This is a genomic window from Solidesulfovibrio sp. DCME, from assembly GCF_049995385.1.
Taxonomy (GTDB): Bacteria; Desulfobacterota; Desulfovibrionia; order Desulfovibrionales; family Desulfovibrionaceae; genus Solidesulfovibrio.
This window is the reverse complement of sequence record NZ_CP188261.1, coordinates 3,022,285-3,079,093: the sequence shown is the minus strand read 5'-3', so window position 1 is coordinate 3,079,093 and position 56,809 is coordinate 3,022,285. Positions and strand designations below refer to the sequence as shown.

Annotated in this window: 48 protein-coding genes (2 of these 48 running past the window's edge); 28 read left to right on the top strand and 20 right to left on the bottom strand. The window is 69.4% G+C overall.

Features of this window, described 5'->3' with window-relative positions:
* The 4 genes from ACP59X_RS13590 to ACP59X_RS13575 form a co-directional block, all read right to left on the bottom strand.
* On the bottom strand, positions 1-2,717 hold the 5' portion of the coding sequence (locus ACP59X_RS13590) for a PAS domain S-box protein (protein ID WP_428559190.1). It extends 676 nt beyond the left edge of the window; only the first 2,717 of its 3,393 coding nucleotides appear in the window; its start codon is at positions 2,715-2,717; its stop codon lies off the left edge, out of view.
* Positions 2,718-2,815: 98 nt separating this feature from the next.
* Positions 2,816-3,829 carry a glycosyltransferase family 2 protein gene (locus tag ACP59X_RS13585; protein ID WP_428559188.1) on the bottom strand — a complete coding sequence of 338 codons (1,014 nt, stop codon included), beginning with the start codon at positions 3,827-3,829 and terminating at the stop codon, positions 2,816-2,818.
* A gap of 137 nt (positions 3,830-3,966) precedes the next feature.
* Complete coding sequence (locus tag ACP59X_RS13580) at positions 3,967-4,830, bottom strand: NAD(P)-dependent oxidoreductase (protein WP_428559186.1); 864 nt, start codon at positions 4,828-4,830, stop codon at positions 3,967-3,969.
* 23 nt (positions 4,831-4,853) lie between these two features.
* Positions 4,854-6,038, bottom strand: coding sequence for an SGNH/GDSL hydrolase family protein (locus ACP59X_RS13575; RefSeq protein ID WP_428559184.1), 1,185 nt, complete (start codon positions 6,036-6,038; stop codon positions 4,854-4,856).
* A 274-nt stretch (positions 6,039-6,312) separates the two neighbouring features.
* Here ACP59X_RS13575 and ACP59X_RS13570 point away from each other — a divergent pair, with 274 nt between their 5' ends.
* The 4 genes from ACP59X_RS13570 to ACP59X_RS13555 are packed head-to-tail and all read left to right on the top strand — an operon-like array spanning position 6,313 to position 10,840.
* Positions 6,313-7,128: a potassium channel family protein gene (locus ACP59X_RS13570; RefSeq protein ID WP_428559181.1), complete on the top strand. Its 816-nt coding sequence runs from the start codon at positions 6,313-6,315 to the stop codon at positions 7,126-7,128.
* 7 nt (positions 7,129-7,135) lie between these two features.
* Positions 7,136-8,140 (top strand): peptidyl-prolyl cis-trans isomerase, encoded by a 1,005-nt coding sequence (locus ACP59X_RS13565; protein WP_428559179.1) that lies wholly within the window; start codon positions 7,136-7,138, stop codon positions 8,138-8,140.
* On the top strand, positions 8,137-9,126 hold the full coding sequence (locus ACP59X_RS13560) for a HupE/UreJ family protein (protein ID WP_428559177.1): 990 nt from the start codon (positions 8,137-8,139) through the stop codon (positions 9,124-9,126). Before ACP59X_RS13565 ends, ACP59X_RS13560 begins: the two co-directional genes overlap by 4 nt.
* 1 nt (position 9,127) lies before the next feature.
* On the top strand, positions 9,128-10,840 hold the full coding sequence (locus tag ACP59X_RS13555; RefSeq protein WP_428559175.1) for a nickel/cobalt transporter: 1,713 nt from the start codon (positions 9,128-9,130) through the stop codon (positions 10,838-10,840).
* 3 nt (positions 10,841-10,843) lie between these two features.
* On the opposite strand, the gene modA is transcribed toward ACP59X_RS13555, so the two are convergent.
* The 4 genes from modA to ACP59X_RS13535 are packed head-to-tail and all read right to left on the bottom strand — an operon-like array spanning position 10,844 to position 14,942.
* Complete coding sequence (modA, locus tag ACP59X_RS13550; RefSeq protein ID WP_428559173.1) at positions 10,844-11,611, bottom strand: molybdate ABC transporter substrate-binding protein; 768 nt, start codon at positions 11,609-11,611, stop codon at positions 10,844-10,846.
* Between the two features lie 21 nt (positions 11,612-11,632).
* A complete protein-coding gene (locus tag ACP59X_RS13545; RefSeq protein WP_428559171.1) occupies positions 11,633-12,631 on the bottom strand; it encodes a GGDEF domain-containing protein in 999 nt (332 codons plus the stop codon).
* Entirely contained in the window at positions 12,628-13,086 is a 459-nt protein-coding gene (locus ACP59X_RS13540; protein WP_428559169.1) for a response regulator, read from the bottom strand. The genes ACP59X_RS13545 and ACP59X_RS13540 overlap by 4 nt, the downstream gene beginning before the upstream one ends.
* Positions 13,083-14,942, bottom strand: coding sequence for an ATP-binding protein (locus tag ACP59X_RS13535; protein ID WP_428559167.1), 1,860 nt, complete (start codon positions 14,940-14,942; stop codon positions 13,083-13,085). The genes ACP59X_RS13540 and ACP59X_RS13535 overlap by 4 nt, the downstream gene beginning before the upstream one ends.
* A gap of 438 nt (positions 14,943-15,380) precedes the next feature.
* On the opposite strand from ACP59X_RS13535, the gene ACP59X_RS13530 reads away from it, so the two are divergent.
* The gene (locus ACP59X_RS13530) at positions 15,381-15,734 is read left to right on the top strand and encodes a hypothetical protein (RefSeq protein WP_428559165.1); all 354 of its coding nucleotides are present in this window, start codon (positions 15,381-15,383) and stop codon (positions 15,732-15,734) included.
* Between the two features lie 239 nt (positions 15,735-15,973).
* On the opposite strand, the gene ACP59X_RS13525 is transcribed toward ACP59X_RS13530, so the two are convergent.
* Positions 15,974-17,260 carry a GGDEF domain-containing response regulator gene (locus ACP59X_RS13525; protein WP_428559163.1) on the bottom strand — a complete coding sequence of 429 codons (1,287 nt, stop codon included), beginning with the start codon at positions 17,258-17,260 and terminating at the stop codon, positions 15,974-15,976.
* A gap of 369 nt (positions 17,261-17,629) precedes the next feature.
* On the opposite strand from ACP59X_RS13525, the gene ACP59X_RS13520 reads away from it, so the two are divergent.
* From ACP59X_RS13520 to ACP59X_RS13485, 8 genes are all read left to right on the top strand, one after another.
* On the top strand, positions 17,630-17,941 hold the full coding sequence (locus ACP59X_RS13520; protein ID WP_428559161.1) for a DUF485 domain-containing protein: 312 nt from the start codon (positions 17,630-17,632) through the stop codon (positions 17,939-17,941).
* Positions 17,938-19,485, top strand: coding sequence for a sodium:solute symporter family transporter (locus ACP59X_RS13515; RefSeq protein WP_428559159.1), 1,548 nt, complete (start codon positions 17,938-17,940; stop codon positions 19,483-19,485). The genes ACP59X_RS13520 and ACP59X_RS13515 overlap by 4 nt, the downstream gene beginning before the upstream one ends.
* 130 nt (positions 19,486-19,615) lie before the next feature.
* Positions 19,616-20,794: a DUF294 nucleotidyltransferase-like domain-containing protein gene (locus ACP59X_RS13510; RefSeq protein ID WP_428559157.1), complete on the top strand. Its 1,179-nt coding sequence runs from the start codon at positions 19,616-19,618 to the stop codon at positions 20,792-20,794.
* Between the two features lie 15 nt (positions 20,795-20,809).
* On the top strand, positions 20,810-22,693 hold the full coding sequence (locus ACP59X_RS13505; protein WP_428559155.1) for a putative nucleotidyltransferase substrate binding domain-containing protein: 1,884 nt from the start codon (positions 20,810-20,812) through the stop codon (positions 22,691-22,693).
* 50 nt (positions 22,694-22,743) lie between these two features.
* Positions 22,744-23,415 (top strand): 3'-5' exonuclease, encoded by a 672-nt coding sequence (locus tag ACP59X_RS13500; protein ID WP_428559152.1) that lies wholly within the window; start codon positions 22,744-22,746, stop codon positions 23,413-23,415.
* A gap of 75 nt (positions 23,416-23,490) precedes the next feature.
* Positions 23,491-23,955, top strand: coding sequence for a Fur family transcriptional regulator (locus ACP59X_RS13495; protein ID WP_428559150.1), 465 nt, complete (start codon positions 23,491-23,493; stop codon positions 23,953-23,955).
* On the top strand, positions 23,952-24,446 hold the full coding sequence (locus ACP59X_RS13490) for a rubrerythrin family protein (RefSeq protein WP_428559148.1): 495 nt from the start codon (positions 23,952-23,954) through the stop codon (positions 24,444-24,446). The genes ACP59X_RS13495 and ACP59X_RS13490 overlap by 4 nt, the downstream gene beginning before the upstream one ends.
* A 42-nt stretch (positions 24,447-24,488) precedes the next feature.
* Entirely contained in the window at positions 24,489-24,704 is a 216-nt protein-coding gene (locus tag ACP59X_RS13485) for a rubredoxin (protein WP_428559146.1), read from the top strand.
* Between the two features lie 350 nt (positions 24,705-25,054).
* On the opposite strand, the gene ACP59X_RS13480 is transcribed toward ACP59X_RS13485, so the two are convergent.
* From ACP59X_RS13480 to ACP59X_RS13465, 4 genes are all read right to left on the bottom strand, one after another.
* On the bottom strand, positions 25,055-25,471 hold the full coding sequence (locus tag ACP59X_RS13480; RefSeq protein WP_428559144.1) for a secondary thiamine-phosphate synthase enzyme YjbQ: 417 nt from the start codon (positions 25,469-25,471) through the stop codon (positions 25,055-25,057).
* Between the two features lie 85 nt (positions 25,472-25,556).
* A complete protein-coding gene (locus tag ACP59X_RS13475) occupies positions 25,557-27,251 on the bottom strand; it encodes an FAD-dependent oxidoreductase (protein WP_428559142.1) in 1,695 nt (564 codons plus the stop codon).
* 298 nt (positions 27,252-27,549) lie between these two features.
* Positions 27,550-28,656: a glycosyltransferase family 4 protein gene (locus tag ACP59X_RS13470; protein ID WP_428559140.1), complete on the bottom strand. Its 1,107-nt coding sequence runs from the start codon at positions 28,654-28,656 to the stop codon at positions 27,550-27,552.
* Between the two features lie 4 nt (positions 28,657-28,660).
* Positions 28,661-30,721, bottom strand: a complete 2,061-nt coding sequence (locus ACP59X_RS13465) for a glycosyltransferase (protein ID WP_428559137.1) — start codon at positions 30,719-30,721, stop codon at positions 28,661-28,663.
* A 32-nt stretch (positions 30,722-30,753) separates the two neighbouring features.
* Between ACP59X_RS13465 and ACP59X_RS13460 the strand changes: the two genes are divergently transcribed.
* From ACP59X_RS13460 to ACP59X_RS13440, 5 genes are all read left to right on the top strand, one after another.
* A complete protein-coding gene (locus ACP59X_RS13460) occupies positions 30,754-31,635 on the top strand; it encodes an ABC transporter permease (protein WP_428559135.1) in 882 nt (293 codons plus the stop codon).
* Entirely contained in the window at positions 31,625-33,070 is a 1,446-nt protein-coding gene (locus ACP59X_RS13455; protein ID WP_428559133.1) for an ABC transporter ATP-binding protein, read from the top strand. Before ACP59X_RS13460 ends, ACP59X_RS13455 begins: the two co-directional genes overlap by 11 nt.
* A 176-nt stretch (positions 33,071-33,246) precedes the next feature.
* Positions 33,247-35,838 (top strand): glycosyltransferase, encoded by a 2,592-nt coding sequence (locus ACP59X_RS13450; protein ID WP_428559131.1) that lies wholly within the window; start codon positions 33,247-33,249, stop codon positions 35,836-35,838.
* Positions 35,831-36,721 (top strand): glycosyltransferase family 2 protein, encoded by an 891-nt coding sequence (locus ACP59X_RS13445; protein WP_428559129.1) that lies wholly within the window; start codon positions 35,831-35,833, stop codon positions 36,719-36,721. Before ACP59X_RS13450 ends, ACP59X_RS13445 begins: the two co-directional genes overlap by 8 nt.
* The gene (locus ACP59X_RS13440; RefSeq protein WP_428559127.1) at positions 36,718-37,869 is read left to right on the top strand and encodes a glycosyltransferase family 4 protein; all 1,152 of its coding nucleotides are present in this window, start codon (positions 36,718-36,720) and stop codon (positions 37,867-37,869) included. Before ACP59X_RS13445 ends, ACP59X_RS13440 begins: the two co-directional genes overlap by 4 nt.
* Before the next feature lie 12 nt (positions 37,870-37,881).
* On the opposite strand, the gene ACP59X_RS13435 is transcribed toward ACP59X_RS13440, so the two are convergent.
* Positions 37,882-38,133 carry a hypothetical protein gene (locus ACP59X_RS13435; RefSeq protein WP_428569897.1) on the bottom strand — a complete coding sequence of 84 codons (252 nt, stop codon included), beginning with the start codon at positions 38,131-38,133 and terminating at the stop codon, positions 37,882-37,884.
* A gap of 314 nt (positions 38,134-38,447) precedes the next feature.
* On the opposite strand from ACP59X_RS13435, the gene ACP59X_RS13430 reads away from it, so the two are divergent.
* From ACP59X_RS13430 to ACP59X_RS13385, 10 genes are all read left to right on the top strand, one after another.
* Complete coding sequence (locus tag ACP59X_RS13430) at positions 38,448-39,371, top strand: metal ABC transporter solute-binding protein, Zn/Mn family (protein WP_428559125.1); 924 nt, start codon at positions 38,448-38,450, stop codon at positions 39,369-39,371.
* Complete coding sequence (locus ACP59X_RS13425) at positions 39,368-40,159, top strand: metal ABC transporter ATP-binding protein (protein WP_428559123.1); 792 nt, start codon at positions 39,368-39,370, stop codon at positions 40,157-40,159. The genes ACP59X_RS13430 and ACP59X_RS13425 overlap by 4 nt, the downstream gene beginning before the upstream one ends.
* Entirely contained in the window at positions 40,156-40,983 is an 828-nt protein-coding gene (locus ACP59X_RS13420) for a metal ABC transporter permease (RefSeq protein ID WP_428559120.1), read from the top strand. The genes ACP59X_RS13425 and ACP59X_RS13420 overlap by 4 nt, the downstream gene beginning before the upstream one ends.
* Positions 40,980-41,444, top strand: coding sequence for a Fur family transcriptional regulator (locus ACP59X_RS13415; protein ID WP_428559118.1), 465 nt, complete (start codon positions 40,980-40,982; stop codon positions 41,442-41,444). The genes ACP59X_RS13420 and ACP59X_RS13415 overlap by 4 nt, the downstream gene beginning before the upstream one ends.
* 45 nt (positions 41,445-41,489) lie before the next feature.
* Positions 41,490-42,470: a GDP-mannose 4,6-dehydratase gene (locus ACP59X_RS13410; RefSeq protein ID WP_428559115.1), complete on the top strand. Its 981-nt coding sequence runs from the start codon at positions 41,490-41,492 to the stop codon at positions 42,468-42,470.
* The gene (gmd, locus tag ACP59X_RS13405) at positions 42,467-43,558 is read left to right on the top strand and encodes a GDP-mannose 4,6-dehydratase (protein ID WP_428559113.1); all 1,092 of its coding nucleotides are present in this window, start codon (positions 42,467-42,469) and stop codon (positions 43,556-43,558) included. Before ACP59X_RS13410 ends, gmd begins: the two co-directional genes overlap by 4 nt.
* 78 nt (positions 43,559-43,636) lie before the next feature.
* The gene (locus ACP59X_RS13400; RefSeq protein WP_428559111.1) at positions 43,637-43,981 is read left to right on the top strand and encodes a hypothetical protein; all 345 of its coding nucleotides are present in this window, start codon (positions 43,637-43,639) and stop codon (positions 43,979-43,981) included.
* A 94-nt stretch (positions 43,982-44,075) separates the two neighbouring features.
* Complete coding sequence (locus ACP59X_RS13395; protein WP_428559109.1) at positions 44,076-46,640, top strand: TIGR03960 family B12-binding radical SAM protein; 2,565 nt, start codon at positions 44,076-44,078, stop codon at positions 46,638-46,640.
* Between the two features lie 83 nt (positions 46,641-46,723).
* Complete coding sequence (locus ACP59X_RS13390; protein WP_428559107.1) at positions 46,724-49,360, top strand: M16 family metallopeptidase; 2,637 nt, start codon at positions 46,724-46,726, stop codon at positions 49,358-49,360.
* A gap of 60 nt (positions 49,361-49,420) precedes the next feature.
* A complete protein-coding gene (locus tag ACP59X_RS13385; RefSeq protein WP_428559105.1) occupies positions 49,421-49,861 on the top strand; it encodes an OsmC family protein in 441 nt (146 codons plus the stop codon).
* A gap of 19 nt (positions 49,862-49,880) precedes the next feature.
* Here the strand turns inward: ACP59X_RS13385 and ACP59X_RS13380 are convergent, their stop codons facing one another.
* From ACP59X_RS13380 to ACP59X_RS13355, 6 genes are all read right to left on the bottom strand, one after another.
* Positions 49,881-50,363: an ion channel gene (locus ACP59X_RS13380; protein WP_428559103.1), complete on the bottom strand. Its 483-nt coding sequence runs from the start codon at positions 50,361-50,363 to the stop codon at positions 49,881-49,883.
* A 106-nt stretch (positions 50,364-50,469) separates the two neighbouring features.
* Entirely contained in the window at positions 50,470-52,203 is a 1,734-nt protein-coding gene (locus tag ACP59X_RS13375; protein ID WP_428559101.1) for a phosphoenolpyruvate carboxykinase (ATP), read from the bottom strand.
* Positions 52,204-52,280: 77 nt separating this feature from the next.
* Entirely contained in the window at positions 52,281-53,894 is a 1,614-nt protein-coding gene (locus ACP59X_RS13370) for a sigma 54-interacting transcriptional regulator (protein WP_428559099.1), read from the bottom strand.
* Complete coding sequence (locus ACP59X_RS13365; protein ID WP_428559097.1) at positions 53,891-54,493, bottom strand: indolepyruvate oxidoreductase subunit beta; 603 nt, start codon at positions 54,491-54,493, stop codon at positions 53,891-53,893. The genes ACP59X_RS13370 and ACP59X_RS13365 overlap by 4 nt, the downstream gene beginning before the upstream one ends.
* Complete coding sequence (gene iorA, locus ACP59X_RS13360; protein ID WP_428559095.1) at positions 54,493-56,331, bottom strand: indolepyruvate ferredoxin oxidoreductase subunit alpha; 1,839 nt, start codon at positions 56,329-56,331, stop codon at positions 54,493-54,495. The genes ACP59X_RS13365 and iorA overlap by 1 nt, the downstream gene beginning before the upstream one ends.
* 168 nt (positions 56,332-56,499) lie before the next feature.
* On the bottom strand, positions 56,500-56,809 hold the end of the coding sequence (locus tag ACP59X_RS13355; protein ID WP_428559093.1) for a tetratricopeptide repeat protein. The gene runs 347 nt beyond the window's last position; the window shows 310 of its 657 coding nt (coding positions 348-657); the start codon falls outside the window, past its right edge; the stop codon is at positions 56,500-56,502.

Here is a 56,809-nt window from a genome sequence, read left to right as displayed (position 1 = left end):
GGGGCCGTCACGAAGGCGTGCCCCCGACGGCCGAGGTAGGTGGTCGCCACCTTGACGTTGACCGGGTTGTCCTCGGCCAGCAGGATATGCAAGGCCTTGGGGGCGCCGGGAAGGGCAGCCGGCTTTACGGCCGGGGCCTCGTCCGCTTCCGGCGGCGGCATCCCGGGCAGGGGCAGGGTGACATGGAAGGCGCTTCCCTGGCCGGGGGTGCTTTCCGGGATGATGGTGCCGTGCATGAGCCGGGTCAGCTCCCGGCAGATGGCCAGCCCCAGGCCCGTGCCGCCGTAGCGTTTGGATACCGAGGCGTCGGCCTGGGTGAACATGTCGAAGATACGGCTGAGCCGCTCCGGCGCGATGCCCATGCCCGTGTCCGTGACACGAAATTCCAGCATGGCGTCGCTTTGGGAAGCGCTGGACACCGACGGCGGGCGCAGGCTGACGGCCACGCCGCCGTGTTCCGTGAATTTGATGCCGTTGCCCACGAGGTTGACCAGGATCTGCCGCAGGCGGATCTGGTCGCCCAGGACGTAGCGGGGCACGCGGGGATCCACGGCCAGGCGCAGGGAAAGGCCCTTGCGCGCCGCTTGGGGGCGCAGGGAGCGCACGGTCGCGGCCAGGGTGCGGCGCAGGTCGAAGACTTCCTGGTTGATTTCCAGCTTGCGGGCCTCGATGCGCGAGATGTCGAGGATGTCGTTGATCAGCTCGAGCAGGGTGGCGGCCGATTCCCGGGCCGTTTCCAGGGCGTCGCGCTGGGCCGGGGAGAGGTCGGTGCCGAGCGTCAATTCGGTCATGCCGATGACGGCGTGCAGGGGGGTGCGGATGTCGTGGCTCATCTTGGCCAGGAAATCGCTTTTGGCCCGGTTGGCCTTTTCGGCCTCTTCCTTGGCCGCGCGCAGGTCGGTTTCGATGGCCTTGGCCTCGGTCACGTCGCGCACGATGGCGAAATAGCGCCGGGAATCCCCGGCCGGGACGGGATAGCGGTGCAGGCGCAGGGCCACCGGAATAACCAGCCCGTCGCGGCGGCGGTACTGCTTTTCGAAGATGTCCGAAAATCCCCGGCGGTCGACGCTTTCGCGCAGGATCGCCTCTTCCGCCGCGTGCCAGGCCGGGGGCGTGATGTCCTTGTAGGTCATCTGGCGCAGCGCCTCGTCGTCGTAGCCGAGCATTTCGCAAAAGGCCGGGTTGGTTTCCACGATGCGGCCGTCACGGTCCACCACGGTGAAGCCGTCGCGCATGGAGGTCAGCAGGGTCCGGTAGCGGGCTTGCGAGGCGGCCAGGGCCTGTTCGGAGCGGTTGCGCACGGAGATGTCCAGGGCCACGCCCACGATGCCGGCCGGCGTGCCCGAGGCGCTGTAGAAAATCGATTTGAAGACCAGCAGGTCGTGTCGGGAGCCGTCCAGGAAGGTGGCCGTCAGTTCGAACTGGATCGACCGATGGGGCGAGGCCAGGAGCTCGCGGTCCGTGGTGTCGCAGATCGCGGGCAGTTGCAGGCATCCGATCTCCGGGCAGCGCTTGCCCCGGACGGCGTCCAGGGGAAGAAAGGATTCCTCGAAGGCCTTGTTGACGCCAAGGAAGCGCCCGTCGAGGTCCTTGTAGAAGACCAGGGCCGGAATGGCGTCCATGATCTCCTGGGTGAACCGGATGCGTTCGCGCAGGGCCTTGGCCATGGCGTCCAGGGAGGCGCCCAGTTCGGACAGCTCGCCATGGCCCGGACCCATGTCGCAGCGGCGGTCGAGGTCGCCCACGGCCATGGCCTTGGCCATGCGGGCCAGCTTCTCCGCCGGCAGCAGCAGGAAGGCCCGGCTGAAGCGGTGGGCGAAAAACAGGGCCACGGCCAGCACCAGGGCGAACAGGGCCAGATCGAAGCGCATGGCGGCATCGAGGGGTTCCACCACCATGCCCCTGGGCAGGCCGACCCGCAGAAACCAGACGTTGCGGCGATCGATGGTCACTCGGGCCAGGGCAAAGAAAAAATCTTTCCCGTCCGGCCCGTGGCCGGCCATGAGTTGCGGGGGGAAGCCCTGGGCCCGGGCCATGTCCTGGATGGCATCGGGCAGGAGGGCGCCGATTTTTTCGGGCTCGAGGGGCCAGTCGGCCAGGATGACGCCCGTGTCGTCGAAAAGCGTGACATCACTGTCCGGGGGCATGCCCTTGCCGCTGAACAGAAGCGAGAAGCGGTCGAGGTGCAGGGCCACGACACACACGCCGACAACGTCCCCCGCCGCGTCGCGCACGGGGCAGGCCAGGGCCAGCCCGGGCAGGCCGCTGCGCCGGCCGGAGGCGAAGCCGCCCAGGGCGAAGGCCTTTTCCGTCAGGGCGCGCCGGACCCAGGGGCGGTCGGCATAGTTGACGGCCGGGTCTTCGGGGAGCGTCGAGGCGAGGATGGAACCGTCGGGGCGCAGCAGGGTAATGCTGGAAAAAGTCGGGAAGACTTCCTTGGCCGTAATCAGGCTGGGCCGCGCGGCTGCGGCCTGCATGGACCGGATTTCCGGAAGCAGCGTCAGGCCGGTGAGGGCTTCGCCGTAGGATTGCAGCAGTGTTTCAATGTTGGCGGCCACAAGCTCCGTGATGTTTTGCAGGTTTTCCCCGGCGACCTTACGGGCAAGGTCGCGTTTTTCCAGGGCGGAAACGACATGCAGTACGATGGCCGGCGCCAGCACCAACACGACAAGCAGGAGGATGCGTGTTCGCAGGCTATGCAGTCGTGGCCATGTCATGGGGAACTCCATGGACAGCACAGAGGCATTGTCCCGCGGAATGTAAAGAAGGGAAGCCGGAATCGCAAGGGCAATACCCGGATAACGGTGTCGTCGCTTCAGGCCGCCGGCAAAAAGGACCGGCCCAGGACGAAACCCCGCTGGGACAGGAAGCGGGACAGGATGTCCGTAGCTCCCCGGCTGGCCACGTAGGGCACGACAAAGCAGGCGGACGGCGGCGGCACCGCTTCCAGGGCGATGACGGGCCGTCCCCCCAGCACCCGGCCGATCTTGCGGGGATCGATGTCGAGCCAGGCCTTGATGACCACGCCATGGGCCAGCAGCTGCTCGGCCCGGCGCCGGGTGGGGCGCCCGGCCCCGACCACGAGGACCTCGGGGTGGTGGGGATTGATCCGGGCCAGGTGGCGGGCCAGGTAGCCGGCCTTGATCCGGTGGAAGGCCTCGGCGTCGTAGCGCGGGTCGGTGCGGGAAAGCCGCCCCGGCGGGTCGTTCCAGACTAGGAGCGCCTCGGGCAGCTTGGCCATGGCCACGCCGGCCTCCAGCCAGCGCAGCCACAGCTCGTAGTCCTCGGGAAACGGCCCCTGGCGGTAGCCGCCGAAACGCCCGGGCAGCTCGGCCCGAAACATGACCGTGGGATGGGGCAGGGGGGATTCGCGAAAGATGCCCAGGCGGATGGCCTCGGGCGTTGCCTGGCCGTTGGCCCAGTCGAGATGGGCCTTGTAGCCCCGGGCCGCCTCGGGGTCGCCGCCGAAAGCGGCCAGGCAGGAGACCAGGCCGATGTCGGGATGGGCGTCGAGAAAGGCCGCCTGGCGCTCCAGGCGCCGGGGATGGCAGACGTCGTCGGCGTCCATGCGGGCGATGGCGTCGCCCCGGGCGGCGGCCAGCCCGGCCGTCAAGGCCGCCACGATGCCGCCGTGGGGCCGGTGGAGGACGCGCAGGCGGGCGTCGCGCCGGGCGTAGGCCTCAAGCACCGCCTGGGTCGCCCCGCCGTCGTCGGAACCGTCGTTTATGGCCACGATCTCGAAATCGCCAAGCGTCTGGCCAAGCAGGCTGTCCAGGGCGGCCGGCAGGCCGGCGGCGGCGTTGCGCACCGGCAGGAGCACGGAAATCATCCGTCGCCCCCCCCGGCCGGCGGGGCGCGGGAAAGGGGCGGCACCAAGGCGGGGCGGGCGCATGGGCTGTCCGGTCATGTCCCCGCCGGCCCCGGGAGGGTGGCCGGGGCCGGAGGGAAGGCGGCGCGGCGTATCAATCAGGCCAGGGCCTTTATGACCGCCGCGAAATCCGCGTCGCCAAGGCCCGTGTCCACGAGCTTGTCGTACAACGCCGAAAGCACGGTCAGGGTCGGCGTGACCGCCCCGGCCGCCCCGGCCGCCTCCTTGGCGAAGCGCAGGTCCTTGGCCATGTGTTTGGCCGGGAACTGGGCCGGATAGGAATCGGAACGCAACATCGGGTCCTTGAGGCGGTAGAGGTCGTTGGCCATGGGGCCGGCCAGGATCACGTCGAGCAGGGCGCCGCGGGCCAGGCCCAGGGCCTCGCCCAGGCGCACCGTCTCGGCCAGGCCCTCGGCCATGGCCCCGAGCAGTACGTTGACTGTGATCTTCATGGTCGAGCCCATGCCGGCCTCGCCGCAGCGGGCCACCTTCTTGCCCATGGCCAGCAGCACCGGCTCCACGGCGGCGATGGTCGCCTCCGCGCCGCCGGCCAGGATGACCAGCGTCCCGTCCTCGGCCGGCTTCTTGGAGCCCGAGACCGGCGCGTCCAGGTAGTCCGCGCCCGTGGCCCGCACCTCGGCCGCCGCCTGGCGGGCGTAGGCCGGGGAAATGGTGCTCATGTTGACCACGACCTTGCCGGGGGCCAGGCTATCGGCCGCGCCGCCCGGGCCGAAGAGCACGGCCTGGCAGGCTTCGGGGCCGGTCAGCATGACGATGGTCACCGCGCCGAAGGCGGCGGCCTCGGCCGGCGTGGCCGCCACCCGGGCCCCGGCCGCGGCCAGCGCCGCCACGGGCTCCTTGGAGCGGTTCCAGGCCATGACGTCGTGCCCCGCCTTGAGGCAGTTGCGCGCCATGGCCGTACCCATGATGCCCAGTCCCAGAAAACCGATGGGCGTCGTCATACGTCTCCTCCGAACGGATCGGTTTATTGCCCGGCCGGCAGGGCGCCCGTGGCCGAGAGCTTTTCGAGCACCTGGCCGCACAGCAGGTCGTAGCCGGTCATGGTCATGTGCACGCCGTCCTTGGCCCGAAGCGACACGTGCTTGCCGCCGATGTCCTTGGCCTGGACGTAGTTGCCCGAGGCATCGGTGAAAAGGGTCGAGGCCTCCATGTAGGCGCAGCCGCCGACCGTGGCGCAGGCCTGCTTGGCCGCGGCGTTGACGGCGCGGACGCGGTCGTTGTAGGCGGCGTCGCGCATGGCCGGCAGGCCGACCCAGATGACCTTGACCCCGGCGCCCGAGGCAATGCGCAAAAAGCTCTCGGCCTTGCCGCGATAGGCTTCGGCCCATTGCGGGCTGCCGGGCTGCTTGCCGCCGATGGCGTTGTTGGCGTCGTTGCCGCCCATGACCACCACCACGGCGGCCAGTTTTTCCCTGGCCACCAGTTCGGACAGCTTTTTCTCCCAGTCGAAGAACTTCTTGTTGATCAGCCCCGTGGACACCTTGCCCAGGGGCTGGCAGCCCAGGCCGTGGGCCCCCTCCAGGTGCTGGGCCATGGTCATGCCCACGCCCACGGCCAGGGAGTCGCCCACCACGGCAACCGAGGCGCCCCGGCCCGGGCGCTGGCCGGGCGCCGGCGGTGCGGCGGCGTCGCGTGCCGACGCGGTCTCTTTGGTTTTGAGCGCCAAGGCAGCGTCGGCTTGCTGTCCGGCGGGGCCGCTCGCGTCGTCGGGCGGCTGGTTTTTCCCTTTTTTCGGCGGGCCGGCCTTGGCCTCGGGGGCCGCTTCGCCCGCTTTGGCCTTGGCCTCGCTTGGCGGCGGCGCTACCGGCTCGCTTTTGGGCTGGGGCAGGGCGGCGGCCTGGACGGGTTTGGGCTCCAGGGTTTTTTTCGTCAGTTCCTCGGGCGGGGCCGAGGGTGGCGGGGGCGTGGCCGGCGCAAGGTCCAGGGCCAGGTTCGCCGGCGGGGCGGCGGCCGGCGGGGCGGCTTCGGGAACCGGTTTGACCATGGCCTCGGCGGCATTGGGGGCGGCGCTCTGGCTGTCGGCCGAGGCCGGTTCGGGACGGGGCTCGGCGGTCTGTTCGCCCGAGCCGGTCGGTTTGACGCAGGCCGGCATGAGGCCCAGAGCTGCGGCGAGCAAGGCGGAACACAGGCTGACTGTTACCGGTCGCATGATGAAACTCCGTCAAGGGCGGCGGGATATGCGTGGCGACGGCGGCGGTCCGGACCTCGCGGCCGGCGCCGGGAACCGTGGCCACGCCTTTGCGGCGCACCCGCTTACCGGTGCGTGGCGACCGTTATGACCCAACGCCACGGGCCGGTCAAATCGAAGATGGCCGCCAGGGGCGCGCGGGGCTTGCCTTGCCGCGCGCACTGCCTGTAGGTGGGTCTGCGGAGCCGGCCCGCGCGGCCGGCCCGAATCGGACGCCCGCCCGGCAGGTCAGCCCATGGAACGCACGCGCCTGTATGTTTTCGCCGCCGTCTTTTTCGGCGTGGTCCTCACCGGCACGCTGGGGTTCATGCGCGTGGAAGACCTGTCCGCCCTGGATGCGCTCTATTTCAGCGTGGTGACGGTCACCACCGTCGGCTACGGCGACATCCACCCCGTCACGCCGACCGGCAAGCTCCTAGCCATGTGCCTGATCCTGTCCGGTGGGGGCACCTTTTTCGGTATCCTGGCCGCGGCCGTGGAAATGTTCCTCGGCCGGCGGGAAAAGCGCCTGCGCGCCGAGAAGCTCGACATGATCATCGGGCTTTTTTTCAGCCAGGTGGGCTCCACCCTGGTGCGCCGGCTGATCCGGGCCGATTCCGGCGTCGATTTCCTGCGGGAAAACTGCGACGTGTCCATGCGCTGGACCCGCGAGAATTTCAAGAAAGCCGAGGCGGTGCTCAAGGGCTACAGCTACGGCATCGACATGGCCGCCCTGGACCTGGCCGCCCTGCGCGACCTGCTCACCGCCAATTCCGAATTCCTCGTGCGCCTGCTCGAAAACCCCAACATCCTGGAGCACGAGACCTTCACCGCCCTGTTGCAGGCCGTTTTCCACCTCAAGGAGGAACTGGCCCACCGCCGCGACCTGGGCAACCTCCCCAAAACGGACGTCGAGCACCTGCGCACCGACGTGCGGCGCATCTATTCCCTGCTTTTGCTCCAGTGGCTCCACTACCTGGACCACATCAAGGAGAATTTCCCGTATTTCTTCTCCTTCCAGTGCCGGGTGACGCCGTTTCTGGCCGGCGAGGACGCAACCGTTCGGGGGTAAAGGGAGCATGGAGACGCCCCTTGCCAAAGCCCCCCCGCCCGGGGCACAGGGCGGCATGCACCCCACGACCGAGGCTGTGCCCACGCCGACACCCGCGCCCACGCTTATGCCCACGCCCGCGGCAGCCCCCGGGAAACCGCTTTCGTTTCTCGCCCGCCTGGCGCGCGAGCCGCTGGTCCATTTCCTTATCCTCGGCCTGGCCCTTTTCCTTTTGGCCGACGGGCGCTCCGGGCCGGCCCCCGGGGCGGACGCGGCCCGGCGCATCGTGCTGACCGCCGACGACCTGCGCCAGCTTTCCGGGCTTTGGCGCACCCAGTGGAACCGCGACCCGTCCCCCGGGGAATTGCGGCGCCTGGTGGACGACCAGGTGCGCGAGGAGGTCGCTTTTCGCGAGGCCCTGGCCGCCGGCCTCGACCGCCAGGACATCCTGGTGCGCCGCCGGCTCGTCGAGCGCATGAACTACCTCTGGGCCAGCGCCGGGGAGACAGGGGAGCCGACCGAGGCCGCCCTGCGCGACTGGTACGCCGCCCGGGCCGGGCAGTTCGCCCCGCCAAGGGAGGCGACCTTTGCCACGCTTTTTTTTTCGGACCGGCAACGCGGCGGCAAGGCCAAGGAAGAGGCCATCCTGGCCCGCGATGCCCTGGCCGGCAAATCCGACGGCCAGGCCGATGTCCAGGGCCTGGGCGATGTCACGGAATTGCCTCCCCGGGCCGCGGCCATGAGCCCGGACGAGGCGGCCGGCGTCTACGGCCCGGAACTGGCCGAGGCCCTTGGCCGGCTGCCTATGGGCTCGTGGCAGGGGCCGGTGGCGGTTGCCGGCGGCTATGCCCTGGTCTTTGTCGAGGCCCGCATCCCCGGCGAGCCCTTGCCCTTCGAGGCGGTGCGGGAGCAGGCCCTGGAGGCCTGGCGCCGGGAGCGCCGGGAGGACAGCCGGGAGCAGGCCTACGCCGCCGCCCGGGCCCGCTATGCCGTGGCCGTGCCGGATATTGCGCCTGACGCGGTCAGGCCATGACGCGGCTTGTTTGCCTCGCCCCCCTGGCCCTGCTGCTCGCCCTGGCCGCGCCGGCCCTGGCCCACGAGACGCGGCCGGCCTATCTGGAATTGCGCGAGACCGCCCCCGGGCGCTACGACGTCCTGTGGCGCACGCCGCTCTACGAAGGCCTGCGCCTGCCCTTCGACCTGCGCCTGCCCGAGGGGACGCGCCCGCTTGCCGCGCCACGCACCGTCGACCTGCCAGACTGGCACCTGGAGACCTGGCGCCTGGAGGCCGATGGCGGACTGGCCGGCAAGAAGATCCTGTTTCGCGGCCACGACGCCACCACGGCCGGCGTGGTGGTGCGCCTGATTCCCCTCGAGGGCCCGCCCCGGACCCTGGTCGTGCCGCCCAGCCGCGACGCGGCCGTCCTTGGCGGCGCGCCGGCCGATTTCGTCGATTTCCTGCGCTCCGGCGTACGCCACATCCTCTACGGCATCGACCATCTGCTGTTCATCCTGGGGCTTTTCTGCCTGGTGTCGGGCTGGCGGGCGCTCGCCGCGACCGTCACCGCCTTCACCGTGGCCCACAGCCTGACCCTGGCCGCCGCCACCTTCGGCCTGGTCACGGTGCCGGTTGCGGCGGTCAACGCCGTGGTGGGCTTGAGTATCCTGTTTCTGGGGCCGGAGATCGTGCGTCGCCGCCGGGGGGAGGCGAGCCTGACCGTGCGCTGGCCGTGGCTGGCCGCCTTCGCCTTCGGGTTGCTCCACGGCTTCGGCTTCGCCTCCTCCCTGGCCGGGCTCGGGCTGTCGCGCCGCGAGCTGGCCGTTGGGCTGCTGGGATTTAACTGCGGCGTGGAAATCGGCCAGCTCGGCTTCGTCTTCGCCTTGCTGGGCCTTGGGGCGACGCTCAAGCGCCTGGACTTTCGCCTGCCTCCCTGGGCGGGGCTGGTCCCGGCCTATGTGGTGGGCACGGCCGGGGCCTATCTGACCCTAGCCCGCACGGCCGTTCTCTGGGGGAGGTGACATGGCGTTTTCGCGACGCGCTGCCGCAACCGGCCTTTTTACCGCCCTGGCCACGTTTCGCGCCATCCCGGCCCAGGCCCACATGGTCAGCCCCGACGTGGGGGATTTCTACGCCGGGCTGCTCCATCCCCTGACCTCGGCCGAGCACCTGCTCCCCATGCTGGCCCTGGCCTTCCTGGCCGGCCAGTGCGGCAAGGCGGCCGCCCGGGCGGCCATCGTGGCGTTCCCCCTGGCCCTGGCGGCCGGCATCCTGGCCGGGGCGCGGGTCCCCGCGCCCTGGGCCGCGTTTTACGCCGATGCCCTGGGCACGGTGCTGGTTGGCCTCGCCATCCTGGTCGCGCCGCGCTTGCAGTCCGGCCGGCCGGTGACCATGGTCGCCGCGTTGGCCTTGGGGCTGGCCCTGGGTTGGCGCGGCGGCGGCGATTGGGCCGCCTCCACGGCCGGTTGGCGATTCGTTCCCGGTGTGGCGGCCACGGGCCTGGCCGTCGTGGCCGTGGTCGCGGCCTGGCTGCCCCGCCTTGCCGGCGGCCTGGCCGGGGCGGCCCGCCTGATGGTGGGCCTGGTTGTGGCCGGCCTGGGCTGTTGCCTGGGCCTTGGCCTGCTTGGCGGCGCGCCGGTGGCGGCCGGGCTGCCCCGACTGCCCAGCCTGCCCGATGTGCGGGAACTCGAGGCCCTGGCCCGCACGGCCGGCGAGCGGCCGGGCCTGGTTGCGGCTGCGCTGTTCGGGGCCTTTGCCTGGGGGGCGGGCCATGCCCTGACCCCGGGGCATGGCAAGGCCCTGGTCGGCGCCTACCTGGTCGGTGCGCGGGGCACCCCGGGCCAGGCCGTCCTGCTCGGCGTCATCGTCACCGTGACCCACACCCTGGGGGTCTTTGTCCTGGGCGGCGCGGCCTGGCTGGCTTCGGGCGCCCTGGACCAGGAGCGCCTGGTCCCCTGGCTGTCCCTGGCCTCGGGCCTGGGCGTGGCGCTGGTCGGCGGGGCGCTTTGCCTGTCGCGCTGGCGCGGGCTTGGCCAGCCGGGGGAAGGCGCGCCCCACGGCCACGGTGGCCTGGTCCACAGCCACGGCGGCGTCCCGCACAGCCACGGCGTCCCCCACGGCCACGGCGGCGTCCCGCACAGCCACGGCGTCCCCCACGGCCACGGCGGCCTCACGCACAGCCACGGCGGCCTCACGCACAGCCACGGCGGCCTCACGCACAGCCACGGCGGCCTCACGCACAGCCACGGCGGCCTCACGCACAGCCACGATGGCTTGCCACAGGATCATCTGCCCTACGGCCACGACGATGTGCCCATCGGCCACGACGGCGGGGCCTGCGACCGCCAAACGGGTGCGCCCCACAGCCATGGCGGCCTCCCCCACGGCCATGGCCAGGGCGCTCCAGGCGCGGACAGGCCGGGCTGGCGGTCGCTGGTGGCCCTGGGCGTGACGGGCGGGCTGGTGCCGTGCCCCGGGGCGTTGGTGCTGCTGTTGGGGGCCATGGCCGTGGGCCGCGTCGGCTTCGGCTTGGGCCTGGTTGCGGCGTTTAGCCTCGGGCTGGCCCTGGTCTTGACGGCGGTGGGGCTGCTTTTCCTCAAGGGGGCGCGGTTTCTGGAGGCTGCCCCGTCCTTGGGCCGGGCGGCGCGCCTGCTGCCCCTGGCCGGTGCCCTGGCCGTGACCGCCCTGGGCCTTGTGCTCGCCTTCGAGGCCCTGGCCGGGCTCGTCGGCCGGTAGGCCCTACCGGTCGGCCGGGGATTTGAAGCCGAACGAGGCCAGGATGGCCTGGCCCTTGTCCCCGGCCAGGAAGGCGATGAAGGCCTTGGCCGCGTCCTTTCGCGGACAGGTGGCCACCATGGCCGCCGGATAGACGATGGGGGCGTGGCCGGTCAGCGCAGCCACGACCCGCACCCGCTTTTGAGCCATGCGGGCGTCGGTGGCGTAGACGAAGGCCGCGTCCACCTCGCCCAGGGCCACGTAATCGAGGGCCTGCTTGACGGACAGTCCGTAGACCATCTTGGGCGCCAGCCGCTCCCACAACCGGACGTTGTCCAGGGCCTGCTTGGTGTAGCTGCCGGCGGGCACGGCATCGGGCTCGCCCAGGGCCAGCCGGCCGACCTTGGGGCCGGCGAGATCCTCGAGGCAGGTGACCGTGGCCAGGTCGGCCGGCACGGTCAGCATGAGCTCGTTGGCCGTGAAATCGAGCCTGGTCGCCGGGTCGATGAGGCCACCCTGGGCGGCGCGGTCCATGGTGACCTGGTCGGCCGGGGCGAAGACGTCCACGGGCGCCCCGGCCTGGATCTGCTGGAGCAACTGGCCCGAGGCGGCGAAATTGGTGAAGACCGTGATGTCCGGATGTTCGGACTCGAAAGCCTTCTTGATTTCCGTCATGGCCGCCGTCAGGCTGGCCGCCCCGGAGACGACCAGTTCCTCGCAGCGGCCGGGACGGGCGGCAAGGACGACCAGACAGGCCAGCAACAGGGCGGCGGGAAGGCGAATCCGCGTCATGTCGGCACTCCGTGACGGTGGTCAGGCGATGCGCAGGCGCCCGGGGAGCCTGCCCCCGGGGACGGCCGCAGGCGCGCGGCTCCCGGCCTCCGGCTCCGCTTGCGGCGGCAGGCAGCCGGCCGGCGCGGCCGGGCGCGGCCCGGACCGGTTGGAGCGGGTGCGCTTTTCCGCGTACATGCGGGCGTCGGCGCAGGCCAGCAGGTCGGCCAGGGAGCCGGCGCAGTCGATGTCCAGGCACGACAGGCCGATGCTGGCCGAAAGCGTATAGGCGCGTTTGCCGCGGGCATTGAAGTCGGCCATGCGGGCCAGCAGCCGGTCCTTGGGCTCCACGGCCGCGTGGGCCGACTCCTCCAGGCCGAACACGGCGAACTCGTCGCCGCCGAGCCTGGCCACCACGTCGGATTCGCGGAAGGTGGCCCGCAGGATCTCCGCCATGTCCCCGAGCATCCGGTCGCCCTCGCGGTGGCCCAGGTCGTCGTTTATGCGCTTCATGCCGTCGAGGTCCACGTAGAGCAGAAACGCCCCCCGGGCCAGGCGGCGGGCGGATTTGAACATCTGGCCGGCCAGGGTCAGGAAGCCCCGGCGGTTGAAAAGGCCCGTGAGTTCGTCGGAAAGCGCCGCGCCGGCCAGCTGCCTGTAGAGTTGGTGGCGCTCGATGGCGTGGAGGATGGCCCGGAAAAGCGACTGGCCGTCGAAGGCGCCCTTGACCAGGAAGTCTTGCGCCCCTTCGCGCACGGCCATGGTGGAGATCTCCCGGTCGTCCAGGCCCGAGAGCACGATGATGGGCGTTTCCGGGAACCGGGCCCGCAACGTGGTGAAGGTGGTCAGGCCGGTGGAATCCGGGAGGTTCAAGTCGAGCAGGGCGATGTCGGCCCCGCCGGCGGCCAGCAGTTCGATGCCGTCGGCCAGCAGGGTGGTGTGGCGCAGGTCGAAGGCGGCGTCCGCGCCGTCCTCCAGGTAGGCCCGCACCAGTTCCGCGTCGCCGTAGTCATCCTCGATGAGCGTGATGCGCAGCGTCATGGCCGGGCTCCCGGGCTCGCCTCGCGCGGCGGCAGTTTCACCAGGGTCAGCCAGAAATCCTCCACGCTTTTGACCACCTGGAGAAAATCCGGGAATTCCAAAGGTTTTTTCAGATAGCAATTGGCCCCCAGGTCGTAGCTGGCCAGGATGTCGGCCTCGGCCTCGGACGTGGTCAGCACGACCACGGGAATCGAGCGCAACATGCGGTCGCTTTTCATGGCCGCAAGTACCTCGCGGCCGTCCATGCGCGGCATGTTGAGGTCGAGCAGGACCAGGTCCGGCCGTTTGGCCCCCTCGTGCTCGCCCTGGCGGCGCAGGAAGCGCATGCCTTCCTCGCCGTCGGCCACGCGGTCGATGCAAAGGCGGATTTTGGCGTCGGCCAGGGCCTCCAGGATCAGTTCCACGTCGCCGGGATCGTCCTCCATGAGCAGAATGCGCACCGGGGCGGCGTTCATGCCGGGCTGGCCTCCAGGTCGGGCAGGGTAAAGGAGAATGTGGAACCCGTGCCCTCCTCGGATTCCACCCAGATGCGGCCGCCGTGGCGTTCGACGATGCGCTTGCAAAAGGCCAGGCCGATGCCGGCGCCTTGCCGCTGGGCGGTCGTGTGCAGGCGCTGGAACATGCGAAAGATCCGTTCGAAATGCTGGGGTGCGATGCCCTGGCCGTTGTCGGTCACGGCGACCGTCCAGCCGCCGTCCTCGCGCCGGGCCGAGACATGGATGACCGGGGGCCGGTCGGCTCGGTACTTGACGGCGTTGCCGACGATATTTTGGAAAAGCTGGGTGATTTGTGTGGCATCGGCCACGAGCGTCGGCAACTCGCCCCGCGTGACCGTGGCCCCGGTTTCGGCCAGGGGCAACTCCAGGTTGTCCAGGGCGGCATCGAGGGCCGCTGCCAGTTCCATGGGGGCAAAGGCCGCGCCGCGCGTGCCCAGGCGCGAATAGGCCAGCAGGTGGTTGATGAGCTGGCTCATGCGCCGGGCGCCGTCGACCATGTAGGCCACGTAGCGCTCGCCGGTTGCGTCGAGGCTGCCGGCGCAGCGCTTGGCCAGCAGTTCGGCGAAGCTCGTGATCTTGCGCAAGGGCTCCTGGAGGTCGTGGGAGGCGACGTAGGCGAACTGCTCCAGGTCCCGGTTGGAATGCTCCAGGGCGGCGGTTTTCTCGGCCAGCACGCACTGACGTTCCTCGAGCTCCCCGGCCATGGCGTTGAAGGCCCGGCCGAGCCTGGCCAGTTCCCGGATGCGCGGCGAGGCGGGCAGCCGGGTGGCCAATTCGCCGCGCCCGATGGCCTCGGCCCCCTCGACCAGAGCCACGATGGGGGAAACCAGCAGCCGCGTGCCGCACAGCCAGGCCGCGCCCAGGCCCACCAGGCCGACCACGGCCAGCCAGGCCATCTGGTGGAAAAGCAGGCTTCGGGCCGCGGCATAGGCCTCGGCAAGCGGCATGGCCACGAAGACGGCCGGGGAATCGGCCGCGCCCGGGGTCAGCCTGGCCACGCCCACGAGCTTGGCCTGGCCGTCCAGCCCCGTGGCCTCCAGGCTGCCCGCCGGCTTGGCCCGCACGGCCCGGCCCAGGGGGGTTGCGGCGATGTCGCGGCCCACGTCTTCCGGTTCCTGGGGAAAGGCCGCCAGGATCGTGCCCGAGGCGTCGAGGACGTCGACCGTCTCGCCGGGGGCGCCCGGGGCGGCGGCAACCGAACGGCCCAGGGCGTCCAGGGTCAGGCTGGCCGCCACCACGGCCTTGACCTCGCCGGACCAGCCCAGGGCCGGGCAGGACACGACGGCCACGGGCCGCCCCGCGTCGGTGATGCGAAACGGGCCGACCCGGCAGGTTCTGTCCCGTTCGGCCTGGCGGAACCAGTCGCGTGTGGCGAAACTGACCCCGCCCAGGGGGGTATGGCTGGACGGAGAGGCGTCGCCGGCGTTGTCCACGGCTTCGGCGATACGCTCGCCGCTGGCGGACACGGCCAGGATATTGGCGATGCCCGGCCCCGACTGGCGCAGCAACTGGCTGAACAGCAGCGCGCAGCCCTGGGGGTCGAGGACCCGCACCACCGTGGTCGCGGCCAGGCTTTCCACCAGCCGCAGCGCCCCGGCCAGCTGTTCCGCCTGGGCGGCGGCCAGGGTCTGGGCGCGATTGGCCACGGCGGCCTTGGCTTCGTCCCTGGCCTTGGCCCGCTGGTCCAGGCCGTGGTACAGGGCCAAGCCCAAGGCCGGCAATACGGCCAGGAGCACCAGGGCCATGAGCGTGGCCCGCAGTCCGGGCGCGGGCGGTCGCGGCGACCGGGAAAGGGGAGGTGGGCTGGAATGCACGTTGCCATCGTCCTTGCCGGCTCGAGCAACTGGCAGCCGGCGCCGGAGCATCCGTAACGCGCCTGACGGCGCAAGGTACGCCCATGACCGCGGCGGCAGGCCGCCTGGGCAGGCATTGCAATGTCGACAGTTGATATGCTTTTATGGAGTTTCTGTAAAGTTCCGGATGCACTGACACTTGTGCTTGGAAAATCGTGTCCTCGATCATTCGGCCGGACCATTCTCGGAAATGCGTCGTTGCGCTGTCCAGAATAGACCTTGTAGAGAAATCACTCTTTCCGATAAATCGTGATTGTTGGCCGGGCTCGGTCCGGCTTGGACGCAGGGGCGCTCCCCGCCGGTGGAAATCCGGCCCCGGGCGGTTGCCAGCGGCCAAGGGGCGGTCTATGGAAGGGGCAACCCGGCGCGGCGACAGCCGCGCCAACCCCGCGAGGTCCCATGCGCCAGGGCGATGCCCCGAAAATCCTTTCGCCCATCGAGGCCGTGCGGCGCTATTGCCTGGCCGCCTGCATGGGCGGGCAGCGCAGCCTGGTCGCCTCCTGCACGGACAGGGGCTGCCCCTTCCATCCGTTGCGCATGAAGGAGGTTCCGGAGGGTTTCGGCGTGCGGGTGGTGCGGGTCGTGCGGCGGTTTTGCCTGCGTTGCACGGTGGGTGACCGCGACGCCATACGCCGGTGCACCGAACGGGACGCCTGCCCCGTCTGGCCCTACCGGGTCGGGGTCTCGCCCCGAAAACTCAAGCGCCTTCTTGCCGAAAAGCGCCGCCCCAAACAGCTCGAATTGCCGCTCTAGCCCGGCTCCCTGCCGGCCCCGTCGGTTTCTTCAAGGAATTGGCTACCGGGAAGGCCTTGCCTGTGGCAACGACAGCCTTGCTCGAGCCCGGTGGGCTTCTTCAAGGAATTTGTCCGCCAGAAGGCCTTACCCCCGCCTGTCCGCTGCGGCGCGCCGCCTATCCGGCCATGGCCGTGGCGCGGGGCGTCGGCCGGCCAGGGGCGGCCCGCCGGCGTCCGCCGGGGCCGGGAAGCCGGGCCTTACGGCGCGGGCGTGGCGATGACGCGGTTGCGGCCGGCTGTTTTCGCCCGGTACAGCCTCGTGTCGGCTTCCTTGAGCAGGTCCTCGAACGAGGCCTCCGCCGCGTCGCTTACGCCGACGCTGACGGTATAACCGACGCAACGGCCGCGGGTGGCCACGACAGCGTCCTCGACATGCCGTCGAAAGGCCTCGTAGGCGGGCAACAGCTGGGCCACCGTGCGTCCGGGGCTGGCGACGCAGAATTCCTCGCCGCCGATGCGGCCGATATGGTGTTCGTCCTGAGGAAAATGCGCGCGCAGGCAGGCGCCGAGGTGGCGGATGACGTCGTCGCCGGCCTCGTGGCCGAAGGTGTCGTTGACGTGCTTGAAGCGGTCGATGTCGATCATGGCCACGGTGAGCGGGACATGGGATTGGCGGGCCTGGGCCAGGGCGGCCTGGCCGGCCGCGAACAGGGCCCGCCGGTTGGCGGTGCCACTTAAGGGATCGGTGTAGGCCAGTTCCTTGATCGTGGCGAACTGGCTGAGCATGTCGATGTTCAGCGACACCCGGCAGTAGAATTCCTCCACCTCGAAGGGCTTTTTGATGTAGTCGTTGGCCCCGTTTTTGAGGAACCGGATGGGCGTCGATTTGTCGTCGCTGTTGGACAGGCCGATGACGGCCTGCTCGTCGATGCGGCTTATGCGCCGTATTTCCCGGGTCAGCTCCACGCCGTCCATCTCCGGCATGGCGTAATCGACCAGGACCAGCTTGATGTCCCGTTGCGCCTGCAGGATGGCCAGGGCCTCGCGGCCGGAGGCGGCTTCGAGGACATGGTAGCCGTGGGCCCGCAGCAGGTTAGCGATGCTTTTGCGGTAGAGCTTGGAATCGTCCACCACCAGGCAGCCCATGTCCCGGTTGGCGATGATTCGTTTGACTTGGCGCACGGCCAGGTCCAGGCCGCATTCGGACTGCTTGAGGATGTAGTCCACGATGCGCTTGGTCCAGAAGGCCTCGCGCTGGGCGTCGCTGACGTTGCCGGTGAAAACGATGCCCGGGATGCCGTGGGACAGGACCAGGTCGATGATTTCCCCATGGGGCGCGTCGGGCAGGGTCAGGTCGAGCAGGGCCGCGTCGAAGGCCGTGTCGCCGCTGTCGAGGCGCTCCAGGCACTCCCCGAAAGTCTTCAGCCAGACGGTTTCAACCCCCAGTTCCTGTTCGAGTTTGCCTTTGAGCAGGCGGCCGAAGAGGGTGCTGTCCTCGACGAGGAGCACACGGCGGGGCAGGGGGGGCGGTTGGGGCTGGCACATGGGGCATGCTCCTAGGTCGAGCTGTTTCTAACATGTCGGGCAACGTCTGGAAACCGTCCCGGAGCGGGGTCTTGCGTCCATTCGCCGTGGTTCGCCGTTTGCCGGGCCTGGCGGCGCGCCGGGCCGCCGCGGCCGCTGACCCCGGCGGACGGCGCCTTTTGGCCGGCAAACGGCGGCGGCCCGCCTCCTGACGCCTTTCCCCATCCATGGGCTCGTTGCCGCCGTCCGCCGAAATTCGCGGGCACCGCCATCGCGGGCCGCCTACAAGGGTCCCATGCCGGCCCGGGAACCACCCGCCGGCCGGGCCGGCGATGGGCGCCGTCCCGGAAACCAGCGGCCCGGCCGACCGCCGGCCCAAAGGAGCGCGCCATGCAACCGTCCACGGCCGACCCGGCCCACTCCCCGCAGTTCGCGAGACTCGTGCGCAAGCGCTGGGGCGTCTCCCTGACGCTGACCGCCTTCATGCTGGCCGTCTACTACGGCTTCATCGCCATCCTGGCCTTCCGGCCCGACCTGTTCGCCACTCGCGTCGGCGAGCACCTGACCGTCGGCATTCCCATCGGCCTTGGCGTCATCATCGTCTCCTGGCTGGCCACGGGCATCTACGTGCGCTGGGCCAACGACGACTACGACACCGCCGTCGACAACCTCAAACACGCCATGCGGGAGAATCGGGGATGAACACCTTCACCACCACCATCGGGCAACCCAACGCCACGTCCATCCTCTTCTTTTTCTTCTTCATCGTCGGCACCCTGGTCATCACCTATTACGCCGCCAAAAAAAGCCGGGGCGCCTCCCAGTTCTACGCCGCCGGCCGCTCGGTCACGGGCTGGCAAAACGGCCTGGCCCTGGCCGGCGACTACATGTCCGCCGCCTCGTTTCTGGGCATCGCCGGCCTGGTGTCGCTCAAGGGCTACGACGGGCTCATCTATTCCATCGGCTTTCTCGTCGGCTGGCCCATCATCATGTTTCTCATCGCCGAGCCCATGCGCAACCTCGGCAAATACACCTTCGCCGACGTGGTGGCCTACCGGCTGTCGCAAAAGCCCATCCGCATCGCCGCCTCGGTGGGGTCGCTTCTGACGGTCTGCTTCTACCTCATCGCCCAGATGGTGGGCTCCGGGGCGCTGATCAAGATGATGTTCGGCTTGCCTTACGAAACGGCCATCATCCTCGTCGGCGCGGTCATGATCGCCTACGTGCTCTTTGGCGGCATGCTGGCCACCACCTGGGTGCAGATCATCAAGGCCGTGCTCCTGCTCGCCGGCGCCACGGTCATGGTGGGCATGGCCCTGTCCAAGTTCGGCTTCAACGTGGTCGACCTGTTCAATACCGCGGCCGCGACCTACGGCGAAAAGGTGCTCAACCCCGGCGGGCTCGTGGCCAACCCCCTGGACGCCGTGTCGCTTGGCATCGCGCTCATGTTCGGTACGGCCGGCCTGCCGCACATCCTCATGCGCTTCTACACCGTGCCCGACGCCAAGGCCGCTCGTAAATCCGTGTTCTACGCCACCGGGCTCATCGGCTACTTCTACGTGCTCACCTTCATCATCGGCTTCGCCGCCATGGTGCTCGTGGGCCGCGACGTGGTGGCCAAGGTCGATGCCGGCGGCAACATGGCCGCCCTGCTCCTGGCCGAAGTGACCGGCGGCACGGTGTTCCTGGGTTTCATCGCTGCCGTGGCCTTCGCCACCATCCTGGCCGTGGTGGCCGGGCTGACCCTGGCCGGCGCGACCACCCTTTCCCACGACCTCTACGCCAATGTCTGGCGCAGCGGGAATTCGTCGGAAGAGGACGAAATGAAGGTGGCCAAGCGGGCGACCGTGGGCCTGGGCGTGGTGGCCATCCTGCTCGGCCTGGCCTTCAAGGGCCAAAACGTGGCCTTCATGGTGGGCCTGGCCTTCGCCATCGCCGCCAGCGCCAACTTCCCGGCGCTGATCCTCTCCATCCTCTGGAGGGGGACCAGCACCTTCGGCGCCACGGCCAGCATCGTCACCGGCACCGTGACCGCCGCCGGGCTGATCCTGCTCTCGCCCACGGTCTGGGTGGACATCTTCGGCAATCCCGCCGCCATCTTCCCCTGGAAAAACCCGGCGCTGATCTCCATGCCCGCCGCGTTTGCGGCCGGCTGGCTCGGCTCGGTGCTCGTGCCCGACGCCAAGGCCCGTTCCCTCTACGCAGCCCAACAGATCCGCAACTACCTCGGCGTGGGCGCCGAGTGAACATCGGGAGGGGCGTCGCCCCTCCCGAACCCACCCCACCGGGGGCCAAAAGGGGCTTTGCCCCTTCTGGACTTCCCCACCGGGGGGGATCATCCCCCCCGGACCCCCTGGAAGGGGGAGGAGGGTTGTGATGGCGTTGGCAGGGTTGGAGAGCAACACGAGGGCCCGGGAATTGGCCGAGGCCTTGGATGCCGTGCGGGAACCCGGGCAACTGCCCGGGCTTTTCCAGGGTATCCAGGAATGCGTTGCCGCTGCGGCCGGGGTGGGCGACGCCCTGGAGACGGGGCGGCTGGCCGCCGCACTGCACGACAGGCTGCTCGCCCGCGCCGCCGCCCTGGCCCGGGACGGCCCGGGCCGGCCCCCGGACGGCTGGTGCCTGGTTGTCCTTGGCAGCCAGGGACGCAACGAACAGTTGTTGGCCACGGACCAGGACAACCTGCTCGTCTTGCCCGATACGGCCAACGGGGAAGGCGAGGGCGGCGTGGCCAACGGGAGCGCCAGGGCCAATGGGGCCACTGTGGTCGGTAGCGGCGAGGGGTCCGGCAGGGCCGACGGGGACGACCGGTGCGACGGGGCCGGGGACCACGGGGCCTTCGCCGCCTTTGCCGGGCGGCTTCGCGATATCCTGCGCTGCGCCGGCTTGCCGCCCTGTCCCAAGGGCATCATGGCCGCCGCGCCCGAGTGGCGAAAGTCGCTCGGGGGTTGGCGCGACGCCGTGGACGCGGCCGCCGAGCGCCCGGATGCGGCCGGCGTGCTGCTGGTTTCGCTGCTGGCCGACGGACGGGCCGTGGCCGGCGATGCCCGCCTGGCCGCGGCCCTGGCCGGCCATGTCCGGCGCCGGGTGGCCGAGGCGCCGCTGCTTGTGCGCATACTGGCCCGGGAGGCCATCCGCTTCGCCCCGTCCACGCCCTTTGGCGGCCATCTGCCCCTGGGGTTGTTCGGTTTTGGCCAGGCTCCCTGCGACAGCAAGCGCGCGGCCGTCTATCCCCTGGTCCTCGGCATCAAGGCCCTGGCCCTGGAGGCGGGGTTCGCCCAGACCGGGACCGTCCCCCGCATCGAGGCCCTGTCCGGGCGCGGGCTGGTCGGCCGGGAGCTGGCCGACCGCCTGATCCGGGCGTTTCGGGCCGTGCAGGCCGCCCGCCTGGACAGTCAGGCCCGGGCCTTTCGCCAGGGTATGGCCGTGGACAACCGCCTCGATCCGGCCCAACTGCCGGACACCGCCAAGGACGGCCTGCGCCGGGCGCTTCGCGCCGTGGGCGAGTTGTGCGCCATCCTCGAACACCATTTCGGTCTGGCCTACCTGACCTGACCCGACGGAGGAACCATGCAGGCCCGCGATCCTTCGCACCAGCCCGAGTCCGTCCAGGCCTTCCTGGCCGGCGTGCCGCCCTTTGACCGGCTGCCGTCCCTGGAACTGGCCGCCCTGGCCGCCGGGAGCCGGGTGGCGCTGTACCTCAAGGACGAATCCGTGCCCCTGGAGGGGCTGGCCGGGGGTTGGCTGTGTTGCGTGCAGCGCGGCGGCCTGCGCCTGCGCGGCCCGGACGGCGGGCCCGCCCGTGACGACCTGCGCGGCCAGGGGGAGTGTTTCGGGCTGGGGGCCGTGCCTGGCGCCGGGCCCGGAGCCCGCGAGGCCATAGCCCTGGAGGACACGTTCCTCGTGCGCCTGCCCGGGGAGGTTTTTGCCGCCGTGTGCCGTCGCCACCCCGAAGTAGCCGCCTATTTCGACGACGCCCTGGCCCAGGCCAAATCCGAAAGCCGGACCGCGGGCCTGGCCGCCTGCCCCGAACCCGACGACGGCGACTACCTCTTCACCCGCCAGGTGGGCGAAGTGGCCTCGCGGGGCCTGGTGCGGGTGCCGCGCGGCACGGACCTGCGCCAGGCCGCCCGGGTCATGGAGGCCGGGCAGGTCGGCTCGGTGCTGGTGTGCGAGGACTCGGGCGCGGTCATCGGCATCGTCACCGACCGCGACCTGCGCCGGGCCGTGGCCACCGGCCTGCCGCTGGACGTGACCGTCGAGACCGTCATGTCCGCCCCGGTCGAGGCCGTCGTCGCCGAAACCTCCTGCTTCGAGGGGCTCATCCGCATGACCGGGGCCGGCATCCGCCACCTGCTCGTGGCCCGCGACGGCGAGCCCGCCGGCATGGTCACGGCCAGCGACCTGCTGCTCGCCCATGGCCGCTCGCCCATGGCCTTGTTGCGGGCCATCCGCCGGGCCGACGACGCGGCCGACCTGGAGGCGCTTTGCCGCAACATCCGTCCCATGGCCGCCGCCCTGGCCGCGCGGGGGGCGGCGGCCGTGGCCGTGGCCCACCTGCTGACCCTGCTGGCCGAGCAGGTGCTGGCCCGGCTGCTTGGCCTGCTGGAAAAACGCTGCGGCCCTTCGCCCGCGCCCTGCCGCTGGCTGGCCCTGGGCGCGGCCGGCCGGCGGGAGATGCTGCCCGCAACCGGCCTGTCCCTGGCCGTGGTGCCGGACGACGGCGGCGATGCGGTCATCGCCCGGGCGGCCCGGACGTATTTGCAGGCGCTGTTGCCCATGCTCGGCGAGGGGCTTGGCCGTTGCGGCTTGCGCGCAGGGCGGTGCGGGCTTTACCTCGGCGACCCACGAGCCCTGTTCGACCCCACCGGTTTTGCCGCCGACGGCGACCCCCTGGACCACGAGGCTTCGCTGGAGGGCTTCGACGCCCGGGAGCTGCCGGGCTGCGGCCGCGAGGCGCCTGCGGCGGTGCGGGAAGCCGTGCCGGGCCTGCCGCCTCCGGTGCTTGAGGCCATGTTGCGCGCGGCCGTGGCCCGTCCGGCGCCCCTGGGGCTGTACAAGGGCTGCCTGATGGAACGCGACGGCGCGACGGCTGCGCGCCTCGACGTGGCCGGCCGGGGGTCACGCCCCCTGACCGCCCTGGCCCGGCTCGCCGCGCTGCGCTTTGGCATCGGCGCAACCGGCACCGTCGCCCGCCTGGAAGCCCTGGCCAGGCACGCCCACCTGCCAGCCGCCACGGTCGGGGCGGCTGTGGACGCCTTCGGCTTTTTCGAGGGTGAGCGGCTCCTCGCGTTGCTGGCCGCCGGCGATGGCCCGGGCCGGGAGGAGGCGGCGCTTGCGCCGGAAACCATTTCCCCGCGCCGCCGCCATGCCTACAAGGCCGCTTTCGCCGCCCTGGAAAACCTGCGCCTGGCCTTGGCGGGCGGCCTTTGCGCGCACGAGGGCGCGCCATGAGCCGGCCGCACTGGCTACGCCGCCTGTTGGGCCAAAGGGGGGAGGGCGAGGTGTCGCCCCTGCTGGTCGCCCATCGCCAGGCCCAGGCGGGCCGCGACCCGAGGGCCCCCCTGGACGCCTGCGACTTCGTGGCCGTGGATACCGAGCTGACCGGCTTCGACCCCCGCCGTCACGCCCTGGTTTCCATCGGCGCGGTGCGGCTTCGCGGGCTGGACATCTGCCCCGGGGAGACCTTTTACACCCTGGTGCGGCCCGAGGGCGAGGTCCCCAGGGACAGTTCCCTCATCCATCGGCTGACCGCCTCGGGCCTGGCCGCCGCGCCAAGCGAGTCCGAGGCCCTGGCCCGGTTCCTCGAATTCCTGGGTCCGGCCATCGTGGTCGGCCATCACGTGCACCTGGACATGGGCTTTTTGCACGCCGCCAGCCGCCGCCATCTGGGCGGGGACCTGGCCGCGCCCTGCATCGACACCCTGCGCCTGGCCATGGCCTTCGAGGAAAAACGCCTGGTGGCCAGCGGCGGCTGCGGCGATGCCCAGTCCCTGGACTACGGCTTGCCGGCCCTGTGCCGCCGCTACGGCCTGCCGGTCTTTCCGGCCCACGATGCCCGCAGCGACGCCCTGGCCGCCGCCTATCTCTTCGTCTACCTGGCCCGCAAATGCGCCCGGGGCCGGCCCCTGACGCTGTCCGGCCTGTGGCGGGCCGGCCGGATGTGGTGGGGCTAGGAAACGTGAAAAAGGTGTTGACGGGCCGCGGCGATTTTCCTAGATAGGAATCAACAGCAACTAGGAATTATAACTATGTCGATGGAACCCCTGAAAAGCCTGTTCGCCAAATGCGGCCTCAAGTTTACCAACCAGCGTTATCTGGTGTATATGGCCATGACCGCGGCCAAGGACCATCCTTCGGCCGAGACGGTTTGGAGGCGTGTTCGCGAGGAGGCTCCGGCCATTTCCCTGGACACGGTCTACCGGACCCTGGCCGCCTTGGAGGCGCGGGGGCTGGTCAGCCGGGTGCCGGGCGGCAGCGACGAGGGGCGTTTCGACGGGGATGTGTCGCCGCACCACCATCTGGTGTGCTTAAGCTGCGGCGCCATCGAGGATTTCACCATGCCGGGGGCGGCGTTGTCCGATCTGCCGCCCCTGGTCGCCCAATGGGGGCAGGTCCGCGACGCCCAGGTTCTGGTTCGCGGCGTGTGCCGGGCCTGCCTTGGACGCATGCAACAGACGCAACCGCACGACAACCAAAGGAGTTTACCGAAATGAGCAAGACCCTGGACAATCTCAAGGAAGCTTTTGCCGGCGAATCCCAGGCCAACCGCAAGTACCTCGCCTTTGCCGCCCAGGCCGAAAAGGAAGGTCACATCGGCGTGGCCAAGCTGTTCAAGGCCGCCGCCGCCGCCGAGACCGTCCACGCCCACACGCATCTGCGCAACATGAAGGGCATCGGCGACACGGCCGCCAACCTGAAGGCCGCCATCGAGGGCGAGACCCACGAATTCAAGAGCATGTACCCGGCCATGATCGAAGAGGCCAAGGCCGAGGGCGACAAGGCGGCCGAGCGCGGCTTCACCTTCGCCAACGCCGTCGAGGAGCTGCATGCCAATCTTTACGGCGAAGCGGCCAAGGACATCGCCGGCTACCCCGATAAGGACTGGTACGTCTGCTCGGTGTGCGGCTACACCATCGCCGGCGCCGCCCCGGACAAGTGCCCGGTCTGCCAGGCCCTGGCCAAGGCGTTTTTCAAGGTCGACTAAGCCTTTTCGATTCGCCGCGCGCGCGGTACCAAAGGAGCGAGCATGGCAGCGCCCGAAGAGATGTGGCAGTGCCAGACCACCAACTGCGGCTACATCTACGATCCGGACAAAGGCGACCGCAAGGGCAAGATCCCGGCCGGCACGTCCTTTGCCGACTTGCCCGAAGGCTGGAAGTGCCCGATCTGCGGCGGCGGCAAGAAGTGTTTCCGCCCCCTGGCCGGGCCGGGTTCGACCAAGGAAATCAACTGTCCCGTCTGAATCGGGGCGGCCCATCCGGGCCGCCCCAGGCACGAACGGCCGGCCGTCCCCGTCAGGGGGCGGCCGGCCGTTCGGTTATGAGGGTTTTGCAAAAATGGTCAGGAGAGAAGCCTCCGGCGGCCAAAGGGCTCCCGCCCTTTGGAATCCATTTATGATTTCAATCTGTTGTCTTCCCGGCGAGAGGTCCGTTCCCGGGTGATCCGGATTGTTGCGAAAGCCGCTTATGCCCGGCGGCCTTGCGGCGGCCGGCTTCGCCCACCGCACCCGGTCGTCCCTTCCCCGGGCGCCCGGGCGGCCGCTTTGGCGGGCCGGCCGGGGATTGCGCCCCGTTGCCCGGCCGGCCGCTGGCCTCACTCGCCGATGATCTTGACCAGCACGCGTTTTTTGCGCCGGCCATCGAACTCGCCGTAAAATATCCGTTCCCAGGTCCCGAAATCCAGCCGGCCTTCGGTCACGGCCACCACCACCTCGCGGCCCATGATCTGCCGTTTCATGTGGGCGTCGGCGTTGTCCTCGCCGACATTGTGGCGATAGCCGGCCACGGGTTCGTGGGGGGCGAGCTTTTCCAGCCACACCTCGTAGTCGTGGTGCAGGCCGGATTCGTCGTCGTTGATGAAAACCGAAGCGGTGATGTGCATGGCGTTGACCAGGCACAGCCCCTCGCGGATGCCGGACTCCTCCAGGCAGGCCCGCACCTCGCCGGTGATGTTGACAAAGGCCCGGCGGGTGGGGACGGCAAACCACAGTTCCTTGCGGTAGCTTTTCATGGCGCGGCTCCAGGGCGTTTTCGGCCTTGTATCCGAGGCCCGGGCGATTGTCCCGACCCTCCCCGAAGCCGCGCCGCGTTCGCGTCTACTTTTCGAGCTGGTACGGCCAGGCGACCAAGCCGCCTTCCATGACCGTCACGTTGTCGTAGCCGGCCGCCTCGAGTACGCGCTGGGCCTCGTAGCCGCGCATGGACACCTTGCAGTAGGAGACGATGGGCGCGTGCCTGTCCGCCGGCATATCATTGAGGCGCTTGCGCAGTTGCCCCAGCGGCACGAGGGTCTCGCCGAGTCCCAGGCGCATTTCCTCGAATTCCTTGGGGCCGCGCACGTCGAGGAGAAAAGGCTTGTTGCCGTTGTCCAGGCGCGCCTTGACCGCAACGCTCGTTTCGCCGCGCATCAGTCCCCGCATCTTGTTTTGCAGCACGTGGGCCGTGGCGATGGCATGGTCGATGGCCAGGGAGAAGGGCGGCGCGTAGGGCAGGTCGGCCATGGCCACGTCGTCCACGGTCAGCCCGCCGAGGATGGCCATGGCCATCTCCGCCGCCTGGCGGTTGACGTTGCCGAGCCCCACGCAGGCAAAGCCCAGGATGCGCCCGGTTTTCGCCTCGGCGACGAGCTTGGACACCACCGGCTTGGCCCCCATGAAGCCGGGCTTGTCCGGGCTGGCATTGACTGCCGTGACGACCTCGAACCCGGCCTCCCTGGCCCGGCGCTCGGACAGGCCGGTCGAGGCGGCGGCGAAATCGAACACCTTGCAGATGCCGCTGCCGATGGTGCCGGGGAAGGTGGCCACGTCGCCGAGCACGGCGTTTTCACCGGCAACGCGGCCTTCCAGGTTGGCCAGATCGCCGAAGGGCGCGTGCATGGGCTGGCCGGTCAGGCGGTTTGTCACCTCCACGCAGTCGCCGACGGCGTAGATGTCCGCATCGGAGGTGCGCATGTGGGCATCGACCGTGATGCCGCCCGTCTTGCCGAGCGTCAGCCCGGCGGCCTTGGCCAGGGCGGTGTTGGGGGCCACGCCGATGGCCATGATCACGAGGGAGGCCGGCAGTTCCCGGCCGTCGGCCAGCCTCACGCCCGAAACCGCGCCGTTTTCGCCAAGGATCGCGGCGATGCCCACGCCGGTGACGATTTTGGCCCCCTTGGCGCGGGCATGCTTTTCCACCAGCAGCGCCAACTCGGGGTCCAGAAAGCTCAGGATGTGCGGCAGGGCCTCGACCACGGTCACGTCCAGGCCGGCGGTCACGAGCGCCTCGCAGCTCTCCATGCCGATGAGCCCTCCGCCGACGATGACCGCCGGCTTGCCTTGGCCGGCCTGGGCCAGCTCGCGCAGCCGGTCGGCGTCGGCCAGACTGGCCAGCGTGGTCACGCCGGCCAGCTCCCGGCCCGGGATGGGCGGCACCTTGGCCACCGAGCCCGTGGCGAGGATGAGCTTGTCGTAGGACAGTTCGCCCGCCTCGCCCGTGGCCGCCTTTTTCCAGGCCACGGTCTTGGCTTGCCGGTCGATGGCCGTGACCTCCGTGCCGACCATGGCCGTTATGCCCTTGGCCCCGGCGAAAAAGGCCGGGTCGCGCACCACGCCGGCCGGGGTGGCCAGCAGGCTGTCGCGGGCCTTGACCTCGCCGGCGACATAATAGGGATAGCCGCAGGAGGCCATGGACAGTTCCGGGGCCTTTTGCAGCAGGGTGACCTGGGCCGTTTCATCCAACCGTTTGGCCCGGGCGGCGGCTTTCGGGCCGGCCGCCGTGCCGCCGATGACGACGATGCGTTTGGTGCTCATGGGTGTTTTCTCCGTTGTGTCGTGGCTATGGTTTGGCCGCTGCCGCGGCCTGTGAGACGTCCGCGCAATTTCGGTACAGTTCATACTGTAAACTAAACAATCCCGCAACAGGAAAACCAAGGCCGCGAAAACACGGCCTTTCAAAAGCCAACAGGGGAATGTGGGGAGGAGGTGGGGAGGAACCGCAACAAAGGGTCGTTACGCGAAGCTCTGTTCGTCCCGTTTGGCCATCCGCGATGGGTACGCCGACAGGGTGGGGCTTCGCGGTCGCGCCAGGCGACGGCCACGGCCGGGCGGGTTACCCGTCGCGCCAGGCGGCGGCCGCGGCCAGGGCGTCCAGGGTCAGGCGGGCGGTGCGCGCCCAGGTGAAGCGGGCCTCGTTGGCGTGGCCCCGGCGGATGAGCGCTTCCCGCAGCCCGGCGTCGGTTGCCACGTGGCAAAGGGCCTCGGCCCAGGCGGCGGCATCGCCGGGATCGACGAGCAGGGCCCCGTCGCCGGCCACCTCCGGCAGCGAGGTGGCCGCGGCGCAGACCACCGGCGTGCCACAGGCCTGCGCCTCCAGGATGGGCAGGCCGAAGCCCTCGAACAGCGACGGAAAGGCCAGGGCCGTGGCCCCCCGGTACAGCAGGGGCATGTCCTCCTTGGCCACCTGCCCCAGCCGCTTGACCCGGCCGGCCAAGCCGAGCCGGGCCACACTGGTGGCGAAATCCTCGCTCCAGGCCATGCCGCCGGTCAGGGCCAGGTCGCAGGGCAGCGCTTCGCCGGCCAGGGCGAATGCCTCGAGCAATATGCCCAGGTTTTTTCGCGGCGAGATGTTGCCGGCATACAGGACGTAGGGCCGCGCCAGGCCATGGGCCTCCCGGAAGGCGGCCACGGCTTCGGGGCGCACGGGCGCCTTGTAGAGGGGGTCGCAGGCCAGCGGCGTGACCGTGACGTGTTCGGGCCGGGCGCGGGTCAGGCGCAACACGTCGCGGCGCGTGTGCTCGGAAATGGCCACCAGGCGCTCGCTGCGCCGGGCGGCGTAGCGGATGAAGCGGCGCATATAAAGCGTGTCGCCGCGCTTGTACATGCGAAGGGTCGGGTGGAAATAGCCCAGGTCCAGCATGGCCGTCACGGCCGGGCAGGGGATGCCAGGGGGCATGTTGGAGGAGGGGAAAAAGGCCACGTCCGGCTTGTCGCGCCGCAGGGCCAGCGGCAGGGCCAGCCAGTCGAAGGCCAGGCGGTTGCGTACGGGCAGGACCGTCTCGGTGGCTTCGGGAAACGTCCCCAGGTGGCTTGCGTGGGGATAGTAGAGGACCAGTTCGTGGCCGCCGCTGTCCAGGAGCGCCCGCACCAGGCAGGTCAGGTATTCCTTGGGGCCGCAGGCCGGATAGTCCAGGGTGCGGGCGCTTATGGCGATGCGCATGGCGTCAGCCGGAAAGCCCGTGTTTTTTGCGGGCAAGGGCGCGCAGGGGCTCCAGGCGCGCGTTGATCTGCGTCGGCAGCTTGCGGCCCTTGAGCAGGGCGCCGAGCTGGGCCGCGATCGAGCCCAGCCGCGTTTCCATGGTCACGAGCTTGATCATGACTTCGTGCCACGCCCCCGAGCCGTGGCGGTGCTGGCAGGCATACAGGTCGCGCTTGAAGACGTCGTGCCAGGTGGCGGTCTTGGCCGAGGGATGCAGGCGGAAGGTGGCGACGACACGCGGGATGCGCACGATTTTTCCCTGGCGGCTTATGCGCTCGAACAGGTCGTAGTCCATGCAGTAGGTGAAGCGCCCGTCCATGCCGCCGGCGTCCAGGTAGGCCTGGCGGCGGAAAAAGGTCGACTGCTGGGGCACGGCCATGGCGTAGCGCATCTGCCGGTGGGACGGGGCCAGCACCATGTCGATCATGACCGGCTTGCCGGCCGGGTCGGTTAGAAGCGTGTCGCCCGTGACCATGACCGCCTCGGGATGGCGGGCGAAGGCCTCGGCCACGGCGGCCAGCACGTCGTCGGCGAAAAGGCGGTCGTCGGAATTGAGCCAGCCCATGACCTCGCCCGTGGCCAGGGCGAAGCCTTCGGCCAGGGCCGCCGTCTGGCCGCCGTCCGGGGCGCTGCGCCAGAAGGCGAGCTTGTCGCTCCATTGGCGCAAGATCTCGGGTGTTTCGTCCGTGGAGCCGCCGTCGAGGACGATGTGCTCGACGTCCACACCCTTCTGCGCGGCCACGCTCTCAAGGGTTTCCGGCAAAAATGCCGCCTGGTTGAAAGACGGCGTGACCACCGTCACCTTGGGCAGGCGCAGCGGCGCCAGGCCGGATGCTTCGTGCAGGGCGGCGTAGACGGCCTCGGCGCAGGCCTCCCAGGAGAACTCCCCGGCCCGGTCCAGGCCCAGGGTGATTTGCCGTTCCCGTAGCGCCGTATCGGCCAGCAGCCGGGACAGGATGTCGGCCAGGGCCGCCTCGTCGTCGGCCGGGAAGGCCAGCCCGGCGATGCCGGCGGCCTCGGGCAGCGAGGCGGCGTCGGCATAGGCCACCGGTACGCCGCTGGCCATGGCTTCGAGCACGGGCAGGCCGAAGCCCTCATAGCGGGAGGGAAAAATGAACGCCGCCGCCCCCCGGTAGGCCAGGGCCACTTCTTCGTCGGGCAGGTAGCCCGGGCACACGACACGGTCCTTGGGGATGTCGGGCGGCACAAGCGCCCCCACGGCGGCCGCGTCGCCGTGGCCGATGACCACGAGCTTGGGCGCGTCACCGTTCTTTTTCCGGTGCAGCCGGGCCAGGGCCCGCAGGGCCAGGCCCAGGTTCTTGTGGGGCATCAGGTTGCCCACGCACAGCAGGTAGTCGCCGGCAAGGCCGTAGCGGGCGCGAAGGGCGGCCAGGGCCGGGGCGTCGTCGGGCGACAGCGGCCGAAAGCGGCCGTGGTCAACAGCGCACAGGTTCGTCGGCCGGGTGCGCGCGGCAAGCGGGCCGTGGATGCGCAGCAGTTCGCGCCTCGTGAAAGCCGAAAGGGTGAGCGGTATGGTGAGTCGGGCCAGGCTCGCCCGCTGGCGCAGGGCGAAGACCAGCCGGATGTGCCGGGCCAGGGTTTCCGGATGGCGCTTGTAGAGCACGTCGTTGACCACGCCCACGCTTTTGCCGGCAAAGCCCAGGGGCAACAGCCCGTCCGGGGCGTAGTGCACGTCCGCGCCGGCCTCCTTGATCTGCCAGGCCATGCCGGCCTGCTGCCAGGCGTAGAGCGAGGGCACGTTGACCGTGCGGGCATCAAGGCGCCCCTTGGCCACGAGGCCCAGGGCCGTGTCGTTCACCAGCGGTTTGCCGGCAAGCAGGGTGATCGTGTCGCCCTTGGCGGCGGCCAGTTCGGCCAGGCGCGGCAGGATGGATTCCAGGCAGCGGCCGATGCCGGTGCGCTGGGGATGGGCCAGGGTCGAGGCGTCTATGGTGATGCGCATGGAATTTCCGGTGGTTTCCGCCAGGTCCTCGCGGCGCGGCCGGGTCGGCGGATGCGTTGACATGCGTCAATTCCATCGAATATGCAACCGGCTCCATGCAGGCGTCGAAAATGGTCATGGTCGTGCGGCGGCCGCGCCCCGGCTCGTGGTGGTCGGGTCTTGCCACTGGCCTTTCGCCCGTGGCTTTTGCCCGGCATTTCTGGAAGCTGCGCGAGGTGCTGGCCACCTTCGCCCGCATCGAGTTCCTCTCCCGCTACCACGGCGCCCAGCTCGGGCTGCTGTGGGGCCTGGTTTCGCCCCTGGCCACCCTGGCCGTGTACACCTTCGTTTTTTCCGTGGTCTTCAAGCCGTCCTGGGCCGGCGGCGGGGAAGGGGGCGTGGCCGGCTATGCGCTGATCCTTTTCACCGGCCTGGCCGTGTTCGAGGTCTTTGCCGGCTGCGTCAACCGCACGCCCAGGCTGCTTTCGGAAAACGTCAATTTCATCAAGAAGGTGCTCTTCCCCCTGGAAATCCTGCCTGTGGGCATCCTGTGCGCCGCGGTCATGGAATCGGCCCTCAGCCTGCTGCTCGTCGTCCTTGGCGTCCTTTTCACCACGGGTACCGTGCATTGGACCATCGTGCTCGCCCCCCTGGCCTATCCGGCCCTGGCCATGCTGACGCTCGGCGTGTGCTGGTTCCTGGCGCCGGTTGGCGTTTTCCTCAAGGACCTCGGCAACATCGTGGGCGTGGTCGTGCAGCTTTATTTTTTCGCCACGCCCATCCTCTATCCCCTGACGGCCGTGCCCGAGCCCTTCCGAAAGCTTTTGGCCATAAACCCGCTCCATCCGGTGGTGGACCACCTGCGCCGCTGCCTCATCTTCGGCCAGGCGCCCGACTGGGCCGCGCTCGGCTGGGTCACGGCCGCCTGCGCCGCCATCATGCTGGCCGGCTACGCCTTTTTCGCCAGCGTCAAGAGGCTTTTTGCCGATGCCGTCTGAGTCCCCCATCATCGCCGCCCGGGGCGTGTCCAAGATGTACGAGCTCTACCGCCGGCCCCAGGATAGGCTGCGCCAGATGCTTTTGCCCGGCGGCAAACCGCTTTTCCGCGAGCACTGGGCCCTGCGCGACGTGTCCTTCGAGGTGCGCCCGGGCGAGGCCTTCGGCATCATCGGCAAGAACGGCGCCGGCAAATCGACCCTGCTGCAAATCCTGGCCGGCGTGCTGGAGCCGACCGCCGGGGAAGTGACCCTGCCCGAGCGCACCACGGCGCTTTTGGAACTGGGCTCCGGCTTCAAGCCGGAATTCACCGGCCGGCAAAACGTCTTCGTCAACGCCGCCGTGCTCGGCATCCCGCGCGGCGTCGTCGCGGCCAAGATGGACGACATCGCCGCCTTCGCCGACATCGGCCCGCACTTCGACCAGCCGGTCAAGACCTATTCCAGCGGCATGTTCCTGCGCCTGGCCTTTGCCGTGACCACCAGCCTGGAACCCGAAGTCCTCATCATCGACGAGGCCTTGGCCGTGGGCGACGTCTTTTTCCGCCAGAAATGCTACCAGCGCCTGGAAGGGCTCCTGGCGCGGGGCACGGTGGTGGTGCTCGTCTCCCACGCCATGAACGACGTGGCCCAGTTCTGCCACCGGGCGCTTTTCCTCGAACGGGGCAAGGTCGTTTTCTGCGGCGACGCGGCCGCGGCGGTCAAACGCTACATGGTCGGCGGCGCGGTCGCCGCGGCCGCCGCGACGGCGCCATCGCCCCAGGTCCCGGTCCTGCCGGCCGAAGAGGCCGCCGAGGGCTTCTGGCCCGCGCCCGAGGCCTTCCTCGACCTGGAACACGTCGCCGCCGCCGAAAACGGTTTCGCCACCCTCGCGGAGGTGGCCGTGTGCGACGCCTGGGGCCAGCCCTGCCGGGCCTTCGAGCAGGGCGAAACGGTTTCCATCTTTTGCCGCTATCTGGTCAGCCACGACATCGAGGTGGCCGTGGCCGGCGTGGAACTCATAAACGACAAGCGCGTCATCGTTTTCGGCAAGAACACCCTGCAATTTGACTGCGAACATCCGTTGGCCACCCCGGCCGGGGCGGCGGTGCGGGTGCGCTTCGACGTGACGCTCGCCCTGGCGCCGGGCGAATACACCTTCAACCTGGGCTTTTCGACCATAAGCCGCGAGGATTTCGAGCGCCGCGCGGCGTTATCCCACCAGGAGCTGGAAAGCCGGGCCACGGTCATCTCCATCCTGACCCGGGCCGGCGATTTCATGGTCACCTTCCGCAGCCGTGACACCACGCCCGTGCAACTCACCCACCACGGCCTGGCCAACCTGCCGGGCCAGGCGAGCCTGGTGTTGTATGGCGCGGGAGGGGACCGGGACACGGATACGGATGGGGAAGACGCCTTCGGCGACCAGGGCGCCGCCCTGGACCCGCCGGGGGGATGATCCCCCCGGACCCCTCAATGGTGGGGCCGTTTCGCAACAACGTCGTCAGTGATTGCGACGACGTGAAAAATATTTAAATCGCCAAGGGGGTTCGGGGGGGATTATCCCCCCCGATGGGGTGGTCCAGGAGGGGCAAAGCCCCTCCTGGCCGCCGGAGGCATCCCCAGGGAGCGGTCATGCGGCAGTGTTGGTGTGGAGTGGGCGGGCTGGAGCCCTTTAGCGACGGCTACATGCTGTGTCCGGCCTGCGGCACGCTGGTCTCGCGCGAGGAGCGGCCCGAGGGCTACGGCCGCGACTACTGGTACGAGCATCAGGTGGCCGAGCTCGGCCAGCCGTCCATCGAGGCGCGCGCCCGGCTCGACCTGCCCGAGCGCGGCGTCTACTGGCTGCGGCGTTTTATGCGGGCCTGCCTGCCGCCGGGCGCGGTGCTGGAGCTCGGCTGCGCCCACGGCGGCTTCACGGCGCTGCTGCACCAAGCCGGTTTCGCCGCCAGCGGCCTGGAACTCGACGGTTCGGTGGCGGCGCTGGCCGCCAAAACCTTCGGCGTAACCATGCTTTCCGGCCCCCTGGAGGAACAGGACATCGCCCCGGGGAGCCTGGCTGCCGTGGTGCTGATGGACGTGCTCGAGCACCTGCCCGAGCCGGTGGGTTTCTTGCGCCGGGTGATGGGGCTTTTGGCCCCGGGCGGCATCCTCTTCGTCCAGACGCCGCGTTTTCCGGCCGGCATCACCCACGGCCGGCTCCTGGCCGACGGCGACCCCTTTGTCCGCATGCTGCTGCCAGCCGAACACCTATATTTGTACAGCGAAAAGGCCGTGCGCGAACTGTTCGCCTTCGCCGGCCTGGGGCAATTCCGCTTCGAAACGCCCTTGTTCCCCTACGACATGCTGTTCGTGGCCGGCCGGCAGCCCATCCCCGATCATGACAAGGCGGCGGTGGAAGCGGCGCTTTGCGCCACGCCCGGCGGGCGCCTGTCCCTGGCCATGCTCGATTTGTCCGACCGGGCCGAGGCGGCCGAGGCGCAGGCCGCGAAATTGTGCGGCGACGAGGCGGCCAACCGCGGCGGGCTGGAAGGTGTCATCCGCGAGACGGCCTCGGGCTGGGTGAGCCAGGGCCGGCTGCCGGAGGTCGTGGGCAAGGTGCTGGCGCGCTGGGGCCGGGTGGCCTGGCTGTACAACAAGGCCGTCAAGCACGTGCTGGCCAGGCGGATGGGGCACAAGGCGCTCGATGCCCGCGATCCCGGCGGCGAGGCCCTGGTCCTGGTCGACCTGACGCCGGTGCTGCCGGGCGGCGACAACGGCGGGGCCAAGCTCATGACCGTGCTGCTGCTCCAGGCCCTGCGCGTCATGCGCCCCGACTGGCGGTTCGTGTGCATTGTGTCCGACGCGGCGTACGACGAACTGTCCTATCTGGAGGCGCCCAACATGGAGCGCGTCCGCTCCGGCGTCATCGGCCTGGCCCGGGGCCTCGACCGCTGGAAGGGCCGGCGGGTCGACCTCCTGTTTTGCCCCTTCACCATGCCGTATTACCACCACCCCGACGTGCCGGTGGTCTCGGTCATCTACGACCTGCAGTACGCCTATTATCCGCAGTTTTTCACGCCCGACGAGGAGGCCGGCCGGGAGCGCACCTTCCTGACCGCCGCCCGGGTCAGCGACCGGCTGGTGTGCATCTCGGATTTCGCCAGAAAGACCGTGCTGGAGCAAGGCAACGTCCCGCCCGGGCGCACGGCCACGGTCCACATCTCCCTGCCGCGCCGGCTTTCGCGCGCAACCGGCGAGGCCGTGGCCGCCGTGCGCCAACGCCTTGGCCTGGGCCGGGACGCCTATTTCCTCTATCCGGCCAATTTCTGGCCCCACAAGAACCACCGCATGCTGCTGACGGCGTTCGGCATGCTGTGCCAGGCCCGTCCCGGGGAGACGGTGCGCCTGGTGCTGACCGGCGCGGACACGGGGCTGCGACGGGAACTGGGCGAGGCGGTCGCCGGGCTGGGGCTGGCCGGGCGCGTGACGTTTGCCGGCTATGTTTCCGACGCGGACCTTTCGGCGCTTCTCACCGGTGCGAAGGCCCTGGTTTTCCCATCCCTTTTCGAGGGCTTCGGCATGCCGCTGGTCGAGGCCATGCACGTGGGCACGCCCATCGTCTGTTCCGACGTCACCAGCCTGCCCGAGGTCGGCGGCGAGGCGGCGCTCTATTTCGATCCCCGCCGCCCGGGCGACATGGCCGCGGCCCTGGCCCGCCTCCTCGACGAACCCGGGCTGGCCGAGGCGCTCGTGGCCAAGGGCCGGCAGCGCCTGGCCGTTTTCGGCGGCCCCGAGGACATGGCCGCCAAGTACCTGGCCGTGTTCGAGGACGTGCTGGCCCGGCCCGTGTCCCAGAGTACGGCCGTGCGGGGACTCTACGCCGACGGCTGGTGCGGCTCGCGGCTTTTTGTCGCCTACGGCCCGGCGGCCCACCGCCAGTGGCTGCGGGCGGCCTTCGCCCTGCCGCCGGGCGCACCGTCGGCCAAGGTCCGGCTGGAGGTGTTCGTGGACGGAAAGCCGGCCGGCCGGCCCCGGTCCCTCGGCTCGGGCAAGGAGACCGCCTTTTCCCTCGATCTGGCCCCCCACGGCGGCTACGTGGAATTCCTTTTTACCGGCGCCCGGCGCGGCGAGGCGTCCGGCCCGGGCGCCGACCGGCGGGTGCTCTCGGCCCTGTGCCGGGAGCTGCGCCTGACCGACGGTGCCCGCGACGTCGACCTGCGCTACGGGGAGGCGGCCCATGCCTAGCTTGCGCGTGAGCGCCATCACGCCGTCCTACAACCAGGGGCGGTTCATTGGCCGCACCATCGACAGCGTCCTGTCCCAGGGCATCGACGGCCTCGAATACGTGGTCATGGATGGCGGCAGCACGGACGAGACTGTGGCCGTGCTGCGAAGCTACGGCGACCGCCTGCGCTACGTCAGCGAGCGCGACAAGGGCCAGCCCGACGCCGTCAACAAGGGCATCGCCGCCACCTCCGGCGAGGTCATTGCCTGGCTCAATTCCGACGACGTCTATTTTTCGGGCGCACTTGAGGCGGTACTTGAGGTTTTCGAGAAAAACCCCGAAGTGGATGTCGTTTACGGCGACGGGGACCACATCGACGTCAACGACGCCTTCATCGAACCCTATCCGGTCGAGCCCTTCGACCTGGAGCGCTTCAAGACGCGCTGCATCATCTGCCAGCCGGCGGCTTTTTTCCGGCGCCGGGTGGTCACGCGGTTGGGGGCGCTGGATCTGCGCTGGCAGTACACCCTCGATTACGAGTTCTGGCTGCGCCTGGCCAAGGGCGGGGCGGTCTTTGCCTACCTGCCGCGAAAGCTGGCCGGCTCGCGGTTCTACCCGCAAACCAAGACGTCCGGCGCCCGGCTCAAGGTCCATGCCGAGATCAACGACATGCTGGCCCATACCTTCGGCTCCGTGCCGGACCGGTGGCTGTGCAACTACGCCCATGCCCTGGTGCGCGAAAAGTGGAAGGTGGGTGAGGGGAGTCTTTTATCCACTCCGGCCCTGGCCGCGGCCAGCCTCGGAGCGTCGCTTCGCTGGAATAAGGGCCTGTCGCCGGCGCTTGCGCGCACGGTGGCCTCGTGGCTGACCCGGGGCCTGGTACGGCCGGGCGAGGGCCTGTGAGGATCGGCTTCGACGTCTCCCAGACGGGAGCCGGCAAGGCCGGTTGCGGCTATTTCGCCGCCGGGCTGCTGGCCGCCCTGGCCCGGGTGGACGCGGCCAACGACTATGTCCTCTATCCGGCCTTCGGTGATTTTTTCTGGGAGCCGCGCCCCAAGGCCTGCCTGCGCCCGGCCGGTTCCCGGTTCCGCCTGGGGCCGACCTTTCGCCGGTTTCCCACGCAAAAGCGGTTTTTCCGGCAGCCGCCGCCGGATTTCGAAAAGCGCCTGGGCCGGCCGGACATCGTCCACGCCAACAATTTCTACTGCCCGGTGGGCCTGACAACCGCCAGGCTCGTCTACACGCTCTACGACCTGTCGTTTCTGGAAAACCCGGCCTGGACCACCGAGGGCAACCGCACCGGCTGCTTTGACGGCGTGTTCCGGGCCGCGACCAGGGCTGATTTCCTGGTTTCCATTTCGGGCTATTCCCTCAAGCACTTCTTGAACGTTTTTCCGAAATTCCCGCAAGACCGGGCGGTTGTCGCGCCCCTGGCCAGCCGGTTCGATGCCGCTTCGCCGCGCGAGCGTCCCAAGGCCGTGGGCGGTCTGGAGCCGGGCGCCTTCTGGCTGTGCGTGGGCACCATCGAGCCGCGCAAGAACCACGAGCGGCTCTTTGCCGCTTATGCCCAATGGCGCCGGGAAACGGGCGGCGACATGCCGCTGGTTTTGGCCGGGGGCAAGGGCTGGCTCATGGACGATGTGGCCCGCACGGTTGCAAGCCTCGGCATTGCCGACCGGCTCGTTTTTACCGGCTACGTCACGGACGCCGAGCTGGCCTGGCTGTACGCCTCGTGCCGGGCCTTCCTCTATCCGTCGCTCTTCGAGGGTTTCGGCCTGCCGGTGCTCGAAGCCATGAGCCTGGGCGCGCCGGTGGTCTGTTCCGACGCCACCTCGCTGCCCGAGGTGGCCGGCGAGGCGGCGCTGCTGGTCGATCCCCTGGACGTGGCCGGCCTGGCCCGGGCCATGGCCGCCGTCTCGGCCGACGCGGCGCTTCGCCACGACCTGCGCGGCCGATCCCTGGCCCGGGCCGGGCTTTTTTCCTGGGAGAAAACGGCCGGCATCGTCCTTGACGCCTACGCCCGGACGCTGGCCGCGCCCCGGCGCACCTGAGCTTTTTCCCGGCTATTTCTCGCGGTCGCGTACGTCCAGCCGCCAGCTGTTGAGCGGCGCGCAGCAACCGTGGCCCACGCCCAAAAGAAAACGCATCCGCTCGCCGGCCACCGGGTCCTCGGCCAGCCGGCAGCGGTAGCAACCGCTGCCTTCATGCCAATAGAGGTCCGGACAACGACGCATGTAGCCGTAACGGATGTGCGACTCCACGCACGGGTCCGAAAGGCAGCACCAGCCGCAGCCGACGCAGGGCAGCGAACTCAGGCTGCAGGCAGTCGGGCTGCCTGGCCGGTGGCCAGGCCAAGGGAAACCGGACGCGGCATGATGGGCATGGCGTGGGGGCTCCTGGCGGCCCCGTCACCGAGAGGGGCCGTGGTTGGATGGTATCGGCCAGGCTACGGCAGGCCGGGGGAAGCGGCAAGGCCTTTCCCGGATTGCTTCCGGGAAAGCTGCCGGCAACAGGCTTGACTTTGCCATGCAACTCTGTTGCATGGTCCCCATCGGCTGTGCTCCGGCCGCCAATCGGATGCGCGGGGGCATGGTGATCGGATGCGCGGGGACGCGCAAAGGGAGATGCCATGAAGAAGAAGTTGCTTGCATTGATCGCGGGAATCGTTTTCATTTGGAGCGCGCCGGCCCTGGCCAAGCCGCTGGTCGCCGTCAGCATTGCGCCGCAAGCCTATTTCCTGAAACAGATCGCCGGGGACCGGGTGGATGTGCTGGTCATGGTGCCGCCCGGGGCCGATGCCCACACCTATGAGCCCAAGCCGAAGCAACTGGCCGAGTTGGGCAAGGCGGTCGCCTATTTCGCCGTGGGCATGGATTTCGAGCCGGCCTGGCTGCCGCGGTTTCGGGCGGCCAATCCGGCCATGGTCATTGTCCAGACCGATGCCGGCATCGACAAGATCCCCATGGTCGCCCACGAGGACGACGACCACGACCACGGCAAGGGCAAGGGGAAGAAAGAGGAGGGGCATCACCACGAGGCCGGCGAACCCGATCCCCATGTCTGGCTGTCGCCCGCCCTGGCCAAGGTGCTGGCCGCCTCCATGCGCGACGGCCTGACCAAGGCCGACCCCGCGGGCGCGGCGGATTACGCGGCCGGCTACGAGCGCTTCGCCGCCTCTTGCGATACGCTGGCCGCCGACATACAAAAGAAGTTTGCCGATCTGCCCCCGGGCGAGCACAAATTCATGGTGTTTCATCCGTCCTGGGGGTATTTCGCACGGGATTTCGGCCTGACCCAGGAGCCCATCGAGGAGCTCGGCCGCGAACCCGGACCCAAGGCCCTGGCCCGGCTCGTGCGCGAGGCCAAGAAGGATGGCGTCAAGGTGATCTTCGTGCAGCCGCAGTTCAGTTCCCGCCAGGCCGAAACCATCGCCCAGGCCATCGGCGGCACGGTGGCGCCGCTCGATCCCTTGTCCCCGGACTGGGCCGGCAACCTCGACAAGGCGGCCTCGGCCCTGCGCCAGGGGCTGGCCGGAAAAACGGAGCCCAAGTGACGCAACCCGTCGTCGCCATAAGCGACCTGACGTTTGCCTACAACGGCCAGGCGGTCCTTTCGGGGGTCGACCTGGCCGTTGCGCCCGGGGAGCGCCTGGCCGTGCTCGGCCCCAACGGCGGGGGCAAGACGACACTGCTCAAGCTCGTCCTCGGCATCCTGCAGCCAAGTGCCGGAACCATCCGGGTTTTCGGCGAGGAGCCCGGCCAGGGCAGCCGCCGCATCGGCTACGTGCCCCAGCGCCTGGAAGGCGCCTCGGCGCGCAAGGACCTGCCCGTGCGCGTGCTCGAGGTGACGCTCATGGGCCTGATCGCCCCGGGGCGCAACGGTTTCCGCTGCTCCCCGGACGAGGTGCGAAGGGGCCGGCAGGCCCTGGACCAGGTGGAGATGCTGCCCTTCGCCGACCGGCGCTTTTGCGACCTCTCGGGCGGCCAGCAGCAGCGCACGCTCATTGCCCGGGCCCTGGTCTCGGACCCGGACCTGCTCATTCTCGACGAGCCCACGGCCAACATCGACCCCCAGGGGAAGTTCTGCCTCTACGAGGTGCTTTCGCGCATCGGCCAGGGCGTGACCTCGATCGTGGTCAGCCACGACATGAGCATCCTGGCCGCCGGGGTCACGGCCGTGGCCTGCGTCAACGGCCGGTTGCTCCACGCGCCGCGGCCCGCCCTGACCAAGGAGATGGTCGACCTGCTCTACGGCGTGCACAGCCCCAGCTGTCCCCTGGAGGCCTTTTTGCGCCGCATGCCGCCGGATCTGGCCGGTCCGCCCCCCGTGGAGAACCGATGATCGCCGATCTTTCCCTGCCGTTTATCCAGCATGCCCTGGTGGCCGCGCTGTTGGCGGCCCTGTGCTGCGGCCTGATGGGCACCCTGGTCGTGGCCAACCGCATGGTCTTTCTGGCCGGCGGCGCGGCCCATGCCGCCTACGGCGGGGTGGGGCTGGCCTATTTCCTGGCCCTGCCCGTGCTGCCCGTCACCGTCGCCTTCACCGTGGGCGCCGCCCTGTGCATGGCCGCCCTGACGCTGAAGCGCATCGAGGACACGGACACGGTCATCGGCGTGCTCTGGGCGGCCGGCATGGCCTGCGGCATCATTCTCCTGGACCTGACCCCGGGCTACAAGCCCGACCTCATGAGCTACCTGTTCGGCAGCATCATCACCGTGCCCGTGGCCGACCTCTACGCCCTGGCCGGGCTGGCCGTGGTGCTTGTGGCCGTGACCCTGCGCCATTACAACGGCTTCGTGGCCATGGCCTTCGACCGGGAATTCGCCGCCGTGCGCGGCGCGCCCGTGACCTTCCTCCATTATCTGCTCACGGCCCTGGCCGCCGTCACGGTGGTGCTGTTAATCCGCGTGGCCGGGCTCATCCTGGTCATCGCCCTGGTTTCCGTGGCCCCGAGCCTGGCCATGCGCCATTGCCTGTCCCTCGGCCGGGCCATGGTCCTGGCCACGGTCCTCAACGCCTTTTTCTGCCTGGCCGGGCTGGCCCTGGCCTACGGCTGCGATCTGACGTCCGGCGCGGCGATCATCGCCGTGGCCGCCGCCACCTATTTCCTGTCCTTGGCCGCGAGCCTGGGCCGGCGCCGGCATCGGGCCGGAGGCCGGGCGTGACGGGACGCGGGGACGACGACCTGGCGGCCGTGCTGGCCCGGTCGGGGCTCGACCCCACGGCCGTGCGCCTGGCCGTGCTGCGCGCCTTGTCCGGCGAGGGCCGGGCCTACCCCGTCGCCGACATCCTGGCGACGGTGCGGCGGGCCATGCCGGTCAACAAGGTCACGCTCTACCGCATCCTCGATCTGTTCGTGGAAAAGGGCCTGGCCAACCGCCACAGTTGCGGCGACCGGGCCTTGCGCTACTGCCTGGGGCCGCGTTTTTCCGGCCGGGCCCACGGCCATGCCTACTGCCTGCGCTGCGGCCGCATGGAATGCCTGCCCGGCACCGAGGGCCTCATCGACGTGGAGGCCCTGGGCCGCCGGCTGTCCATGGAGGTCGTCGGCGTGGAGGTGCGCATCGACGGGGTGTGCGCCGCCTGCCGCGGCAGCGGTGTTGACGCCGGGGCGGGAAAAAATTAGCCTTCCTCGCTTCCACCAACGCCTCCTCCCCTGGACATCGTTTGCATGAAAAAAGCGCTGATTTTCGGCATATCCGGCCAGGATGGCGCCTATTTGACCAGGTTGCTCCTGGGCAAGGGCTATCAGGTGGCCGGGACCTCCCGCGACGCCCAGATGTCCTCCTTCCGCAACCTCGCCGCCTTGGGCCTTCGGGACCGGGTGGCCCTGCATTCCGTGACGCTGACCGATTTCCGCAGCGTCCTGACCGTCCTGACCAAGGTCGAACCCGACGAGATCTACCACCTGGCCGGCCAGTCCTCGGTGGGGCTGTCCTTCGAGCAGCCGGTGGAGACGTTTTTTTCCATCGGCGTGGGCACCCTCAACCTGCTCGAGGCCGTGCGTTTCCTCGGCCGGCCGGTCAGGCTCTACAACGCCTCCTCCAGCGACTGCTTCGGCGACACCGGCGGCGAGCCGGCCACGGAGGTAACACCCTTTTCCCCCCGCAGCCCCTACGCCGTGGCCAAGGCGGCCGCCCATTTCGAGGTGGCCAACTACCGCGAGGCCTACAACCTGTTCGCCTGCTCGGGCATCCTTTTCAACCACGAGTCGCCCCTGCGCCCGCCGCGCTTCGTCACCCAAAAAATCGTCGCCGCCGCCTGCCGCATCGCCGCCGGGTCGCCGGAGCGCCTGCGCCTGGGCAACATCGAGGTGGCCCGGGACTGGGGCTATGCGCCGGAGTACGTCAAGGCCATGTGGGCCATGTTGCAACAAGACGCGCCCGAGGACTACGTCATCGCCACCGGCCAGACCATCACCCTGCGCGAATTCACGGCCGAGGCCTTCGCCGCCGCCGGCCTCGACTGGCGCGACCACGTCGACGTGGACCCTTCCCTGTTCCGGCCGGCCGACATCGCCGTCAGCCGGGCCAATCCGGCCAAGGCCCATGCCCGCCTGGGCTGGCGGGCGACCCTCGGGCCGGGCGAGGTGGCCCGGGCCATGGTCGCCCATACGCGTAAACACCACGCATCGGAGAACACTGCCTCATGAAGAGCAAAGTCGCGCTTGTCACCGGCATCACCGGTCAGGACGGCGCCTATCTGGCCGAACTGCTGCTCAAGAAGGGCTACGAGGTCCACGGCATCAAGCGCCGGGCCTCGCTGTTCAATACCCAGCGCATCGACCACCTCTACCGCGACCCCCACGACATCGGCCGCAAGCTGATCCTGCACTACGGCGACCTGTCCGACTCGACCAACCTCATCCGCGTCATGCAGGAGGTCCGGCCCGACGAGGTCTACAACCTGGCCGCCCAAAGCCACGTCAAGGTCTCCTTCGAGTCCCCGGAATACACCGCCGACGTGGACGCCCTGGGCACCCTGCGCCTGCTCGAGGCCATCCGTATCCTGGGCCTGGAAAAAACGACCCGCTTCTACCAGGCCTCGACCTCGGAACTCTTCGGCAAGGTCGTGGAGACCCCCCAGACCGAAAAAACGCCGTTCTACCCGCGCAGCCCCTACGCCGTGGCCAAGCTCTACGCCTACTGGATCACGGTCAACTACCGCGAAGCCTACGGCATGTACGCCTGCAACGGCATCCTTTTCAACCACGAGTCGCCGCTGCGCGGCGAGACCTTCGTCACCCGCAAGATCACCCGGGCCATGGCCCGCATCAAGCTCGGCCTGCAGGACTGCCTCTACCTCGGCAACCTAAGCGCCCTGCGCGACTGGGGCCATGCCCGCGACTACGTGGAAATGCAGTGGCTCATGCTCCAGCAGGACGCCCCCGAGGACTATGTCATCGCCACGGGCAGGCAGTATTCCGTGCGCGACTTCGTGACCATGGCCGCCGCCGAACTGGGGATCACCCTGCGGTTCGAGGGCGAGGGCACCGAAGAGCAGGGCATCGACACGGCGACGGGCAAGGCCATCGTGGCCGTGGACCCGCGCTATTTCCGGCCAACCGAAGTGGAGACACTGCTTGGCGACCCGACCAAGGCCCGGGAGAAGCTCGGCTGGCGGCCGCGCATCACCCTGGAGCGGATGGTGGCCGAAATGGTGCAGGCCGACCTGCGCGAGGCCGAGCGGGATTCCCTGTGCAAGAGCCAGGGGTTCAGCGTCTTCGATTTCAACGAATAGCCGCGCCGTCCCTTGACAGGGGGGCGTGCGGTATCTAGCTCAAGGCCCGGCGCCAGGCGCCGCCAAAAGGAGAACCTCATGGCTTACGACATCCGCCTCGTGAAACTCATAAACGGCGAAACCGTGCTCGGCAAATGGGACGAAGCCGCCGGCAAGCTGACCGACGTGGCCCTGCTCCAGACCATTCCCTCCCAGCAGGGCGTGCAGATGCTGCTTCTGCCCTTCGGCTACCCCTTCGAGACCGAGGTGGGTGGGGAGATCGACCTTTCCCACGTGCTCTACCAGTTCAAGAAGTTCCCCGAGGAACTCACGACCCGCTACCTGGAAGCCACCAGCAACCTGACGCTGTCCACCACCGGCGACCTCAAGACCCTGTCCGGCCTGGCCGGCAAGGGCAACATCTCCAATCTGCTCAAGAAATAGCCGTCCGACCTGCGCCTCCCCTGGCCGGCGGCCGGGGGAGGTTTTTTTTCACCGTCAACCCAGCGCCCCGGCCCCCCGGCGGCCGGAGTCGTCCATGCGTGAATGCGTCGCCAGCCTGCAAAAGCCCACCCAGTACCTGGGCGCGGAATGGGGCCGCGTGGCCAAGGACCCGCAAAGCGTGCGCCTGCGCGTTGCCCTGGCCTTCCCCGACCTCTACGAGGTCGGCATGTCCTATGTCGGCGGGCGCATCCTCTACGAGGCCGTCAACCGGCAGGACGGCCTGGCCGCCGAACGCGTCTTCACCCCCTCCGACGAGGCCGCGGCCATGCTGCGCGACCAGGGCCTGCCCCTGTGCACCCTGGAATCCGACACGCCCCTGGCCGCCTGCGACGTGCTGGCCTTTCACCTGACCCACGAACTGTGCTACACCAACGTCCTCTACATGCTGGACCTGGCCGGCCTGGCCTTTCGCGCCGCCGACCGGGGCGAGGACGCGCCGCTGGTCATCGCCGGCGGCGGCTGCGCCTTTAACGCCGAGCCCGTGGCGCCCTTTTTCGACGCCATGGTCATCGGCGACGGCGAACAGGCCCTGGTGGACATCCTGCGCGCCGTGGAGGCGGCCAAGGGGCAGGGGCTGCCCCGCCGCGAGCTGCTGACGCGCCTGACCGCCATCCAGGGCGTCTACATTCCAGCCTTTTTCGACGTGGGCCCGGACGGCGGCCCCAGGCCCCTGGCCCCCGGCTACGACACGGTGGAAAAAGCCATCGTGGCCGACCTCGACGCCGCACCCTTTCCCACCTGCCAGATCGTGCCGTTTGCCCAGTCCGTCCACGACCGCCTGGCCGTGGAGATCGCCCGGGGCTGCACACGCGGCTGCCGGTTCTGCCACGCCGGCATGATCTACCGGCCGGTGCGCGAGCGAAGCCTCGACGGCCTGGAAAAGCTTGTCACCGAGGGGCTCAATCGTACCGGCTACGAGGAGCTGTCCTTCCTTTCGCTGTCCACCGGCGATTTTTCCGCCCTGGAGAGCCTGTTTGCCCGCAGCATCGACCGCTGCCGCCGCGATCAGGTGGCCGTGTCCCTGCCGTCGCTGCGGGCCGGCACGCTCTCCGATTCCATCCTTTCGATGATGGCCGGCATCCGCCGCACCGGCGCCACCATGGCCCCGGAAGCCGCCACCCAGCGCCTGCGCGACGTCATCAACAAGGGCATCACCGAGGGCGACATCCTCGACCACGCATCGCGCCTGTTCGCCCACGGCTGGCAGCAGGTGAAGCTCTACTTCATGATCGGCCTGCCCACGGAAACCGAGGAGGACGTGGAGGGCATCTTCCACCTGGCCAAAAAGGTCCTGGCCGCCGCCCCGCCGGGCACCAAGCGCCTGCAGGTCACGGCCGCCATTTCGCCCTTTGTGCCCAAGCCCCACACGCCCTTCCAGTGGGAGGCGCAAATCGGCCTGGAAACCATTCGCGAGCGGGTTGCCCGGCTGCGCGAGCTTTTTGCCACCGACCGGCGGCTGACCCTGCGCTGGCACGAGCCGGAGATGAGTTTTCTCGAAGGGGTTTTCTCCCGGGCCGGCCGGGAACTCGCCCCGGTGATCGAGGCCGCCTACCGCGAGGGGGCGCTTTTCTGCTCCTGGGTGGACCGCTTCGATTTGGCCCCCTGGCGACGGCTGTTCGAGGCCGCCGGGCTGGACCCGGCCCGCTGGCTGGCCGCCCGCGACCTGGACGCGCCCCTGCCCTGGGACCACCTGTCCTGCGGCGTGACGCCCGGCTACCTGCGCCGCGAGCGGGAAAAGGCCCTGCGCGGCGCCGCAACCGCCGACTGCCGCTACGGCGACTGCTCGGGCTGCGGCGTGTGTTCCTTCGAAGGCCGCAAATCCGGCCTGGACCCGGCCGGGCAGGGCGACATCCGGCCGCGCCTTAACCGGGCGGCCCGGGAGCACGACGTGGTTGCCGCGCCCCCGGCCCCGCCGCGCGAGGACCTCACGCGCAAGGACGCCCATCTGCGCGTCTGGTTTTCCAAGGTCGGCAGCGCCGTCTACCTGAGCCAGCTCGAACTCACGCGCCTGTTCGAGCGGGCCCTGCGCCGGGGCGGGCTCAAGCCCAGCTTTTCCGCCGGCTACCATCCGCTGCCCCAGCTGTCCTTCGGCCGGGCCTTGCCGGTCGGCGTGGCGAGCAATGCCGAATGGCTGGCCATTTTCCTGCGCCAGGCCGTCACGCCCCGGGAATTCGCCGAGCGCCTCAACCCCAACCTGCCCGAGGGCATGGCCGTGCTCGGTGTCGAGCCCCTGGCCCCGGGGCGCAAGGTCGCCCAACCGGCCATCGAGGCCTTCAGCCTGACCGTGCCCGAGGCCTGCGCGGCGGACTGCCTGGAGGCCTGGCGGGCCTTTGACGCCGCCGCCGGTTTCCCCGTGACCTGGGAATCGAAAAAAGGGCCGCGCAGCCTCGATGCCCGGCCGCTGGTTGCGGAAGTGTCCGTCCTGCCCCCGGCCCTGGTGCGGTTTACCTGCACCTTCACCGAGACCTATGTCAGCCCCTTGCGCCTGGTCGAGGCGGTCTGCCCGGGCCTTGCCCGGGGCGGCTACGAGCTGACCAAGGTGCGCGTCGCCTACGCCGACGGCACGGCCGCCTTTCCGCCCACGATGAACCAAAATTAAGTTCCGTTTCCGGCCGGGAGCACGTAGCTCTGGACGGTCCGTTTCCGTTTTGCCGGGAACGGCCGAAACGAAAGGAGCATTGCATGCGTTGGCGACTTCATTGCGCCGCCCTGGCGGCGTTTGTGATCCTGATGGCCGGTGCGGCCCTGGCCGCCGAGCCGCCCAAGGTCGTGGTCCTGCCCAACGGGCTGACCGTCATGGTCATGGAGGACGAGCGCTTCCCCCTGGTTTCGGTGCGCCTGTTCGTGCATGCCGGCTCGGGCTACGAGGCCCCGAGCCAGGCGGGCCTGAGCCACCTGCTCGAACACATGGTCTTCAAATCCACGGCCAAGCGCCCGGCCGGCCAGGTGGCCTCGGACATCGAAAGCGCTGGCGGCGAACTCAACGCCTCCACCAGCTTCGACAGCACGGTCTACCGGGTGGACCTGCCCTCCGACCGCTGGCAGCTCGGCCTCGACGTCATCGGGGACATGATCTTCGGGGCCAAGTTCGCCCCGGAGGAGCTCGACAGCGAGCGCCAGGTCGTGCTGTCCGAGCTGGCCCGGGGCAGGGACAACCCCGACAACCGCCTCTTCCAGATGACCCAGGCCATGGCCTGGCCGGGCAAGGCCTACGGCTGGCCGGTCATCGGTTTCAAGGAAACGGTTTCGGGATTTACGGCCGAGGACCTGCGCCAGTACGTGCGCGAGCACTACCAGCCCCAGTCCATGCTCCTGGTCGTGACCGGCAAGGTCAAGGTCGACGACGTGGTGCGCCAGGCCACGGCCCTTTTCGGCGACCTGGCCAACGACCGCATCCTCGTGCCGCCGGCGCCCTATGCCCCGGCCCACGGCCTGGCCAAGCCCGAAATCACGGTGGAATACGGTCCCTGGAACAAGGTGCGGCTGCAGATCGCCTTCCACACGGCCGGGGTGCGCGGCGCCGACGAAGCCGGCCTGGAAGTCCTGGCCCAGCTTTTGGCCGGCGACGAGACGAGCCGGCTCTACCGGACCTTCAAGTACGACAAGAAGCTCGTGGACGACGTGTCCTGCTCGTCGCTGACCCTGGAGCGTTCCGGGCTGTTCCTGGTCAGCGCCACCCTCGACGCCAAAAACCTCGCCGCCTTCTGGCAGGGGCTGCTGGCCGAGCTGGCCCGGCTCAAGGGCACCTCGTTTACCGACCGCGAGATCGAGCGCGTGCGCCTGGGTATCGAGGACGGCCTGTACCAGGCCAAGGAGACCTTGCCCGGGCTGGCCATGAAGGCGGGCTTTTTCCGTTTCCACGGCTACGACCCCGACGGCGAGGCCAACTACCTGCGGTCCGTGCGGCTCGTCGACCAAAAGTCCCTGGGCGCCATCATCGAGGCCACGCTGCGCCCCGAGCGCATGCTGACCGCGGTCCTGGCCCCCAAGGAGGCCGAGGCGGCCGTCACCGAGGCCTCCCTGGCCGCGATGGCGGCCAAGGCCTGGCCCGGCCCCAAGGAAGCGGCCGCCCAGGCCGCGGCCAAGGACGCCGGCGCGGCCGCCGCGCCCGAGGTGGTCGACCTCGGCGGCGGCCACAAGCTCGTCCTATTGCCCGACACGACCCTGCCCTACGTGGCCGTGTCCCTGGCCTACAACGGCGGCGACGCGCTGCTGGCCAAGGACAAGCAGGGCCTGGCCGAACTGGCCGCCCAGAGCCTGACCACCGGCACGGCCAAGCTCTCGGCCAACGCCCTGGAGGATTACCTCGCCGACCGGGCGGCGTCGCTGTCGGCCTCCTCGGGCCGGGACTCCTTCAGCCTGGCGGCCAAATTCCCCAGCCGTTTCCAGAAGGACCTCTACGGCCTTATCGGCGATGTCCTGGTCACCCCGGCCTTTCTCAAGACCGAGGTGGAGCGGGAGGTGGCCGACCAGCTGGCGGCCATAAAAGACAAGGAAGACCAGCCCATGGCCCTGGCCTTCCGCAAGCTCTTTCCGTTCCTGTTCACCGACACCGCCTATGCCTACACCCGCCTGGGCGAGCCGGCCACGGTCAAGGCCTTCACGGCCAAGGACGTGTCCGGCTTCTGGGCCGACCAGCGGGCCATGCCGTGGGTGCTGGCCGTGTGCGGCGATTTCGACGCCACGGCCGTGCGCGCCCTGGCCGACAAGCTGGCCAAGGCCGCCGGCCCGGCCAAGCCGTTTGCCTTCCCCACGCCCCAATGGGGCGCCAAGCGCGAGGACGCGGTCAGCCTGGCCGGGCGCAACCAGAGCCACCTGTTCCTGGTCTTCCCGGTGCCGGGCCTGACCTCGCCCGACACCCCGGGCCTGGAGCTTTTAAACGAAGTCCTGGCCGGCCAGAGCGGGCTGCTGTTCTCGCGGCTGCGCGACGGCGAGAGCCTGGGCTATTCCGTGACGTCGTTTCTGTGGCAGGCGGACACGGCCGGTTTCATGGCCTTCTACATCGGCACCTCGCCGGACAAGGACGCCGCCGCCCTGGAAGGCTTCAAACGCATCGCTGGCGACCTGCGCCAGACGGCGCTTCCCGACGAGCTGATGCTGCGGGCCAAAAACGCCATGACCGGCGACTACTATCGCGAGCGCCAGGCCCTGGCCGCCCGCAGCGACGAGGCGGCCAAGGCGCTGTCCCATGGCCTGCCCCTGGATCACGACCGGCAGGTGGTGGAGGCGGCCCAGACGCTGTCCCCGGAAGCCCTGCGCGACCTGGCCGCGAAATACCTGCGCCCCGAGGCGGCCTACGTGTTCAAGGTCGAACCGTAACCTGGGCGCCGCATAGGCCTGAAACGAAGCCCCCGGCCGCAAGGCCCGGGGGCTTTTTGCTTGCCGCGGCGGGAGGTTGGTGCCATTTGTGGGAAAACACCCAGCCGGAGGCCCCATGATCACCTGCACCAGCCTGGAGACGCCGTACCAGGTCTCCATGACCAACGGAACGTTTGCCGCACCTGCGACGCCACCCCGGACAAGGGCGGCGCGGGCCAGGGCTTTCGGCCCCACGAACTGCTGGCGGGGGCCCTTGGCAGCTGCACGGCCATGGTCGTGCGCATGTACGCCGACAACCACGGCATTCCCTTGGCGGGGGTGACGGTGCGCGTGTCCCTGGACCACGGCCATCCCGACGGCACGGCCTTCGTCTGCGCCATCGAACTGGCGGGCCAACTGACCGACGAGCAGCGCCAGAAACTTCTGCGCGCGGCCAAGGCCTGTCCGGTGCGGCGCACCTTGTCGAAAAAAATCGTCTTCGTGGAAGGCGAGGGACGCTAGGCCGCCCGGCGCCGGGCGGCTAGGGCCGCAGCTTGTTGGTGGTAATAAGGCGCACCAGGATGACGATGAGGCAGGCGGTGAACACCCCGAGCGACAGGTAGCCGAAAAAGGCTTCCGAGGCGGCCAAAAGGCGCAACTGGGGCGTTGGGGCACAATCGGCGCAGCCGGTGTTGGTGAAAAGCGATACGCTGAAATAGAGGCAATCCTTGAAGGATTCCGTGATCTTGCCATTGCAGATGATCTGGAAGGCCATAAACGTCCGAGCATAGCCGGCGATGACGCACACGGCGTAGACCGGCAGCGACACGGCCAGGATGACCAGGCTTCGAAACAGCACCAGCGACAGCAGGATGAGCGTGGGGAAGGTGACGGAAAAGGCGAAGGCCAAAAAGATGATCTGGTCCGGGTTGGGGGACTTGGCCTGGCTCAGGTAGACCAGGTAGACCAGGAAGGGCAGCGAAACGGCCAGGCCGATGGCCCCGAGGATGGCGCGCAGGCTCATGACGGCCGGCCGCCCCCCGCGCGGCCGTGGCGGCGGGGCGCCCGGGCCGTGGCGCGCGGGCGCCCGGCGGGCAGGGAGGCGGCCATGTCCATGCGATGGCTCCTGCCTAGGCCCTGGCCATGAGCGCGTTGACCAGGGTCATGAGCAGTTCCGGCCGGTTGTGCAGGTCGGAATTCTGGAGGAACACCCGGCGCTGGTGGAAGCGGTCCTTGAGGGTCTCGGCGTAGCGGTCGGGGTTTTCCACCTGGGCCGGGTCGTAGGCGTCGGTGTAGCCCGGCAGCAGGGCATCCACGCTTTCCCGGGTCGGCAGTTGGGCGCCGGGCAGCATGTCCCAGTCGCGCCAGGTGAGCTGCTCGAGCAACAGGGCCGTTTGCAGGGTCAGGGACGTGGCCAGGGGAATCTTGCGCAGGTCGCGGTCCGAGGTCTTCCAGAAGCCCACGGAATTGAAGGCGTAGCCCACGGCCCCGGCGGCGAAGACCTGGAGGAAGGCTTCCACGTCCTTCCACAGTTCGTAGACCCGGAAGGGGTTGGCGAAGGGCTCGAACACGAGCTTTTTGAGCTCCTCCTCGCTGACGTTTTCGGCCAGGTTGCGCCGGGTCATCAGCGACGCCCCCATGGCCACGGCCAGCCCCTTGTCGGCGAAACGGACCACCGGCGGCAGGCAGGTGTCCTTCATGAGCCAGACCATGACGTCCGGGAAGGCGCAGCGGTTGACGTAGCTGCCCAGCAGGTCGCGGTCGATGAGCGCCCGGCCGTTGGGGTTGCGCACGTCCTGGCCGAGCGGCAGCACCTTGCCTGCGTGTTCGGTCAGCCCCAGGTTCATGGTGGAGATCATGTAGCGCCAGTCCGGATGGCCCACGGGGCGGGAATCGGTCTTGTCGAACAGCGTCGGTTCCCAGACCCGGCAGACCTTGGCCTTGCAGTCGATCTGGAAGGCGTCGTCGTGGAGCACCACCTTGGAGAAGCCTTCGGGCAGGGTGCCGCCGTTGTCGTGGGAATTGGTGTGGGAGGACTTGCCCGTGCCGGACAGGCCGAAAAAAGCGATGGAGCGCTTGCCCAGGCGCCGGGTCTCGGGGGCGGCGCAGCCGGTGAAGTCGATTTCCTTGATGCCGCCGTGGCAGGCGGCCAGGCCCAGGCGCATGCCCGAGGTCCAGGCGAGCGTGAGGGTGCCTTTCTTGCGTTCGCCGAAATAGCGCATGCCGAGGTTGAAGATGACGTTGGCGTCCTCGTCGACCAGGGCGAGCTGGGAACCGCCTTCGTTGTGGTAGTAGGGGTCGGCGGTCTTCCAGTGGTTGAAGCCGACGACCAGGATGTCGGGGATGGGCAGGCGGGGGCTTTGGGCGTAGGCCGCGGCCAGTTCCTCGTAGGGCGTGAAGTTGGCCAGCCAATTGAACACGTTGACCGCGTCGTCTTCGGTCGCCACAATGGTCGCCTTGATCATGAGGTCGGGGTCGAGGCCGAGGATAGCCTCGGCCTTGATCAGCGGATGGCGCCGCATCTCGTAGACGGCCTCGCGCAGGTCGGCCTCGACCTTGCGCCGCTCCACGGGCTCCATGCGGGTGTAGAAGCGCCGGGCCTTGGCCGTGCGGCCGACGATGCGGCCGTGGCAGTTGTTGAGCACGGTGGCGCCCTCGGGCAGGCCCAGCCGGGCGGCCGCCGGCGGGTAGATGGGCAGGTCCGTGACCATGACGTCGTGCTGGGCCTTGGCCAGGGCGTAGGCCTCGGCGGCCGTGACCTTGCGGACCCGCCTGTCCAGGCACAGCGTCTGGGCGATGGAGCGTAGCGGCGGCATCCTGGTCATGTCGTCGCGGTAATATTCGTGGCTGGCTAAGCTGGCCATGAACCCTCCGAAAGGGACGTAATTGATGCGGATTTATACGCGGTTGACGCTCTGCGGTAAACCGTTTTCCGGATCCCTCAGCCGCGGCGCCCGGGTGTGAAGCGCTTGGGGTCGATGCCGTATTTCTTGACCTTGTAATTGACCACCCGGTAGCTCTCGCGCAGGTTGCGGGCGGCCTGGTACATGTTGCCCCGGGCCTTTTTGAGCGCTTCCACGAGCAGTTCCTGCTCGAAGGTGGCCACGGCGTCGCCAAAGGACAGGGACGGCTCCGTGCCCGAGGACTCGCCGGTCTGCAGGGTCGGCGGCAGGTGGTAGGTGCGCACCACGGCCTCGTCGCAGGCCATGGCCGCCCGTTCCATGCAGCTGGCCAGTTCCCGGACGTTGCCCGGCCAGTGGTACTGGTTGAGGAGGTCGATGGCCGGCGTGGAGATGCGGCGCACGATCTTGCCGGTGCGCTGGGAGAAATCCTCCAGGAAGCGTTCGGCCAGGGGCAGGATGTCGCCGGTGCGGTCGCGCAGCGGCGGCACGAAAAGCGAAAACACCCCCAAGGCGTAGTAGAGGTCCTCGAGGAATTCCCCGGCGGCCAGGGCGTCCTCCAGGGAGGCCCGGCTGGTGGCCACGATGCGGGCGTCGACGGAAAGGGGTGTGTCGCTGCCGGCGCGCTGCATGGTGCCTTCCTGGATGACCCGCAGCACGCGCTGCTGGGCGGCCAGCGGCAATTCGTCGATGTCGTCGAGAAAGACCACGCCGCCCTGGGCCAGTTCGAAGACCCCGCGGCGCGACCGGGTGGCCTTGGCCTTTTCGCCCTTCTGCACGCCGAAAAGGGCTTCCATGGCCGATTCGCCCGGCATCTCGCCGCAGCCCAGGCGCAAAAACGGCCGGTGGCGGCGGTTGCCCTGGCCATGGAGGAAGCGGGCCAGGGCCTCCTTGCCCGTACCTTCCTCGCCGCGCAGCAGGACCGGTTCGGCGGCGTCGGCGGCCTGGGCGATCTGGCGCAACAGCAGGCGCATGCTTTTGGACACGGCCACGGGCGGCGCGGCCTGGCTCTCGTGGATGTCGTGGGCAAGCCGGTCTTCCTTGACGGACGGGCTGTCGACCGGGGCGGCCGGGGGCCGGCGCCGGGAGCGGGCCAGTTCGTCGCGAAGCCGCAACGCGGCGTTGCCGATCATGGCCCCGACCACGGTCAAAAATTCCCGGTGGGCCTCCAGAAAGACCATGGGCGCCTTGGGCAGGTCCACGGACAGCGCCCCGACCACGCCCGAGGTGGCCAGGGGCTCGAAGCCCTCCACCTGGCCGTCGGGTTCGGGGATGGTCACGGGCACGCAGATGTAGGACAGGGTGGCCAGTTCCTGGGGCGGCCGGCCGAGGAAGTCCGGATGGTCCTTGACGTCCTGGAGCACCAGGGAGCGCTTGGAGCCGATGACCTGTCCCGTGGACAGGGGGGCCGGGCCGTAGAGGTGGTCCAGCCCCTGTTCCCGGCCGTGGGTGAGCAGGATGCGGGCACCTTCCTGGGGCAGGTCGTGGAGTTCCAGGCAGGCCCGGCGATAGCCCAGGGCCTCGACCAGGATGACCAGCGACTCCTCCAGGCCGCGCCGCACGGCCCGGCCGGGGCCGGTGGCCGCGGCGATGCGGGTAAGCGCCCCGTAGAAGGCCGGCCCGGCGCTGTCGAAGGTGGTCAGCGGATCGATCACGCCGCCTGTCCCGCCTGGGCCGCCGTCGCGCCCAGTTCCAGGGCCTTGAGGTTTAAGGCCACGATCTTGGGCTTGAGGTACTTTTCCACGGACCGCGTCAGGGCGCCCAGGTCGAAGGGCAGGGCGCCGCAGGCCGCCGCCGCGCCAAGGAGCACCATGTTGGCGGCCTTGGCCGTGCCGGCCTTTTCGGCCAGGCTGATGGCCGGGACCATGGTGACGCCGGCGGCATAGCCCCGGGCCGTCTCCAGCACGGCTTCCAGCGGCGGATAGCATTCCCGGCCCAGGCACACGCCCACGGGCTGGAGGGCTTCGGCATTGCCGACCACCCGGCCGCCGCGCCGCAGCATCGGCAGGGCGCGCAGGGTTTCCAGCAGTTCGAAGCCGAGCAGGGTGTCGGCTTCGCCCGGGGCGATGACCGCGCTTTTGTAGCCGCCGATGAGCAGCGTCGATTCGACCACGCCGCCGCGCTGGGCCATGCCGTGGATCTCGCCCGAGGTGACGGGCAAGCCCGCGTCCAGGGCGGTGCGGGCGAGCAGGGTGGTGGCGGTCAGGGTGCCCTGGCCGCCGACGCCGGTGAGGAAGATACGGGCGCGTTGCATCAGGCCTCCTTCTTGCCCGGCTTGATGTCGGGTGAAAGCTGCACACAGTACATGCAGCCGTCGCATTGTTCGGCGTTGATGGTGAAAACTTCCCCTTCCATGGCGAAGGCCGGGCAGGCCAGGTTGTCGCGCACGGCCAGGCAGGCGGCCGGGTCGCCGGCGACCCGGGCGGGCGGGGTCTTTTTTGCCTTGCCCACGCGGCGGGCGTGGATGGGGCAGGGGTATTCGGCCACGAGCACGCGCGGGCCATGCTGTTTGGCGAAGTTTTCCAGGGCGGCGACCATGGCCTTGTGGTTGAGGGGGTTGACCTTGACCGGTTCGATGCCGCAGGCGCGAATGAGGGCCAGCAGGTCCACGGGATTGGGGTTTTCGCCGAAGATGGTGGTGTCCACGCCGGGGTTGGGCTGATGGCCGGTCATGGCCGTGGTGCGGTTGTCGAGGATGACCACCAGCAGGTCGTGGTTGTAGGCCACGGCGTCGATGAGCCCGGTGATGCCGGAATGGAAGAAGGTGGAGTCGCCGATAAAGGCCACCACCGGCTTGCCCGAGGCCCGGGCGAACCCGGCGCCCGTGGAGATGGACGAGCCCATGCACAGGAGGAAATCGGCGGCCTTAAACGGCGGCAGAAAGCCCAGGGTGTAGCAGCCGATGTCCGAGGAATAGACGGCCTCGTCGCTGTAAACCTGGCGCACGGCGTAGTAGGCGGCCCGGTGGGGGCAGCCGGCGCAAAGGTTGGGCGGACGTTTGGGCAGGTCGGCCGGCACGGACAGGGTCTCGACCGGGTCCGTTTGCCGGCCCAGGGCGGCGCGCACGGCAGCGCGGACATTGGGCGTGGCGTATTCACCGCGCCGGGGCAGGTTCTCGCCCTTGCCGACGATGGTCACGGCGATGCCGCGCTTCTGGGCCAGGGCCCGGACCTCGGTTTCCAGCACGGGTTCGAGTTCCTCGACGATGACCACCGTGCGGCATTTGGCCAGGAAGGCGGCGATGCGCTCTTCGGGCAGGGGATAGGCCTGGCCGAGTTCCAGGACTCGGACCTGGCCTTCCAGGCCGTCGTCGGCCAGCACGTCGCTGAGATAGTTGCGGGCCGCGCCGCAGGCGACAAAGCCCACCTCGCCCTGGCCGCGCTCGGTGTTGTAGGGCGAGTCCTCGGCCGCCTGCCGGGCCTTTTCCAGGACGCCCAGCAGCCGCACGTGCATGTTCCTGGCCGAGGCCGGCAGGGGCACGTACTTGGGCGGGTTCTTGACGAAGGGTTTTTCCTCGAGGGTTTCGGGAATCGCGCCCAGGGTCACCGGGCCGCGCACGTGGTTGACGCGGGTGGTGGTGCGCAGCATGACCGGCGTTTCCAGGGTCCGGGACAGGAGCAGGGCGTCGCGGGCCATGTCCTTGCATTCCTGGGCCGTGGCCGGCTCGAAGCAGGGCAGGCCGCCCAGGCGGGCATAGATGCGGTTGTCCTGCTCGTTTTGCGAGGAATGGCAGCCCGGGTCGTCGGCGGACAGGAGCACCAGCCCCCCCGGGGCGGACACGTAGGCCAGGGTCATGAGCGGGTCGGCGGCCACGTTGACGCCCACGTGCTTCATGGTGACGAGCGTGGGCAGCCCGGCCAGGGTGGCGCCGCCGGCCACTTCCAGGGCGACCTTCTCGTTGACCGAGTATTCGAAGTAGTAGGGCGCGCCCTGGGACAGCCGGAAAAAGGTGTCCGGCACCTCCGAGGACGGCGTGCCGGGATAGCAGGTCACGAAACGGACCCCGCCCTCCAAGGCGCCTCTGGCGATGGCCTCGTTGCCGAGCAGCAGTTGGGTTTCCCCGGCCGGCGCGGTCAAAAGCTCCTTGCCCACGAAAAAACCTCCACCAAAAGTAGGGACGCGGCATCCGCGTCCGAAACTCCGGCCAACGGGCCGGCGCGCAATAAGAACCAGGGCCGGCGGTGGGCCCGGGAAGCCGCGGCGGCAGTCGCGGTCGCCGGCTTCCCGAACCCGTCCCGTAGGCGACGAAAAGACGCGGGCCTAGCCGTTGCCCTTGGCGGCCTTGTTTTTCAGGGCGGCGATGCGGGCGTCGAGATAGCCCGTGTTTTGCACGGAGCCGCTGGTCTTCATGCGTTCAAAGGCGCCGATGGCCTTGTCCCACTGTCCGGCGGCTTCGGCCGCGGCGGCCAGTTGCTGGTCCACGGCCATGGCGAAGGTCTTGGGCGCGGAGATGGACAACGCCTCCAGGACCTCCACGGCCTTGGCGTCCTGCCCCGACTTGGACAGGGCGGTGGCATAGCCCAGGCCGGCCACGGTCTTCATGCCGGCCGGGGCGGTGCCGGAAATGGCC

What these genes read in the sequence shown, in the direction of transcription:
- ACP59X_RS13585 (WP_428559188.1), bottom strand. Translation starts at nt 3,829, where the DNA reads ATGATTTCCGTGCTCCTGCCGGTGCGCAACGCCGCCGCCGGCCTGCCG.
- ACP59X_RS13580 (WP_428559186.1), bottom strand. Translation starts at nt 4,830, where the DNA reads ATGACGACGCCCATCGGTTTTCTGGGACTGGGCATCATGGGTACGGCC.
- ACP59X_RS13575 (WP_428559184.1), bottom strand. Translation starts at nt 6,038, where the DNA reads ATGCGACCGGTAACAGTCAGCCTGTGTTCCGCCTTGCTCGCCGCAGCT.
- ACP59X_RS13570 (WP_428559181.1), top strand. Translation starts at nt 6,313, where the DNA reads ATGGAACGCACGCGCCTGTATGTTTTCGCCGCCGTCTTTTTCGGCGTG.
- ACP59X_RS13565 (WP_428559179.1), top strand. Translation starts at nt 7,136, where the DNA reads ATGGAGACGCCCCTTGCCAAAGCCCCCCCGCCCGGGGCACAGGGCGGC.
- ACP59X_RS13560 (WP_428559177.1), top strand. Translation starts at nt 8,137, where the DNA reads ATGACGCGGCTTGTTTGCCTCGCCCCCCTGGCCCTGCTGCTCGCCCTG.
- ACP59X_RS13555 (WP_428559175.1), top strand. Translation starts at nt 9,128, where the DNA reads ATGGCGTTTTCGCGACGCGCTGCCGCAACCGGCCTTTTTACCGCCCTG.
- modA (WP_428559173.1), bottom strand. Translation starts at nt 11,611, where the DNA reads ATGACGCGGATTCGCCTTCCCGCCGCCCTGTTGCTGGCCTGTCTGGTC.
- ACP59X_RS13545 (WP_428559171.1), bottom strand. Translation starts at nt 12,631, where the DNA reads ATGACGCTGCGCATCACGCTCATCGAGGATGACTACGGCGACGCGGAA.
- ACP59X_RS13540 (WP_428559169.1), bottom strand. Translation starts at nt 13,086, where the DNA reads ATGAACGCCGCCCCGGTGCGCATTCTGCTCATGGAGGACGATCCCGGC.
- ACP59X_RS13530 (WP_428559165.1), top strand. Translation starts at nt 15,381, where the DNA reads ATGCGCCAGGGCGATGCCCCGAAAATCCTTTCGCCCATCGAGGCCGTG.
- ACP59X_RS13525 (WP_428559163.1), bottom strand. Translation starts at nt 17,260, where the DNA reads ATGTGCCAGCCCCAACCGCCCCCCCTGCCCCGCCGTGTGCTCCTCGTC.
- ACP59X_RS13520 (WP_428559161.1), top strand. Translation starts at nt 17,630, where the DNA reads ATGCAACCGTCCACGGCCGACCCGGCCCACTCCCCGCAGTTCGCGAGA.
- ACP59X_RS13515 (WP_428559159.1), top strand. Translation starts at nt 17,938, where the DNA reads ATGAACACCTTCACCACCACCATCGGGCAACCCAACGCCACGTCCATC.
- ACP59X_RS13510 (WP_428559157.1), top strand. Translation starts at nt 19,616, where the DNA reads ATGGCGTTGGCAGGGTTGGAGAGCAACACGAGGGCCCGGGAATTGGCC.
- ACP59X_RS13505 (WP_428559155.1), top strand. Translation starts at nt 20,810, where the DNA reads ATGCAGGCCCGCGATCCTTCGCACCAGCCCGAGTCCGTCCAGGCCTTC.
- ACP59X_RS13495 (WP_428559150.1), top strand. Translation starts at nt 23,491, where the DNA reads ATGTCGATGGAACCCCTGAAAAGCCTGTTCGCCAAATGCGGCCTCAAG.
- ACP59X_RS13490 (WP_428559148.1), top strand. Translation starts at nt 23,952, where the DNA reads ATGAGCAAGACCCTGGACAATCTCAAGGAAGCTTTTGCCGGCGAATCC.
- ACP59X_RS13485 (WP_428559146.1), top strand. Translation starts at nt 24,489, where the DNA reads ATGGCAGCGCCCGAAGAGATGTGGCAGTGCCAGACCACCAACTGCGGC.
- ACP59X_RS13480 (WP_428559144.1), bottom strand. Translation starts at nt 25,471, where the DNA reads ATGAAAAGCTACCGCAAGGAACTGTGGTTTGCCGTCCCCACCCGCCGG.
- ACP59X_RS13475 (WP_428559142.1), bottom strand. Translation starts at nt 27,251, where the DNA reads ATGAGCACCAAACGCATCGTCGTCATCGGCGGCACGGCGGCCGGCCCG.
- ACP59X_RS13470 (WP_428559140.1), bottom strand. Translation starts at nt 28,656, where the DNA reads ATGCGCATCGCCATAAGCGCCCGCACCCTGGACTATCCGGCCTGCGGC.
- ACP59X_RS13465 (WP_428559137.1), bottom strand. Translation starts at nt 30,721, where the DNA reads ATGTCAACGCATCCGCCGACCCGGCCGCGCCGCGAGGACCTGGCGGAA.
- ACP59X_RS13460 (WP_428559135.1), top strand. Translation starts at nt 30,754, where the DNA reads ATGCAGGCGTCGAAAATGGTCATGGTCGTGCGGCGGCCGCGCCCCGGC.
- ACP59X_RS13455 (WP_428559133.1), top strand. Translation starts at nt 31,625, where the DNA reads ATGCCGTCTGAGTCCCCCATCATCGCCGCCCGGGGCGTGTCCAAGATG.
- ACP59X_RS13450 (WP_428559131.1), top strand. Translation starts at nt 33,247, where the DNA reads ATGCGGCAGTGTTGGTGTGGAGTGGGCGGGCTGGAGCCCTTTAGCGAC.
- ACP59X_RS13445 (WP_428559129.1), top strand. Translation starts at nt 35,831, where the DNA reads ATGCCTAGCTTGCGCGTGAGCGCCATCACGCCGTCCTACAACCAGGGG.
- ACP59X_RS13430 (WP_428559125.1), top strand. Translation starts at nt 38,448, where the DNA reads ATGAAGAAGAAGTTGCTTGCATTGATCGCGGGAATCGTTTTCATTTGG.
- ACP59X_RS13420 (WP_428559120.1), top strand. Translation starts at nt 40,156, where the DNA reads ATGATCGCCGATCTTTCCCTGCCGTTTATCCAGCATGCCCTGGTGGCC.
- ACP59X_RS13410 (WP_428559115.1), top strand. Translation starts at nt 41,490, where the DNA reads ATGAAAAAAGCGCTGATTTTCGGCATATCCGGCCAGGATGGCGCCTAT.
- gmd (WP_428559113.1), top strand. Translation starts at nt 42,467, where the DNA reads ATGAAGAGCAAAGTCGCGCTTGTCACCGGCATCACCGGTCAGGACGGC.
- ACP59X_RS13400 (WP_428559111.1), top strand. Translation starts at nt 43,637, where the DNA reads ATGGCTTACGACATCCGCCTCGTGAAACTCATAAACGGCGAAACCGTG.
- ACP59X_RS13395 (WP_428559109.1), top strand. Translation starts at nt 44,076, where the DNA reads ATGCGTGAATGCGTCGCCAGCCTGCAAAAGCCCACCCAGTACCTGGGC.
- ACP59X_RS13390 (WP_428559107.1), top strand. Translation starts at nt 46,724, where the DNA reads ATGCGTTGGCGACTTCATTGCGCCGCCCTGGCGGCGTTTGTGATCCTG.
- ACP59X_RS13380 (WP_428559103.1), bottom strand. Translation starts at nt 50,363, where the DNA reads ATGAGCCTGCGCGCCATCCTCGGGGCCATCGGCCTGGCCGTTTCGCTG.
- ACP59X_RS13375 (WP_428559101.1), bottom strand. Translation starts at nt 52,203, where the DNA reads ATGGCCAGCTTAGCCAGCCACGAATATTACCGCGACGACATGACCAGG.
- ACP59X_RS13365 (WP_428559097.1), bottom strand. Translation starts at nt 54,493, where the DNA reads ATGCAACGCGCCCGTATCTTCCTCACCGGCGTCGGCGGCCAGGGCACC.